Raw genomic sequence first — 56,629 nt, 5'->3', positions numbered from 1 at the left:
CGCTGATCCCGCTACGGTCGGGAAGCCCGTCCCAGCCCCACCCTGCCCGGAGGCTCCTTTCATGCGTACGGTCCTCGTCACCGGTACCGGCGGCGCGGGCCGCACCACCGTCGCCGCCGCGACCGCGCTGGCCGCCGCCCGCGAGGGGCGGCGCGCCCTGCTGCTCACGGCCGACCGCGACGGCACCCCGGAGGCGCTGCTCGGCCTCCCCGCGCCCCGGCCCGCCGCCGCGGCGTCGGCCGAGCGGCTGCCGTGGTCCCCGCCGGTCGAGGCCGCCCCCGGCATGTGGGCCGCGCGCATCGCCGCCGACGACTGGTTCCGCGGCGAGCTGACCTCCCTCCAGGAGCGGGGGAGCGGCGCGCTGGACATGCTCGGCGCCGCTCCGCTCGACCCCGAGGAGCTGACGGGCCTGCCGGGCACGGAGGCCTTCGCGGTGCTGCGCGCGCTGCGCGCGGTCCACGACACGGATCCGGCTGCCGCCGAAGGGGCGCGACCCTGTCGAAAGGGAGAGCGCGCGGAGGCCCCGAGGAACGAGGGGCCGAGCACGGTCGACCGTCGACAGGGGCTGAGGCGCCCCGGAGGCGAACCGAGTTGTCACTACTGGGACGTCCTGGTCGTCGACATGCCGCCCGCCTCCGATACGGTCGCGGTCCTCGCGCTGCCCGAGCAACTGCGCCGCTATCTGCGCCGGCTGCTGCCCGCCGAGCGGCAGGCGGCGCGCGCCCTGCGGCCGATGCTGGCGCAGCTCGCCGGGGTGCCGATGCCCGCTCAGAAGCTGTACGAGACGGCCGAGCGCTGGGAGCGTGAACTGGCGGGTGTGCAGGCCCTGATCGAGTCCGAGGCCACCACCGTACGGCTGGTGGTGGACCCGGGGCCGCTCGCCGACCGGGCGCTGCGCACCGCCCGCGCCGGGCTCGCGCTGTACGGCTGCCGCGTGGAGGCCGTGGTCGCCAACCGGCTGCTGCCCACCGGCACCGCCGACCCCTGGCTCGCGGCGCTGTCCGGGCAGCAGCAGGCCGCGCTCAAGGAGCTGCACGGGGAGTGGGCGCCCGACGTCCCCGTCCGCGAACTGCCCCACCTGGGCCGCGACCCGATCGAGGCGAACGGCCCGCGGGACCCCGACGCCCCGCGGGACTCCGCCGGCCCGGGCGGTGCGCCACAGGCGGGCGGGCTCGCCGCCCTCGTCGCCTCCGTCGGTGCCCCCGAGCCGCGCCCCGACCGCCCGGCCGCCGAGCCGTGGACGGTCGAGGACCGCCTCGCCGACGAGGGGGAGCTGGTGTGGCGGCTGCCGCTGCCCGGCGCCGACCGCGACGCCCTCGGCCTGGTGCGCCGCGGCGATGAACTGATCATCACCGTCGGCCCGTTCCACCGGGTGCTGCCGCTGCCGTCCGCCCTCCGCCGCTGCACCGTGTCCGGCGCCGGGCTGCGCGACGGCCGCCTCCACGTCCGCTTCGCCCCGGACCCCGAGCTGTGGCCGAGGGGCCTGTGACGCCGCATGCCCCTTTTCTCGCCTTGTCATTCCGGTAACGTCGAGAGCAAGCCCGGATGAACACCCCCGGGCCGTCAGTCCCTCCGCCGCAGGAGCCCGCCATGAGCGACGACGCCACCGAGCGCCCCGCCGAATCCCCGGTCACCGACGTACCGGTCGACGACGTACCGGTCACCGACATCGACCCCGACGCCTGGGAGCGGGCCTGTGCCGAGGACCTTGCCGCGGAGCGGGCCCGCCGCCGGGCCCGCGAGAGCGGCCATGAGCCGGGCAGCGCGGCCGAGGAACTGCGCAAACTGGCCGAGGCCGTCGCCGACAGGCTGGCCGGGGCCCAGGCCCCGCTGGCCGGGACGGCCGTGCAGGGCGCCGTACAACACTTGATCGCACAGGCAAAGGCAGCTGTCGAACCGGTCATCGAACGGAACCCTGAGGTCTTCGATCATCTCGCCACCGCCGGCACCGAGCTCCTTGCCGCTTATCGGGCCGCCGTCCAGGGTCAGGAGCAACGCTGGACGCGTGGCGACGACGACGGTGCCACCGAGGCCGACGACCGCGCCGATAAGCCGGACAACGGCAATGAGTCTTCGAGTAGTGAACACATCGACCTCGACTGAGCCCCACCTCCGGTACCGTTGTGCTCGGCGGGGTTCGACCAAATAACTGAGGGACACATGGGACTCACCATCGGCGTCGACATCGGCGGCACGAAGATCGCAGCTGGCGTGGTCGACGAAGAGGGCTCGATTCTCGAGACGCGCAAGGTATCGACCCCGCAGACTCCCGAGGGGGTCGTCGACGCCATCGCGGGCGCGGTGCGTGAGGTCAGCACCGGCCATGACATCGAGGCCGTCGGTATCGGCGCGGCCGGTTACGTGGACGACAAGCGCGCCACGGTGCTCTTCGCGCCCAACATCAACTGGCGCCATGAAGCGCTCAAGGACAAGGTCGAGCAGCGCGTGGGCCTCCCCGTCGTCGTCGAGAACGACGCGAACGCCGCGGCGTGGGGCGAGTACCGCTTCGGCGCCGGCCAGGGCCATGACGACGTCGTGTGCATCACACTCGGCACCGGCCTCGGCGGCGGCATCATCATCGGCGGCAAGCTGCACCGCGGCCGCTTCGGCGTGGCTGCCGAGTTCGGCCACATCCGCGTCGTCCCGGACGGGCTGCTGTGCGGTTGCGGCAGCCAGGGCTGCTGGGAGCAGTACGCCTCCGGCCGCGCCCTGGTCCGCTACGCCAAGCAGCGCGCCAACGCGACCCCGGAGAGCGCCGAGGTGCTGCTCGGCCTCGGCGACGGCACCCCCGAGGGCATCCAGGGCAAGCACATCAGCGACGCCGCCCGCCAGGGCGACCCGGTCGCCATCGACTCCTTCCGCGAGCTGGCCCGCTGGGCCGGCGCCGGCCTCGCCGACCTCGCCTCGCTCTTCGACCCCTCGGCGTTCATCGTCGGCGGCGGCGTCTCCGACGAGGGCGATCTGGTCCTCGAGCCGATCCGCAAATCCTTCCGCCGCTGGCTGGTCGGCAATCAGTGGCGTCCGCACGCCCAGGTGCTTGCCGCCCAGCTAGGTGGCAAGGCCGGGCTCGTCGGCGCCGCCGACCTGGCCCGCCAGGGCTGACGGGGTCGGGGGGACGACACATGGTGCTCGCGGACCTGCCGGCATCGGCCACCGCCCAGGACGCGGCGGTGGTGCGGGTGCTCAGCTACAACATCCGCTCGATGCGCGACGACCGCGAGGCGCTGGTCCGGGTGGTCCGGGCCTGCGCCCCCGATGTGCTGTGCGTCCAGGAGGCGCCGCGCTTCTTCCGCTGGCGCAAGGCCGCCTCCTGGCTGGCCCGCGAGACCGGCCTCGTCCACACCACCGGGGGCGCCACCGCCACCGGCCCGATGCTGCTGACCTCGCTGCGCGCCCATGTGGAGCGGACCGAGGACATCCTGCTGCCCCACGTCCCCGGGCTGCACCGGCGCGGCCTGGCCACCGCCGTGCTGCGCTTCGGCGGCGGGCACCGGGGGGACAACGGCATCAGGCTCGGCGTGGTCAGCTGCCATCTGAGCCTGGCCGAGGCCCAGCGCCACGACCAGGCCGGGATGGTCCTGGACCACCTCGCCCGGCTCGACGTCCCGTACACCGTCCTGGCCGGTGACATCAACGATCCACCCGAGGGCCGCGCCTTCCGGCGGCTGGCCGGATCGCTGCGCGACGCCTGGGCGACCGAGCCCTGGGGGAGCGAGTTGACGTATCCGCCGGGGCAGCCGCGTGAGCGTATCGACGCGCTGTTCGCGACCGAGGGCGTGGAGATCCTCGGCTGCGGGGTGCCGACCGGGCTGCCCGGGGTCACCGAGGCGGATCTGAGGGCGGCCTCGGACCATCTCCCGGTCCTCGCGGCCCTCAGGCTCCCCCGCGTTTCCCCCGCCGTGCCCGCCGGTTCGACGGACAAGGGGCTCCTGGCCTGAGGCCGGGGGCTCCTGGCCAAGGCCGCAGGAGCCTCAGCGGGCCCGGCGGGCCGCGGTCGTCAGACGACCGCGCCGCGCCCCGGGTCCTCGTCCTCTTCCTCGTCGTCGTCCTTCATCCGCAGCACCAGCGTGGTGAAGCCGCCCAGGAAGCCGCCCACCCCGAGCGTGGTGATCCACCAGGTCAGCTCCACCTGGAACAGCACCACACCGAGCAGCAGCAGCGGGCCGCCCAGGACGCCCAGCCAGGCGAAGCGGGCGGTGGTGTCGGACTCGGGGAGCGGGGGCGGCTCAGGCGGGACGAAGTGGCCCTCGTCGGTCTCGTCGAAGTCGTCGTCGGACGGCTCGGCGGGCTCCCAGTCGCGCGGGCCGACGCCCGGCGCGTACACGATGAAGCTGCCCAGGGGCTTATCGGGCTTGGCCACGTCCTCCGGACCGGCCCCCGCCGCCGGGCTGTCTTTGCCGCGTTCTTCGTCCCCGTCGGCAGCGTCGTCCGCATCCGCCGCGTCGTCCTCGCCGCCCGCGCGCTGAGCGTCGGCGGGGAGATCTTCGGCCTCGGGCCACGGCGCCGGGCCCTCCGGGTCCCGGGTCTCCTTGTCGTACGCCGCGACGATCTCGGCGAACGCGGCGTCGTCGTCCCGCGCGCCGGCCTCGTTCTCGTTCGGCTCACGCTCCGCCACTGGCCGCCGCCCCCTTCCCAAGTCGCGTATCCGTCCCTGGGACAACATCCCCACTGTCCTCATCGATACCCCGCGTCAGCCTGCTGATGAACGCATGGGTCTCGGCGAAGACGATCTCCGCGTCGTGGTCCAGCGTCGCCACGTGGTAGCTGCGCTCCAGCACCAGCTCGGTGACGTCCGCGGAGGAGACCCGGCTCAGGATGCGCGCCGAGTCGACCGGCGGCACCACATGGTCCTGCGCGCTGTGCATCAGCAGCAGCGGCTGGGTCACCCGCGGCAGCTCGGCGTCCACTTCCTGGAGCAGCCGGCGCAGCTGGTACGCGCCGGTCAGCGGCACCCGGTCATAGCCCGACTCCGGCGTGCCCGGCTTCGCGATATCGCTCACGATGCCCTTGACGGAGGGGACCAGATGGCGCAGCAGCGGCAGCGCCGGGGCCGCCCGGTCGTGCATCTTGTGGGCCGGGTTGACCAGGGCGACCCCGCTGACCCGCGCCCCGTGCCGGGCGGCCAGCCGCAGGGCGAGCGCGCCGCCCATGGAAAGACCGCAGACGAACACCTGACGGCACCGCTCGGCGAGCCCGCGCAGCTCCCGGTCCAGCTCGGCGTACCAGTCCTCCCGGCTGGTGATCGCGAGCTCCTGCCAGCGGGTGCCGTGGCCGGGCAGCAGCGGCAGCGAGACCGTCAGGCCCTGCCGCGCAAGGTGCTCGGCCCAGGGGCGGACCGATTGGGGCGAGCCGGTGAAGCCATGACAGACGAGGACGCCGATCTCTCCGCCGTCGTGGCGGAACGGCTGGGCCCCGGGGAGGAGCGGCACCGCGGATCTCCGTTCGATGTAACGGGCAGTCGCATAACGGGGCCGGGCGGCCCGGGATCTCAGCGTACGCGGCGCGCCGCACAGGGGGTAGGCACGTTAAGGTCTCCTCGTCGGGTACAGGTCGGATACAGGCGAGGTCCTCGGTTGTTCTACGGCGCCATGAAGCTGTCGGTCGGCGGAGCGTTGAAGCTTGCCTTCCGGCCCTGGGTGGAGGGACTGGAAAACGTCCCCGCCGAGGGGCCGGCCATTCTCGCCAGCAACCATCTGTCGTTCTCCGACTCCTTCTTCCTCCCCGCGATGCTCGACCGCAAGGTCACCTTCATCGCCAAGCAGGAGTACTTCACCACCCCGGGCGTGAAGGGCAAGCTGACCGCCGCGTTCTTCAAGGGCGTCGGGCAGCTGCCGGTGGACCGCTCGGGCGGGCGCGGTGCGAGCGAGGCCGCGATCAAGAGCGGTATCGAGGTGCTGGAGCGCGGTGAGCTGTTCGGCATCTACCCGGAGGGCACGCGTTCGCCGGACGGGCGGCTGTACCGCGGCAAGCCGGGCGGTCTGGCACGGGTGGCGCTGGCCACGGGTGCCCCGGTGATCCCGGTCGCGATGATCGACACCGAGAAGATCCAGCCACCGGGCAAGGTCATGCCCAAGCTGATGCGGCCGGGCATCCGGATCGGCAAGCCGCTGGACTTCAGCCGCTACCACGGCATGGACAACGACCGCTTCATCCTGCGCTCCGTGACCGACGAGGTCATGTACGAGATCATGAAGCTGTCCGGGCAGGAGTACGTCGACATCTACGCGACCGTCGCCAAGCGGCAGATCGCGGATGCCGAGGCGGCCCGTAAGCGCGAGGGCAAGAGCGCGGAGGGCGCGGCCGACGACACGTCGGGCGACGACAAGTCCGGGGAGCAGGCCGGGGACCGGGGCGCGGACAAGCCCGGGGATCAGGGCGGGGACAAGGCCGGCGCGTAACCGCGTCCGGCGCGGGGGTGGGGAAGTGGCGCAGCGTCCCAAGGGCGAGCGTGTCGTGCGCATGTCGGTGGAGCAGCCCCTGTGGCGGGCGCTGACCGCCTACCGGGTGCTCACGCTGCTGTACGCGCTCACCCTCTACGCGTACGGCTACGACAACTACGACCACCCGCTCGGCGCGGGCGCCTATATGGCCGTGCTGACCGTATGGACCGCGCTCACCGTCCGCATGGTCTCCTCGGCCGAGCGGTGCACCCTGCGCTTCCTGGCCGGTGATCTGACCGTCGCGGTGGTCGGCATCCTGCTCACCCCGCTCGTCGACACCCACGACCGCATCGCCGAAGGCACGCCCACCCTGCCGTCGATATGGACGGCCGGGGCCGTGCTCGGCTTCGCGATCAAGGGTGGCTGGCGGTGGGCCGCCTGGGCCTCCACCGTCGTCTGCGCGGCCAACATCATCGAGCGCGGCGGATTCGCCCAGGACGCCGTCCATATGCTCATGCTGGTGTGGGTGGCGAGCGTGGCGATCGGCTATGTGGTCGAGGTGGCCCGCGCCAGTGAGCGCACCCTGGCCCGTGCGCTGCGGATCGAGGCGGCCACGCGCGAACGGGAGCGGCTGGCCCGCGATATCCACGACAGCGTGCTGCAGGTCCTCGCCATGGTGCAGCGGCGGGGCGCCGCGATCGGCGGGGAGGCGGCCGAGCTGGGACAGATGGCGGGGGAACAGGAGATCGCGCTGCGCACGCTGATCTCCACCGGGCCGGCGACCGGGCCGGTGGCCGCCGCGGCGGAGTCGGTGGAGCCGGCCGGGGCCGTACTTCTGAAGGTTGCGGCCGACGCACCCACCGCAGAGGGGGCGGCCGAAGGCGAACGCTCCGATCTGCTGGCCCTGTTGGCCCGGCACGCCGGATCCCGCGTCACCCTCTCCGGGCCCGGCACCGCCGTACCGCTCCCCGCCGAGGCCGCCGCCGAGCTCGCGGCCGCTGTCGGTGCCGCCCTGGACAATGTACGGGTGCACGCGGGGGTGGACGCGCACGCCTGGATCCTGGTCGAGGACGAGCCGGACGTGGTCACGGTGACCGTCCGCGACGACGGGCCCGGCATCCCCGAGGGGCGGCTGGCCGACGCCGAGCGCGAGGGGCGGCTCGGCGTGGCGCTGTCCATCCGGGGGCGCCTGCGCGATCTGGGCGGCAGCGCCGAGTGGATCTCGGCCCCCGGGCAGGGCACCGAGGTTGAGTTGAGCGTTCCGCGACAGGGGGAGACCGGACGATGACCGAGCGGCAGGACAGCGGACAGGGCGGCACACCGGCCGGCGGGCAGGGCGGCGGGGCCGAGGAGCGGCCCGTGACCGTGATGGTGGTCGACGACCACCCGATGTGGCGCGACGCCGTCGCCCGCGATCTGTCCGAGGCCGGGTTCGCGGTGGTGGCCACGGCGGGGGACGGCCCCCAGGCCGTACGCCGCGCCAAGGCCGCGAACCCCGACGTCCTGGTGCTCGACCTCAACCTCCCCGGGCTGCCCGGCGTGGAGGTCTGCAAGCAGCTCGTGGGCGGCGAGTCGGGCCCGTCCGGCCCGCGCGTACTCGTCCTGTCCGCGAGCGGGGAGCACGCGGACGTCCTGGAGGCGGTGAAGTCCGGCGCGACCGGCTATCTGCTCAAATCGGCCAGTACGGAGGATCTGCTGGACGCGGTGCGCCGGACGGCCGCCGGGGAGCCGGTGTTCACCCCGGGCCTCGCGGGCCTGGTGCTCGGCGAGTACCGCCGACTGGCGACCGACCCCGCCCCCGCAGCGCCCGACCGCCCTGTCGCCCCCCGGCTGACCGAGCGGGAGAAGGAGGTGCTGCGGCTGGTGGCCAAGGGGCTGTCGTACAAGCAGATCGCCGAGCGGCTGGTCATCTCGCACCGCACGGTGCAGAACCACGTTCAGAACACCCTCGGCAAGCTGCAGTTGCACAACCGCGTCGAGCTGGTGCGATACGCGATCGAACGCGGTCTGGACACCGGCGCCTGACCTTCGTCCACCAGCGCCTGACCTTCGTCCACCGGCGCTTGACCCTCGTTCGAGTGAAGTTGGCCGTCAACTGCCCCTGCGCACAGGGGATTCACTTCCCGCCCTATCCCGTGTGACCTGGATCACCGTTAGCGTGGCTTCCCGTATCGGGTCATTCACGCGTTTTCATGGGAGAAGGGAAAAACGATGCGGGTCGGAGTGCTGACCGGTGGCGGTGACTGCCCCGGGCTCAACGCGGTCATCCGCGCCGTCGTCCGCAAGGGCGTGCAGGGATACGGCTACGACTTCGTCGGCTTCCGGGACGGCTGGCGCGGGCCGCTCGAGGGCGACACCGTGACCCTCGACATCCAGGCCGTGCGCGGCATCCTGCCGCGCGGCGGCACGATTCTCGGGTCCTCCCGCACCAACCCCCTCAAGAGCCAGGACGGCATCCGCCGGGTCAAGGAAAACCTCGCCAAGGAGGAAGTGGACGCGCTCATCGCGATCGGCGGCGAGGACACGCTCGGCGTGGCCGCGCGGCTGTCCAGTGAGTACGGGATCCGCTGCGTCGGCGTCCCCAAGACCATCGACAACGACCTGTCCGCCACCGACTACACCTTCGGCTTCGACACCGCCGTCAACATCGCCACCGAGGCCATCGACCGTCTCCACACCACGGCCGAATCGCATATGCGCGTCCTCGTCGTGGAGGTGATGGGCCGTCACGCGGGCTGGATCGCCCTCCACTCCGGGCTGGCCGGCGGCGCCAATGTCATCCTCATCCCCGAGCAGCGCTTCGACGTGGACCAGATCTGCGCCTGGGTCGAGTCCCGCTTCAAGATCCGTTACGCCCCGATCGTCGTCGTCGCGGAGGGCGCCATGCCCAAGGGCGGCGACGCGGTCCTCAAGGACGGGTCGCTCGACTCCTTCGGCCATGTCCGGCTCTCCGGTATCGGCGAGTGGCTGGCCAAGGAGATCGAGAAGCGCACCGGCAAGGAGGCCCGCACCACCGTCCTCGGCCACGTCCAGCGCGGCGGCACCCCCAGCGCGTTCGACCGCTGGCTCGCCACCCGCTTCGGGCTGCACGCCATCGACGCCGTCCGGGACGAGGACTACGGCAAGATGGTCGCGCTGCGCGGCACCGACATCGTCCGCGTCCCCCTCACGGAGGCCACCGCACGGCTGAAGACCGTGGACCTCTCCCTGTACGCCGAGGCCGAGGTCTTCTTCGGCTGAGGCGCACGCGTGCGAGGCTCCGCCCTCGGCCGCCCGGGGCCGCGTCCCGGGCGGCCGAGGGGCTGCCGTAGGCCGTCAGACCAGTACGGCCGCCAGCAGCTCGGCCACGATGGCGGAGCCGTTCAGGGTCAGTACGGACTCGGGGTGGAACTGCACGCCCGCGAAGTTCGGGCCGCGCAGGGCGTGTACCTCCCCGGTCGCCGGGTCGTGGCTGACCTCCACCCGGTGCATCGCGAGCTCGGCCGCGGCCGACTCGTCGCACCGGGCGGTGAAGGTGTTGTAGAAGCCGACGGTCTCCTCGCGTCCGAAGAAGCCGATCCGCTCCTGCGCGCCCTGGAACGGCACGTCCTTCCGTACGACCTCAAGGCCCAGCTCGGCCGCCAGCAGCTCGTGTCCCAGGCACACCCCCAGCAGCCCGTGTCGGTGCCCGCGCACCAGGTCCGCCGTCAGCTCGCGCAGGAACCGCATCTTCGGGGCGGTCATATCCGACGGGTCGCCCGGCCCCGGGCCGAGCACCACCGGCCCGTCATGGGCCAGCGCCGCCTCCCGTACCCCCGGCTCGTCGAACCGTCGCACGGTCACCGTCAGCCCGGTGGTCCGCAGCAGATGGGCCAGCATCGCGGTGAAGGTGTCCTCGCCGTCGACCACCAGAGCGTGCCCGGTCGGCGCCGAGGGCGCGGTCTCGGGCGTGTGCATCCGCAGCCAGAACGGGGCCAGGTCGGCCCGCCGGGCGTCCAGCGCCGCCCGCACCCGGGGGTCGTCAGCCAGGCGCGGGAGCGCGGGGCCGCCGGCCCGCCCCGCGGGCGCCGGGCGCACGCCGAGGGCGGTGAGCACCCCGGCCGCCTTGGCGTGGGTCTCGGCGACCTCGCTGCGCGGGTCGGAGTGGCGTACGAGCGTCGCCCCGACCGGCACCCGCAGCGCGCCGGCGCCGTCGATGTCGGCGGTGCGGATCAGGATCGGCGAGTCCAGGGTCTGCGCGCCGCCGGCGTCCCGCCCGATGAGCGCGAGCGCCCCAGCGTAGTAGCCGCGCCCCGCGCCGTCCGGTCCGGCGGGCTCGTACCGCTCGATCACCCGGCAGGCGTTCTGCACCGGCGAGCCGGTCACCGTCGCCGCGAACATGGTCTCCCGCAGCACGTCCCGGACGTCGAGGGAGGAGCGGCCGCGCAGCTCGTACTCGGTGTGCGCGAGGTGTGCCATCTCCTTGAGGCGGGGGCCGACCACCACGCCGCCCATGTCGCCGACGGTGCACATCATCTTCAGCTCCTCGTCCACGACCATGGACAGCTCCTCCACCTCCTTGCGGTCGTGCAGAAACTCCAGCAGCCCGTCCAGCCGGGCCCCGTCCCGGGGATAGCGGTACGTCCCGCTGATCGGGTTCATCACGACCGTCCCGCCGGACATCCGGACATGCACCTCGGGGCTGGCGCCCACCAGCGTCCGGCCGTCCGTCAGCCGGACGACATACGTCCAGTACGCGCCGCGCTCCCCGGCCAGCAGCCGGCGGAACAGCGCGAGCGCGTCGGCGCGGTCGAAGCCGGGGATCTCGCCGCGGAACGTCCTGCGGATCACGAAGTTCGCGCCCTCGCCGGTCCCGATCTCGTCCGCGACGACCCGCTCGACGATCGCCGCGTAGTCGTCGTCGGTCACGTCGAAGGCCCCGCCCCGGGTCCGCACCTGGTGCGCGGGCAGCGCGTCCAGCACCTCGCCCAGCGGCAGCTCGTACGTCTCCTCGGGCCGCAGGACGGCCAGCGGCGTCCCGTCGTCGCGTACGTCGAACCCGCGCTCGCGGATCTGCCGGAACGGCACCAGCGCCAGCGCGTCGCGCACGGCCGCGCCGGTGGTCGGCGCCCCGGTCGGCAGCGGGATGTCGGTCAGCCGCGCCACCTCGGTGACCGGGCCGAGCAGCACCTCGACGGTGTCGGGGGCGTGGCCGGGCGTACGGCGGTGCAGCAGGGCGAAGGGCGGGCAGTCGGCGGCCAGCAGCCGCCGGACGATCGCGCGCGGGTCGTGGTGCGGATCACTGTGCATTGCGGTGGTTCCTTCTGGGAGGGAGGAACGACCCGCGGATACGCCGAAGGCCGCCCCTCGGGCGGCCTTCGCGATGTCGGTGAGTACGCGCGATCAGTGGGCCGCCGGATGAGCGGTCCACCACCAGGTCATGGTCAGTCGCGCGAACATGGCCCGGACCCTACCGCATCTCTCCGCGTACGCGGAGGGGCGGGAGGGGCGGGGGTGGCAGGTGTCTCATCAGGTGGGCAGGGGGCTGGACGGCTCGGTGGACCCCGTAACCTTGCTGGCGTGACCCTGAACGCTGAATCCCACACCGGTGGCCACACCTGGAAGTCTCTTCCCGCGGCGCAGCAGCCCGACTGGCCGGACCAAGCGGCTCTGCGCGAGGTGATCGCCGAGCTCGAGTCCTATCCGCCACTCGTCTTCGCGGGCGAGTGCGACCAGCTGCGCGACCGCCTGGGTGCCGTGGCCCGGGGTGAAGCGTTCCTGCTGCAGGGCGGTGACTGCGCCGAGGCGTTCGACGCCATCGGCGCGGACCAGATCCGCAACAAGCTGAAGACGCTGCTGCAGATGGGCGCCGTGCTGACCTACGCCGGGCAGGTCCCCGTGGTGAAGGTCGGGCGAATCGCCGGCCAGTACAGCAAGCCGCGCTCCAAGCCGACCGAGACCCGCGACGGGGTGACCCTGCCGACCTACCGGGGCGACTCGGTCAACGGCTTCGAGTTCACCGAGAAGGCCCGGATCCCGGACCCGCAGCGGCTCAAGCGGATGTACCAGGCCTCCGCCTCGACGCTGAACCTCGTGCGCGCCTTCACCACCGGCGGCTACGCGGACCTGCGCCAGGTGCACGCCTGGAACCAGGACTTCGTGAAGTCGTCCCCCGCGGGGCAGCGCTACGAGGCGCTGGCGCGCGAGATCGACCGGGCGCTGAACTTCATGAACGCCTGCGGGGTGGACCCGGAGGAGTTCAAGACGGTCGAGTTCTACTCCTCGCACGAGGCCCTGATCCTGGACTACGAGTCGGCGCTGACGCGTACGGACTCCCGTACGGGCGAGCTGTACGACGTGTCGGGCCACATGGTGTGGATCGGCGAGCGCACCCGCCAGCTGGACGGGGCACATGTCGAGTTCGCCGCGCGGATCAGTAACCCCGTCGGTGTGAAGCTCGGCCCGACGACGACGCCCGAAGAGGCGCTGTCGCTGATCGACCGGATCGACCCGAACCGCGAGCCCGGCCGGCTCACCTTCATCACCCGGATGGGTGCGGACAAGATCCGCGACAAGCTGCCCGACCTGGTCGAGAAGGTCACGGCCTCCGGTGCCCAGGTGGCCTGGATCTGCGACCCGATGCACGGCAACACCTTCGAGGCGGCGTCCGGGCACAAGACCCGGCGCTTCGACGATGTGCTGGACGAGGTCAAGGGCTTCTTCGAGGTCCACAAGGGACTCGGCACCCACCCGGGCGGTATCCACATGGAGCTGACCGGCGACGATGTCACCGAGTGCGTGGGCGGCGGCGACGAGATCTTCGTCGACGATCTGCACCAGCGCTACGAGACGGCCTGCGACCCTCGGCTCAACCGCAGCCAGTCGCTGGACCTGGCGTTCCTGGTCGCGGAGATGTACCGGGACCAGTGACATACCGGCACTGAACGGTGCGATGGGGCGCGGATCACACGATCTGCGCCCCATCGGCGTTGTCGGCCCTCGGGAGGGAAGGTAAGGTAAGGGTTACCTCACTGATCGATCTGGAGAGCCGCGTGTACGTCTGCTCATGCTTCGGCATCACCGAGAAGCAGGTGCGCGAGCACGCCGAGTCCGGTGCCTGCACCCCCCGCCAGATCGCGGGCGCCTGCAAGGCCGGTACGGACTGCGGCTCCTGCGTACGGCGCATCCAGGCGTTGCTGGGCCGCGGGGCGTGCCCGCGGCGCGAGTCCCTGGACACCCTCGGCCCGGCCGATGTGCCCGCCGTCGCGGCGGGGTCCGAGCCCCAGGTCGCGGAAGCCGCGTAACCGCTCCAGTCGGCTCTTCGGCCGGCTCTCCGGTCAGCTGTCCGGCTGTTTGATCTGCTGGGCGATGTAAAGCGCCTCGCCGAGCTTGTCGATCAGCTGGAGCTGGGTGTCGAGATAGTCGATGTGGTGTTCTTCGTCGGCGAGGATGTCCTCGAAGATATTGGCCGAGGTGATGTCGCCCTTGGTCCGCATGACCTCGATGCCGCGCTTGAGGCGGTCGATGGCCTCGATTTCCACCTGCCGGTCCGCCTGGAACATCTCGGTGACCGTCTGGCCCACGCGGACATGGAACAGCCGCTGATAATTGGGCAGTCCGTCCAGGAGAAGGATCCGATCGGTGATCATCTCCGCGTGCTTCATCTCGTCGAACGATTCCGCCCGGGTGTATGTCGCGAGCTTCGTCCAGCCGAAGTTCTCCTGCATCTTCGAATGCAGGAAGTACTGATTGATCGCGGTCAGCTCACCGGTCAGCTGTTCGTTGAGAAACTCGAGGACCTCGGGGTCGCCCTGCATCGAAGGGCTCCTTCCCATCAGAACGGGCGTGGCGGGTTGTGCGCATCGTCGCACCGCCCCGTCGAGAGCGTCCAGTAAGTGCACGCTTAGTATGAGTTGCCCGGATAGCTGCTGCCCTGGTCACGACCACCCTCAAAGGTCTGACACCATGGAGTCCATGGGTCAGTCGGAAAGCCGCGAGGGGGAGCTCGGACAGCTGCCCCCGGGGCAGCGGCTGCAGCGCGGTTGGCCGGTTACGCACTATGGGCCGGTCCCCAAGTTCAAGCCGGACCGTTGGGAGTTCCGGGTCTTCGGTGCCACCGCCGACGGGGAAAAGCACGTCTGGACGCACGACGAGTTCTCGGCGCTGCCGTACTCCACCGTCGTGGCCGATCTGCACTGCGTGACGAAATTCAGCATGCTGGGCGCGGAATGGGGCGGCGTGGCGGCGCGTCGGATCGTGGAACTCGCGCCGCCCGCTCCCGAGGTCACGCATGTGATGGTGTGGGCGGAGTACGGCTTCAGCTCGAATCTGCGGCTCTCGGATTTCGCCGCCGAGAAGACCATCTTCGCCACGCACAAGGACGGCGAGCTGCTGACGGCCGAGCACGGATTTCCGGTCCGGCTGATCGTCCCCCATCTCTATGCCTGGAAGGGGCCCAAATGGGTCCGGGGTGTGGAGTACATGACCGCCGACCGCCGTGGCTTCTGGGAAGAGCGCGGCTATCACAACATCGGCGACCCCTGGCAGGAGCAGCGCTACTCCTACCAGGAGCAGCCGGGGGACGGTCCGGAGCTGTAGCGGCGCCTCGCCCGTATCGGCGGTGCTGGTTGTGTCGGTCGGTGTCAGTGGTACTGGTGCACCACGGCGTGGCCCTTGCCGCGGCCGATCATCCACCGGTTGACGGGGGTGGTCACGGCGAAGGCGACCACGAAGGACAGCGCGAGGCTCAGCCAGAACAGCGCGTCGGCCAGCGTCGCGTCCATCGCCCCCGGGAAGACCAGGATGGTCGCGTTGTCGGCAAGCTCCATCACGAGGATCGAGACGGTGTCCGCGGCGAGCGCGACCCGGAGGGCCGTACGCAGGTCAAGACCGGCGCGCAGCACGCCGCGCATGGTGAGCGAATAGCCGAAGACGAAGGCGAGCACGATCGCCAGGATCATGGTCGGGACGTTGTGCCAGCCGAGCGCGGTGCCGATGGCCATGCCCAGGACCTCGCCGATGGCGCAGCCGGTGAGGCAGTGCAGCGTGGCCTGGGCGGCGATGGCCCAGCTCGCCGGGGCGTGGCCGCTGTGGCCGGCGTGCCCGGCATGTGCGGTGTGACCTGTGTGGTCGGTGTCGCCGTGCTGGTGGTGCTCATGTCCGGCGTGGACGTCGTGCTGCTCCATCGGGCTCACTCTCCGGTGGGTGATGGTGTTCCTGCCGTCGTTTCCTTCGGTGAACCAGATACCCCACCGGGGTATTCCCGATGCCTGTCGGTGTCAGCCGTCGCGGAGCTCCTTGAGCCGCGCCACATCCGTCGCATGCCCCTCCTTGCCGCCCGGAGTCTCGATCACCAGCGGCACCCCCTTCGTCGCCGGATGCCGGAACAGCTCCCGGAACGGATCGGCGCCGATATGGCCCGTGCCGATGTTCTCGTGGCGGTCCTTATGGGCCCCGACGACGTCCTTGGAGTCATTGGCATGGATCAGTTTCAGCCGACCTTTGCCCGTGACCGCGACCAGCTCGTCGAGCGTCTTCTTCATCCCGCCCGGGGCCGCCAGATCGTGACCGGCGGCGAAGACGTGGCAGGTGTCCAGGCAGACGCCCAGCTTGGGATGGCGGTCCAACGCGTCGAAGTACGGGCCCAGGTCCTCGACCAGCGAACACAGCGAGGCGCCCTGGCCGGCCGTCGGCTCCAGCAGCAGCCAGGGGTCGTCGTCGTGGGTGAGCTCGCCGAGCAGCGGCAGGACGCGCTCCCGCACCTGGGCGATCGCCTTGGGCCGCGGTCGGCCGCCGGTGGCGGAGCCCGTGTGGACGACGACGCCCAGCGCGCCGATGGCGCGGCCCCGCCGCAGTGAGTGGCGCAACGAGTCGACCGACCGCTCGGCCGTCTCGGCGCTGTGCGAGCCGAAGTTGATCAGGTAGGGGGCGTGGACGTACGCCGTGATCGACTCGTCGGCGCACGCCGCGCGGAACTTCTCGTCCTGCGCCGCCACACCGTGCGGGGTGGCCCAGCCGCGCGGGTTGGCGACGAAGACCTGGACGGTCTCGGCGCCGATGTCGCGGGCGTACGGCAGGCCGATGGTGGCCAGGCCGCCGGCCACACGGATATGGCCACCGACCGGATTGCGGGCGCGGGGGCGGTTCTTGGACGTACTCACGAGGCCAGGGTGCCAGTCCGGGCCCGACGGCCGTGCGCCGGGCCCGGGGGACATCCCCTCAAGGCTCTCTCAGAAGACGCCCATCAGAGGACGCCCTTCAGAAGACGCCCTTGAACTTGATCGTGATGGAGCTGCCCTTGGGCGCCTCGTCCCCGCCGTCCACCGACTGGTCGGTGACCGTGTCGCCGGGGAACAGCAGCGGCTTGTCCACGTCGACCTCGAAGCCCGCCGCCTCCAGGGTCTGCTTGGCTTCGTCCTCGGACATGCCGGTGACGTCCGGCACCTCGATCATCTCCTGGCCCTTGGACAGGGTCAGCGTCACCTTGTCGCCCTTGGCGCCCACGGCGCCCCCGTCCGAGGCCGGGGACTGGTCGGCGACCGAGCCCTTGTCCTCGTCGGAGAAGACCCGCTCCGACGCGATCTCCACCGTGAATCCCGCCTCGGTCAGCTCGGACCGGGCGTCGTCCTGGGACTCGCCGACCACATCGGGGATGGGGATCTTGGGACCTCTGCTGACCTCGATCCCCACGCGGGTGTTCGGCCGGCGGGTGGTCCCGGCCCTCGGGTCGGTGCCGAGCACCACGCCCTGCGGCGTCTCGTCGCTGAATGTCTCGGTCACCTCGCCGACGGTCAGATTCGCGTCCGAGATCTGCTGCTTCGCCTCCTTGAGCGGCATGCCCACGACATTGGGGACCTGTGTGCGCGGCGGCCCGTCGGAGATGTGGAGCGTCACCGTGCCGGTGTTGCGGATCTGCTTGCCGCCGCCCGGGTCGGTCTTGATGACCTCGCCCTTGTCCACGACATCGCTGAACTCCCGGGTGATCTTCACCTCGAGCCCGGCGTCCTTCAGCTTCTTACGGGCGTCCGCCTCGGACTTGCCCAGCACATAGGGCACCTTGGTGAACTGGCCGGAATTGATGTACCAGATGCCCACCCCGAGGCCGAGTGCGAGCACCAGCCCGACCACGATCGTCACGATCCCGCGGCGCGGCAGCCGGCCGCGGCCGGCGGACCGCCGGGGAGGACCGGTCTGCGGTGGCTGCGGCGGCAGCTCCAGCCTGCTGGTGAGATTGAGCTGCTGCTCATCGGCGGGCACCGGCCCCCCGATACCGCCGACCGGGCGCGGGATCACGCTCGTACGGTCCTCGGAGCCGTCGTGCGTGTCCGCCTTGGCCTGCGGGGGCACGGCGTCGAGCTGTTCGTCGGTCAGCGCGGCGCGCGCGGTCCGCGCGAGGCCGAGCAGTTCGACCGCGTCGGCGGGGCGCTGCGCGAGCTCGCGCGCGGTGGCCGCGGCGACCAGCTCGTCCAGCTGCGGGGCGACCCCCGGCGCGAGGGCGGACGGCGCGGGCACGTCCTCGTTCAGCCGCTGATAGAGGACCTGCGCCGGGACGGTGCCGGTGTGCGGCTTGGCGCCGGTCAGCATCTCGTAGAGCATCACGCCGCAGGCGTAGACATCGGCGCGGGTGTCGGCCGTGCCGTGCTCGATCTGCTCGGGCGCGAGATAGGAGACGGTGCCCAGCAGCGTGCCGGTGGAGGCGTTGGTGTTGGTGTCCACGGCCCGGACCAGCCCGAAGTCGGCGACCTTCACCCGGCCGTCGTCGCCGATCAGCACGTTCTCCGGCTTCATGTCCCGGTGGACGAACCCCGCGCGGTGCGCCGCCCCGAGCGCGGCAAGCACCGGCTCCAGGATGTCCAGCGCGGCCCGCGGCTGCAGCGCGCCGCGCTCGCGCAGCACATCGCGCAGCGTGCACCCGGCGACGTACTCCATCGCGAGATAGACATGGGAGCCGTCGGTGCCCTGGTCGAAAACGCCGACCACATTGGGGTGGGCGAGCCTGGCCACGGACTTCGCCTCGCGGATGAAGCGCTCGACGAAGGCGTCGTCGGTGGCGAGCGACTGATGCATCACCTTGAGGGCCAGTACGCGGTCGAGCCGCGTGTCGACGGCGCGGTAGACCGTCGCCATGCCGCCCACGGCGATGCGCGCCTCGACGCGGTAGCGGCCGTCGAGCAGCTGTCCGACCAAGGGGTCATGCAGGGTCGTATCCACGAGAGAGCAGTCTACGAGCCGACACGACACGCAGGGTTCACCTGCCAGGCCCGGGCACGGGACTGGTGCCGAACGGTGACACCGGGCGCCGCGGCGGGGTCGGCTTCACCCTTGTTGTGCCTCGCGGGTGCCTTCGTGTCTTGGCTGTGCCCTGGTTGTGCGCGTGCCCTAGTTGTGTGACGCGGCGGCCAGCGCGGACAGCTCCTCCAGTGCGGTGGCCCAGGTCGCGGCGGCGTACTCCGTGTGCTTGGCCTTCGCGGCGTCCGGCACCGCGAGCTCCTGGATGCCGCTCTCGGTCAGTCGGAGCCGGGTGCCGGGGCCCTCGGCGGAGAGCGCGAACTCCACCAGGGTCGAGTCGCCCGGTTCCGCGCCGAGGGCGCGGTCCGGTTCGCTGGCGAGCCGGAAGCGGAACAGCGCGTCCGGCACCGCCTTCTCCACCCTGCCGTGGAACTCCCCCTGCTCATCCCAGCGGAAGCGGAGCGTCCCGCCGGGGCGCGGGTCGATCTCGCACCCCTCGAACGCGTACCAGACGCGGATGTGCTCGGGGGTCGTCAGCACCCGCCATACGCGGTCGACGGGCGCTTGGACGTACACCTCGCGCTCGATCCGGTCGGCCACCATGCCACCCATGTCACCACGCTAACCGCTCACCGCCCTACCCGAACGCCGGGCGCTCCGGGTCCAGCGCGGCCAGCCCCTCCCCGGGTGAGGAGGCGTGGGCGAAATGGCGGCGCGGGATACGGCCGGCGCGGTGGGCCAGCCGGCCGGCCCGGACCGCGTACCGCATGGCCTCGGCCATCAGGATGGGCTCCTGGGCACGGGTGACGGCGGATGCGAGCATCACCGCCGCGCAGCCCAGCTCCATGGCGAGCGCGGCGTCCGAGGCGGTGCCCGCCCCCGCGTCCAGGATCACCGGGACCGTGGCGCGCTCGACGATCAGCTGGAAGTTGTGCGGATTGCGGATGCCGAGGCCGGAGCCGATGGGGGAGCCCAGCGGCATGATCGCGGCGCAGCCTGCGTCCTCCAGCCTGCGGGCCAGGACCGGGTCGTCGTTGGTGTACGGCAGGACGGTGAAACCGTCGTCGACCAGCGTCTCGGCGGCGTCCAGCAGCTCGACCGGGTCGGGGAGCAGGGTGCGCTCGTCGGCCACCACCTCCAGCTTGACCCAGTCGGTGCCCAGCGCCTCCCGCGCCAGCCGGGCGGTCAGCACCGCCTCACCGGCCGTGAAGCACCCGGCGGTGTTGGGCAGCACGCGGATGCCGTGCCGGTCGAGCACCGACAGGACCGAGCCCTGGACGGTGGGATCCAGGCGGCGCATCGCGACGGTGGTCAGCTCCGTACCGGAGGCGAGCAGCGAGCGCTCCATGACCTCCAGGCTGGGCGCGCCGCCGGTGCCCATGATCAGGCGGGAGGAGAAGGCGGTGCCCGCGATGGTGAGCGGGTCCGGGTCCGGGTCCGGTGCCGGTTCGGGGCGGAGGGGGGTGGCGTACGTCGTGTCGTGCATCGTCTCGGCCATCTGGGGTTCAGCCTCCTTGGACCGCGGTGAGGACTTCGACCCGGTCTCCGTCGCCGAGTGGGGTGGCGGGCCACTGGCCGCGCGGGACGACCTGTTCGTTGACGGCCGCGGCGACCCCCGAGCGCGCCGGGGTCAGCTCCGCGACCAGCAGGTCGAGGGTGGTGCCGCCGGGGAGCTCGCGGGGCTCACCGTTCACGGAGACGGTCATGGAGGCGGCGGGCGGGCCGGGCGTGGAGGCGCTCATATGGGCTGCTCCTGCGGTACGGGGGTGGTGGGGCCGATGGGCGTGGCCGGGAAGCGCAGCGGGGAGAACGGCCGGGCCTCGTCCGGGAGTTCGCCGTGCGTCAGCACCTCGGCCATGACGTCGCCCGTGACGGGCGTGAGGAGGACGCCGTTGCGGTAGTGGCCGGTGGCCACGAGCAGGCCGGGCAGCGCGCTGGGGCCGAGCAGCGGCGCGTTGTCGGGGGAGCCGGGGCGCAGCCCGGCGCGGGTCTCGACGAGCGGCAGCTCGGTGATGCCGGGCACCAGCTCATGCGCGTCGCGCAGCAGTTCGTAGACGCCGCCCGCGGTGACCGTGGTGTCCCAGCCGAGCTCTTCCGAGGTGGCGCCGACGACCAGCTCGCCGTTCTCGCGCGGCACCAGATAGACATGTCCGCCGCGCACCTCGGCCCGTACGGTCCGGGACAGGAACGGTGCGTACGCGGGCGGTACGCGCAGCCGCAGCACCTGGCCCTTGACGGGGCGTACGGGGGGCAGCGCGCCCTCGGGGACGCCCGCGAGCCGTCCGCTGAAGCTGCCCGCGGCCAGTACGGTTTGCTCGGCCGCCAGCCGTGTGCCGTCGGCGAGTTCGACGCCGGTGGCGCGGTCCGCCGCGAGCGTGAGCCGTTCCGCGCGGGCGCGGTGGAAGACCACGCCGGCCCGCTCGCACGCGGTCAGCAGTGCCGCCGCCAGCCGCCGCGGGTCGACCTGGTGGTCCCCGTCGACGCGCAGGCCCCCGCGTACGCCCGGCGCGAGCATCGGCTCCAGGCGCCGGCATTCGCGCCCTGTCAGCCACTGCGACTCCAGCCCGAGCCGCCGCTGGAAGTCATGGAGCTCGCGCAGGTGGGCGCGGTCGTCGGGGTCGAAGGCCACGGCGAGCGTGCCGCAGGTGCGGAAGCCGACGTCCTGGCCGCTCGCCTCCTCCAGCTCGGCCACGAACTCCGGATAGCGGCGCGCGGAGGCGAGGTTGAGGGCGAGCAGCGTCTGCTCGCCGTAGTGGAGCTCGGTGACGGCCGCGAGCATTCCGGCCGCCACCTGGGCCGCGCCGCCGCCCGGCGCCGGGTCGGCGACGGCGGTGCGCAGGCCCCGCCGGGCCGCCCGCCACGCCGTGACCAGGCCGATGATGCCGCCTCCGACGACCAGCGCGTCGTACGGCCGGCCCGGCGGCCCCTCCGACGGCCCCTCCGGCCCCGTACACGAGGGTGTGCGAGATGCGTGCATGGGCGTAACGCCCCTCCCTTCGCCGGCATGACCCGGATCAGGTTCGTACGGTCGGAGGCCGCTTCAGCCTCCCTCTCAGCCCGCTGCGTCGGGCTCCCGCGAGTGCTTCGTCCCGCCAACCCTAGTACGAGCTCCGAACTGCCCGGAAGGGCGAGCCCGGCCGGGCGGTCCGGGGTCCCGGCCGCTCCTGTGCCCGAGATCTCGTCAGTCGGTTCTCCGGTGCGCCCCGTGCGCCGCCCTACAGTGATCGTGTGAGCGATGAGACGACGAAGTCGGCGTCCCCGGGGGGCACCGGGCAGCAAGTGGTGATCGTCGGCGCGGGAATGGCCGGGGTGCAGACCGCTGTCGCGCTGCGCGACCAGGGCTGGACCGGCGGCATCCTGCTGCTCGGTGCCGAGGCGCACCAGCCGTACGACCGGCCGCCGCTGTCCAAGGCCGTGCTGCTCGGCAAGGCCGAGGGCTCCGCCTTCGACGTGGACTTCGCCGCGCTCGGCGTCGAGCTGCGGCTCGGGGTGTCCGTGACCGGCCTGGACACCGGCGCGCGGCGGCTGGAGACCGCGTCGGGCCCGGTGTCGTACGACGTCCTGGTGATCGCCACCGGCGCCGAGCCGATCACCCTGCCCGGCGGCGAGGGCGTGCCCGGTGTGCATCTGCTGCGCACGCTCGACGACGCGGAGCGGCTGCGTCCGGTGCTCGCCGGGCAGCGCGAGATCGTGGTGGTCGGGGCGGGCTGGATCGGCGCGGAGTTCGCCACGGCGGCGCGCGAGGCGGGCTGCGCCGTGACCGTCGTGGAGGCCGCCGACCGCCCGCTGGCGGGCGCCCTCCCGGCCGAGGTCGCCGCCCCCATGGCCGGCTGGTACGCCGACTACGGCGTCGAGCTGGTCACCGGCGCGCAGGTGGCCTCCGTGGACGAGCAGGGGGTGCTGCTCCAGGACGGCGCCCGGCTGAGCGCGGACGCGGTGGTCGTCGGCATCGGGGCGCGGCCCGCCACGGGCTGGCTGGCGGGCTCGGGCGTCGAGCTGGCCCCGGACCGGTCCGTCGCCGCCGACGAACAGCTGCGCACCTCGGCGCCCGACGTCTACGCCGTCGGGGACTGCGCGTCGTTCCCTTCCGCGCGCTACGGCGAGCGGCTGCTGGTGCACCACTGGGACAACGCCCTCCAGGGGCCGCGCACCGTCGCCGCCAATGTGGTCGGCAGCCGGACCGCGCATTTCACCGGTTCGGTCTACGACCCGGTGCCGTATTTCTGGTCCGAGCAGTTCGGCCGCTTCGTGCAGTACGTGGGCCACCACGCCGCCGCCGACGAACTCGTCTGGCGCGGCGACCCGGAGGGCGCGGCATGGTCGGTGTGCTGGCTGCGCGACGGGGCGCTGGTCGCCCTGCTGGCCGTCGGCCGTCCGCGCGATCTGGCCCAGGGCCGCAAGCTGATCGAGCAGGGCTCCCGGCTGGACCGCGCCCTCGCCGCGGACCCGTCGGTGCCGCTCAAGTCGGCGGTCCTGTGACCCTCGGCGCGCCCCTGCGGTGACCTTGGCAGCGGCGCGGCTGACGGCGGTGTCGACGGCGCCTTGCCCGGTGCCCGACTACCCACTGTCAGTCCCAGATGGCAGGCTTGTCCCGTGACCGAGATTGACGCAAAGATCGATGCTCTCGTCCCCGCCTGGCTCACCCTCCCCGACATCGCCGAACGGCTCGGTGTCGAGGTGACGCGCGTGCGGCAGCTGGTCAAGGAGGGTCAGCTGATCGCAGTGCGCCGTGGCGAGAATCGGGTGCTCCAGGTCCCCGCCGAGTTCATCGGTGCCGGAAAGGTCGTCAAGGGCCTGGTGGGCACCCTGACGCTGCTGAGGGACGACGGCTTCAGCGACGAGGAGATGCTGGAGTGGCTCTTCACCCCGGACCCGAGCCTGCCCGGCACCCCGGCTCAGGCCCTGCACGAGAATCGCGGCACCGAGGTCAAGCGCCGCGCCCAGGCGCTCGCCGTCTGAGCCGCGGCTGAGCCGCCGCTGACCCACCGCACCATCCGTACCGTCATCGTCTGAATCACCACCCGCGGCGTACGGGCCGGCCGCTCCGGTCCGTACGCCGCCGACACGCCGCCCACACGCGGCCGGAACGCCGCCGATCCAGGGGGAAAGCCGTCCCAATGGCCATCACCACCGCCCGCGAGCAGCTTGCCGATGCCCGGGTCTATCTGTGCACCGACGCCCGCCGGCGCCAGGGCGATCTGCCGGAGTTCCTGGACGCCGTCCTGGGGTCGGGAGTGGACATCGTCCAGCTGCGTGACAAGGGCATGGAGGCCCGCGAGGAGCTTGACCATCTCGCGGTGTTCGCCGACGCCTGCCGCCGCCACGGCAAGCTGCTGGCGGTCAACGACCGGGCGGACGTCGCCCATGCCATCGGCTCCGATGTGCTGCACCTGGGCCAGGGTGATCTGCCGGTCCCGTCGGCGCGCGCGATCCTCGGCGCGGATGTGCTGATCGGGCGGTCCACCCACGCACCGGCCGAGGCGGAGGCCGCGGCCGCCGAGCCGGGCGTCGACTACTTCTGCACCGGGCCCTGCTGGCCCACCCCCACCAAGCCGGGGCGGTCCGCCCCGGGCCTGTCGCTGGTGCGCCACACGGCCGCCCTGAAGCCCGCTCGGCCCTGGTTCGCCATCGGCGGAATCGACGCCTCGAACCTGGACGAGGTGCTGGAGGCGGGCGCGCGGCGGATCGTCGTGGTACGGGCGATCACCGGGGCCGAGGACCCCGGCGCGGCCACCGCCGAGCTCGCCAAGCGGGTGCGCGCCCGCGACCTGTGAGAGGCGTGTCGGTCCACTCGGTGTCGGCCTCGTCGTCGGCAAAGTGTCCGCAGTACGGACCAAGACCCGGCGAAAGGGGCATAACACCCCCGCCCGCTGTCCGTGTGCCGCACCGCTGGCTAACCTTCCCGTATGGCCCTTGGCACAGCCTCCACCAGGACGGATCGCGCGCGGACGGTGCGTGATCTGCTCGCATCAGGCGAGCAGTCGTACTCCTTCGAATTCTTCGCCCCGAAGACGGAGAAGGGAGAACAGACGCTGTGGAACGCCATCCGTCGGCTCGAAGCCGTCTCGCCGACCTTCGTCTCCGTGACCTACGGAGCGGGCGGCTCCTCCCGTGAGGGGACCGTGCGCGTCACCGAGCGCATCGCGACCGACACCACGCTCACCCCGGTCGCCCACCTCACCGCCGTCAACCACTCCCGCGCCGAGCTCCGCAACGTCATCGGGCAGTACGCGGGCGCCGGAATCCGCAACATGCTGGCGCTGCGCGGCGACCCGCCCGGCGACCCGATGGGCGAGTGGATCCGCCACCCCGACGGCGTCGGTTACGCCGCCGAACTGGTCGAGCTGATCAAGGAGTCGGGCGACTTCTGCGTCGGCGTCGCGGCCTTCCCCGAGATGCACCCGCGCTCGGCGGACTGGGACACCGACGTCCGCCACTTCGTCGACAAGTGCCGCGCGGGCGCGGACTTCGCGATCACCCAGATGTTCTTCTACGCCGAGGACTATCTGCGGCTGCGCGACCGGGTCGCCGCCACGGGCTGTACGACGCCGATCATCCCTGAAATCATGCCCGTCACAAACGTGAAGCAGATCGAGCGCTTCGCGCAGCTGAGCAATGCCGCCTTCCCGCCCGACCTCGCGGAGCGGATCCTGGCGGTGAAGGACGACGCGGCGGCTGTACGCTCGATCGGAATCGACTACGCCACGGAATTGTGCGCGCGGTTGATGGCCGAGGAGATCCCCGGACTTCACTTCATTACGCTGAACCACTCCCCGGCGACGCTGGAGATCTACGAGAATCTGGGACTGCATCAGCGGTCCTGAGGACGGCAGCCGAGGGGCGGCCGCACGAGAGGGGCGGGCATGGGCTGGACGGTCCTCTACATCGCGTTCGGCGTGGTCGCGCTGTGGTTGCTGGGAGAGGTACTGCTGCAGTACAAGGCGCGGCTGCGCTGGCGGCTCCTCGCCTTCACCGGTTTCCTCGGTGTGGTGGCCGGGGTGCTCATCCCGTCCGTGCCGGTGATCGGCGTGGGTGCGATCACCTTCGCGGTCGGCCAGACGTACGTCACGCTGTCCTTCCGGCGCGGCTTCGCCGCCGGATGGGCGCTGCGCGGGGTGCCCGGCCTCAGCCGCGGGGAGGACGAGGGCGCCCCGCCCCCGGTGGACGCCGACCCGACGCTCCAGGTCTCCGACCTGGAGGCGGTCCCGATGGCCGCACCGGAGCCGCCCGCGTACCAGCCGGAGCCGCTGCCGGACGACACGGGCGAGTACGGCGTCTACGGCGACTCCGCCGCGCACGCCGCACAGAGCGCGCCGGGCGCGGGGGCCGGCGGCTACGGCGGCTATGAGACCTACGGCGGCTACGGCACCACGGACGGCCAGGACTACGCCGCGGCGGCCCAGGGCCACAGCAACGGCCAGGACGTCTACGCGGACGCCGGGCAGTACGGCTACGGCGCCGGGGCGTACGCGGGCTACACCGACCCGTACGGCGGCTCCCAGCAGCCGGGGTACGACCAGCAGGGTGGTCAGCAGTACGGCGACCAGCACCAGCAGTACGCCGGGCAGTACGCCGCCTATGGCCAGGACCAATACGGCGGCGGCGACGCCCCCAGCGACCACTACGCCGCGGAGCCCTCCTACGGCGGGCAGCAGCAGTACGCCCCCGACGCCGGGATGCAGCCCGGCGGGGGATGGGTCCCCCAGCAGCGCGACGGCGACGGCGGGCTTCCGCAGGACCAGTCGCAGTACCCGTACCAGCAGCAGGACTACAACAACGGCGGCTACGACGAGCGGTACCGCTACTGACTGACGCCGCTGCTGACTGACGGCTGAGCGCCGACGGCTCTCGTCGGCGCCGCGTCACTGCCGCAGCATCGCCGTATCAGCGCCGTACCGCCGCACCGTACCGCCGCAGTGGTCGCTGCGGTCGCTGCGGTCACTCCGAGCCGCGCCAGTCCGCGCCGCCGACGATCAGGCCGGCCACCATCGTGCCGGACATCCCCGCATGGGCCAGCCCGCCGCCCGGATGCGCCCAGCCGCCCGCCAGATACAGGCCCGGCAGCCGGGTCGCGTTCGCGGGGCGCAGAAAGCGGCCCTCCGCGCCGGCCAGCGCGGGTCCGGGCACGGCGCCGCCGATGGCGCCGGTGTCCGCGGCGGTGTCGGCGGGGGTGCGCACCTCGCGCCACAGGAGCCGGTCGCGCAGCCCCGGTATCGCCGCCTCGGCGACCGCCAGGAGCCGGTCCGCGTCCTCCTCGGCGGCCGTGCCGTCGATCCAGTCGACCGGCCCGTGCGGGGCGACGGTCGCGGTGAGCGTGACGGCCTCGTGGTCCTCGTCGGGGCGGGTCGTGGGGTCGTCCGGGCGCAGCACGGTCACCGTCGGGCGGGGGCACGGCGCGCGCGTCCCGAGACCCGCACCGGGCCCGCCGACCCCGCCGACCCCGCCGGGCCCGGCTGCCTCGCCGAAGACCGCCGCCAGCTCGGCGTCGCGATCCGGGGCGTGCACCACCGTGCGGTGCGCCGTGCCCTCGGGGCGCGCGCCGCGCAGCGCGAGGAACACTGTGAGCCGCCCCGCCGCCCCATCGCCGGGCCCACTGCCGAGCGCTCCGCCGCCGGGGCGCACATCGCCGTCGTGCCAGGGCTCGGCGCCGCCGAGCAGCGCGGGCAGCAGCGCCGGGTCGATGCCGGCCACCACCGCGTCCGCCTCCGCCACCGAGCCGTCGGCCAGCTCCACGCCCGCCGCGCGCCCGTCCTTCTCGACGATGCCGACGACCTCGGCGCCGAAGCTGAACCGCACCTTCCGGGCCCGGCAGCGCTCGTACACCGCGTCCGCCAGCGCCCGTATACCGCCGCGCGCGTACCAGGTGCCGAAGGTCTGCTCCAGATAGGGCAGCACCGCGGCACTGGCCGGAGCGGTGCGCGGATCGAGGCTGTGCGCGAGCGCATGGCTCTCCAACAGGGCGACGGCCCTGGGGTCCTTCAGCTCGCGGCGCGCCACATCGGCGAGCGCGGCGGGTCTCCGGGCGGCTCCGCCGTCCCGCCGGAACCACCCGGAGACCCCGCGCCGGACCGGCGCCGGATACGGGTCGCGGCCCAGGGTCTGCCAGTCCGCGCGCAGCGGCTCCTCGAGCAGCGGTCTGCGGGTGGCGTCCCATGCCTCACGCGCCCGGTTGACCAGGTCACTCCAGCGCTCGCCCGCGCCCGCGCCAAACGCGTCGTCCAGCGCCCGGACGACCCCTGCCCGCGACGCGTTGGGCAGCGGGACATCCGTGCCGTCGGCGAAGACATGCCTGCTCGCGGGGTCGACCTGGGTCAGCTCGACGCACTGCTCCAGGGTCTCCTTGCCGGTCTTCACAAACAGATCGCGATAGACGGCGGGCAGATGGAGCAGCCCGGGGCCGGTGTCGAAGGCGAAGCCGTCCCGCTCGAAGCGTCCGACCCCGCCGCCATGAGTCTGCCCGCGCTCGTACACCGCCACCTGGTGGCCCGCGACGGCCAGCCGGGCGGCGGCCGCCATGGCGCCCATCCCAGCGCCGATCACCGCAATCCGTGCCATGACCGCGACTTTATCCGCCACCACTGACACCCGGGCACCCCGGGCACCGCGGCCTGGTGACAAGCGCCCAGGGCTTGAGTACGGGTACCTAGGCGAACAGATGAGTAGCCGCGCGGATGGGTCATGACCTGCGCGGACGGGAGAGTGGTGGACGCGGAAGGGGCGCGGCGCCGGACCGCCGACACGGGGCGGCGGAACGGCGTGGCGACCTGTCCGAGTGGAGGGAGTCCCCCGGGGGAACACAGGGGACGGGGAGGTCTACCCCAGCCATCGCTGGGGGCGCCCCCTGTTCTGGTGCGGATCGATCGGGGTTCGAACCGCACCAGAACAGCACCTCTCTGGCTTCAGTCAGGCTCAGCCCGGGGTCCGGGCGCTCTTGGCGGGTGCTCCGGCACCCTGGGCCGGGGCTCCGACACCTTGAGCCGGGGCTCCGCCCACACGGCCCTGCAGCAGCCGGGACAGCGCGGCGTGCACATCGTCCAGCGACCGCTCCGGCTGGTACGACTGCCAGTCCAGCGCTGCCACCAGCACCATCCCGAACAGCGCCGAGGCCGTCAGCGGGATGTCGATGTCCTCGCTCAGCTCCCGCGCGGCCACACCCTCCCGCAGCACCGACTCGATCACCGCTATGGCCTGCCGCCGCACCACCATCAGCGTGGGCTGCCAGGCCCGGTTGGTGCGCCACAGCTCGGCGACGTACAGCTGGGTCAGCGAGGGGTGGCGGGCGATGAAGTGCAGGCCCGCGCGGACCATCGCGTCCAGCGCGTCGACATGGCTGCCGCCGCGTTCGGCGGTTTCGTCGGCGGCGCTCTGGAGCGAGGCGGTCAGCAGCTCGACGCCGTGCCGCAGCAGCTCCTCGAAGAGCACGGTCTTGCTCGCGAAGTTGTAGTAGACCGTGCCCTTGGCCACTCCGGCCCGTTCGGCGATCTCGTCCACAGTAGTGGAGGAGAACCCCTGCTCCGCGATGAGGGTGACCGCTGCCTCGAAAAGCTTCTGCCGGGTGGCCTGGCGACGCGTGCTGCTGCTGTCCATGGCGCTGATTGTGCCCGCTGCCCAAGTGGTCCCGCTCACAGGCCCGTTCGCGAGACGATCATAGGCTCAGCTCCGGGTGGCAGCCGCTTCACCGACCTGACCGGACTCGGCCGTGACGTCGAGACGCATCGTCGGAGCGGCTGGCCAATCGAACGCCATTCCGAGACGTTCGCGCAGGTCAGGGCCGATTGTCAGTGGTGTGCCCCACGATGGGGTCATACGGCGGCCGCTCTACCACATGACCGGCCGCCACGCGACGACAGGAGGTTCGTCATGGCCAGTACCGCCGCAGCGCGCCGGCACCGTGCCGCCGCCCCTGCCCCTTCGTTGACCGGTCCCGCGAGTGATGTCCACCCTGTGCTGCGCCGCGCGTCCGCGCCGCCCGCCGCCCTCGACCTGCTCACCCAGGCCCACCACGGCCTGGAAGAGGCCGCCGGGCTGGAGACCGCCAATGAGCGCTTCGCCACCGCCCACCTCGCCGCCCTGCGCACCGCGGCCGCCGTGCTCGCCGTGCGCGGCCGCCCCGAGCCCACCCCGCGCCGCCGCGCGCGGATCCGCAGCGCCTGGGAAGTGCTGCCCGAAGTCGCCCCCGAACTGACCGAGTGGAGCGCCCTGTTCGCCTCGGGCGCCGACCGCAGGGCCCGTGCCGAGGCGGGCATACCCGGCGCGGCCAACTGCCGGGACGCCGACGATCTGCTGCGCGCCGTCTCGATGTTCCTGCGCCTGGTCGAGCGGATGCTGGCCCTCCAGCCCGCGCTGCCGCAGCCGGCCGCGCCCGGCGAGAAGGAGGGCGCCTAGCGGCGGGCCCGGCGCCCGGGAGCGCCGGCCGGGCGCCCGGCGGGGAGGCGCCGGGCGCCCGGGAGGGAGGTGCGGCACCCGGCGGGGAGGCGCCGGGGGCGGGCGGTCCTCGGACCAGCGCGGGGGCACCTCCCGGCCGTAGCTGCGGGAGCATCGCGCCAGAGGCAATAGGCTGGGAGCGCCGACGTCAGTAACTCGTCGTCACCGCCGCAGGCGGTGGCGGCACCGCGCCGAGGAGCCACCCGCCGTGTCAGACCCGCTGCGCCCCCGCGCGTCCCTCCGTACCGCCGTGGTGTGGGAGGTCCTCAAAGACGCCCTGGACCGCCGGGTCAAGGCGGTGGGCCAGGGCTCCGGCGAGGGCGACCGCGCGCCCGGTGTGCTGGACGTGCTCGACACCGGAGGCGGCAGCGGCAACTTCGCGGTGCCGGTCGCCCGCCTCGGCCACCGCGTCACGGTGGTCGACCCGAGCCCCAACGCGCTGTTCGCGCTGGAGCGGCGGGCCGCCGAGGCCGGTGTCGCCGACCGGGTGCGCGGGGTCCAGGGCGATGCCGCCGACCTGTTCGAGGTGGCCGAGCGCGGCGGCTATGACGTGGTGCTGTGCCATGGCGTGCTGGAGTACGTCGATGACCCGGCCGAGGGCCTGGGCAACGCGGCGGCGGCCCTGCGCCCGGCCGGCACCCTCAGCGTGCTCGCGGCGGGCCTCGGCGGCGCCGTGCTCGCCCGGGCGCTGGCCGGCCACTTCACCGAGGCCCGGCAAGCGCTTGCCGATCCGGCCGGCCGCTGGGGCGCCGGCGACCCGATGCCCCGCCGCTTCACCCCCGAGCAGCTGACCGGACTGATCGCGGCGGCGGGCCTGGAGGTCGGGGCGGTGCACGGGGTGCGGGTCTTCGCCGATCTGGTGCCCGGTGTGCTGGTCGACACCGAACCGGACGCCCTGGACGCCCTGCTGCAACTTGAGGCGGCCGCCGCGGAGCTGCCCGCCTTCCACTCCGTCGCCACCCAGCTGCATGTGCTCGCGGAGCGCGACTGACCGCTACCGCCCCCTCCGGCCTGCGTGACCGCATGACGGACGGTGCAGGTGGAGTAGGCCACAGGCCCTCCGATCGGCCGCCTTGCCCCGTATGATCGAGGTACACCGTCGGGCATGGCGGATCGGCGGGAGGGGAATGCACGTCTCAGCGTCAACTAATGCCACGCGCGTACCGGTGACGAATTGGCGCAGAGGGGCGGGTTTCACGGGGGCGATTCCCTGCCTATCCTGAAAGGGTCGCACCCCGGTCGCCCCCCGCGACCGACGAGTAGGAGGACTCCGTGCCGCTCTCGGAGCACGAGCAGCGCATGCTCGAGCAAATGGAGCGAGCGCTGTACGCCGAAGACCCCAAGTTCGCGACAGCGCTTGAGGGCAGCGGCCTGCGCACGTACACCCGGCGACGGGTCTATCAGGCGATCGCGGGCTTTCTGGTGGGCGTTGCGCTCCTGATGGTCGGCGTGATCATTCCGCAGCAGATCTGGATCAGCGTGGTGGGCTTCCTCGTCATGCTGGGGTGTGCCGGGCTCGCGGTGACCGGCTGGCGCAAGGCGCCCAAGCCCGGCGAGCGGCCCCAGGCGGGCGGGGGCGGGCCTGCGGCCCGTCGCCAGGGCCGTCAGCGCCGCTCCATGATGAGCCGGATCGAGGAGCGGTGGCAGCGCCGCCGCGATGAACAGGGCCACTGAGCCCTGACCGTCCGGGTGGGCCACACATATGTGGCCACACCTGCATGGGCCACACGTACAGGCGCGAGCACAGCGCATCCAGCACCGGAAGCGCGCAGAAGCAAGCGCACGCGTCATCTCGTACATGAGCGAGGGTCGTACATGAGCGAGGGGCGGTCGCCACCCGGCGGCCGCCCCTCGCTTCGCTGTCGCGTCCCTCGTCCCCGTCAGCCCTGCTGACGGCGGGGGCCGCCCCGCAGCCCGGATATCCACCGTGCCCACCGTGGCGCGCCCCACCGCGCGACCAGCGCGGACCAGCGTGCCGAGGCCGCCCAGACCACCCGGACCGCCGACCGCGGGGCCAGCAGCGCCCGCAGCCGGTCCCACCGCCCGGCCTTCGCCCGGAATCCGTCCAGCACCAGCCGCACCTCGTCGCCGACGCCCGGCGCCGGGCGCGGCCGCGGTGCGAACAGCACCTGCTCGACCGCGGCGGCCACCCGCCGCGCCGCCTCGGCCGCCTCCTGGTCGAGCTCCGCCATCCGCACGATGCGGGCCACCGCGTTGCGCGAGGTCTGGGAGTCGTCCGGCACGATCCCGAAGTCCCAGGCGGTGTCGAGCAGTTCCCGCCAGGCCGCCAGGATCCGGTCGGCGGCGTCCTGCTCGGTGCGCCCGGCCGAGCCGCTGAGTCTGCGGGCCCGCAGCCGCTGCCGCCACAGCATCGGCAGCAGGGGGATCACCAGCAGCAGCACCGCGAGCGAACTCCAGCCGATCCGCTTGCTGACCGACCAGCCGCCGCCCGAGGAGGGCTGGTCGGGCTGCTGGCCCGGGGCCCCGCCGCACTCGCCGAGCTTCTTCATGTCCTGCGCGCAGCTGTCCGACGCCGACGGCGCGGCCGACGGCTCTTCGGACGCGGTGGGCGCCTGCGTCGGGTCATCGGTGGAGTCGCCGGACGGCGTCTGCTCCATCGTGTAGTCGGGCTGGGTGCCGCGGCTGGGGGTGGGCTCGAAACGGGTCCAGCCGACGCCCTCGAAGTACAGCTCGGGCCAGGCGTGGGCGTCCTTGAGCCCGACCGACACCGAGCCGTCCGCCTGCGCGGTGCCGGGGGTGAACCCGACGGCCACCCGGGCCGGGATGCCCAGCGTGCGGGCCATGGCCGCCATGGAGAAGGAGAAGTGGACGCAGAAGCCCTCCTTCTGCTGGAGGAACTTGACGATGGCGGCCGAGCCGCTGCCCGACTGCACCTTCGTGTCGTAGCGGAACCCGCCGTTCACGGCGAACCAGTCCTGCAGCTTCACCGCCTGCTCATACGCGTTCGAAGCGCCCGCGGTCACCTGGCGCGCCGTGCGGGCGACCATGGACGGCAGCGAGTCCGGCACCTTGGTGTACTCCCGCAGCAGCTTCGCCGGCGGCTGCGGTGCGGCGGCCAGCTGCGCCGCGGTCGGCTCCACGACCAGGCTGTTGACCTGGTACCGCATCCCGCGGGTGGTCTGGCCGCGGTCGCCGACCAGCGTCCGGCCCTCCGGCTCGTAGCGCCAGCGGCCGTCGATGTCGACCTTCATGGCGGGGTAGGGGAGGGGCAGCCAGTTCTGCGCGTACCAATCGGCGGCCCGGATCGAGGTGTCGATCGAGGAGACACGGACGGAGGGGCCGAGACCGGCCGGGGTGGGCAGATCGTCCGGCACGTCCTGGACATGCCGCTCCGAGGACTTCCACGCCGCCCCGTCGAACTTGTCCAGCGCGACGATCCGCAGATACATGTCCTGGGTGGTCTGGGAGGAGGTGCGGTACCGCAGCACCTCGCGGTTCTGCGGCTGGTTCAGGCTGTCCTGCAGCGACACCAGCGGATTCACCGCCGAGATCGTGCCGTTTCCCCCGCCCCCGCCCCCGCCGCCGTTCTTCTGGTCCAGCAGGCCGCCGTCCAGGGACGGCAGCACCGCGGGCACCGCCAGGGCGATGCCCAGCGCCAGCACGCCGATCCTGCGGCCGGTGCGGACCGGGGCCAGGGCCGGGCTGCCGCCCGCCGTAGCCAGGCCCGAGGGCCCCATCCCGTACGGGCGCGGGGCGCCGCCGCTGAACACCCGGCCCCACTGGGACAGCCGGTCCCGCCCCTCGGCCAGCAGCAACAGCAGATAGCCGGCCGCCGCCACCAGGAACCACACCCAGTCGTCGCCGCCGTCGGACAGGCCCGCCGCGACCGAGTACAGCGCGAGCAGCGGCAGCCCGGCGGGGGCGGCGCTGCGGTAGGTCACCGCCAGCGCGTCGACCACAAGACCTATCACCAGCACCCCGCCGACCAGCATCAGCTTGATGCCGTCGGTGACCGGCGCCGGGATCGCGTACTGCCCCACGTCGACCGTGCCCTGACGCAGCAGACGCCCGAGCGCCTGGAACGCCTGCGGGCTCGGAAGCACCCCGGCCAGCGCCTCGTGGCGGGCAAAGGTGATCGTCAGCAGCAGCAGGCCCACCACGGCCTGCGCCGCCAGTGTCAGCGGGCGCGCCAGTGGCACCCGGCGGGCCAGCGCGCCCACCGTGCTCTGGATCGCCAGCAGCAGCGCGGCCTGCACAAGCCAGCCGGGCTTGTCGACCAGCGGCAGCAGCGCACAGGCCGCCGCCATCGTCGCCAGCGCGGCGCATATCGCCAGTCGCACGCTTCCGCTCATGCCCAGCCCCCCGTCATACCGCCGCCCGCCAGCGGCCGCCCGGCGTCCGTCTGGACGCCGCCCTGGGCGTCGGCCTGCCGCCACAGCTGCGCCAGCGTGGTGCCGGGGGTGACCGGCAGCGCCGTCCACCCCGACTCCCGCAGCATCCGCAGCCGCTCCTCCAGACCGCGCGGGTCCGGCGCCCACGCGCCCCGGGACCAGGCGCCGCCGTCCAGGACGAACGCCACCGCCGTCCCGGTGCGGTGCCGCATCCGGCCGACCATCGTCGCCTGCTCCTCGTCCAGATCGCCGAGGAACGCCACCAGCAGTCCCTCGTTCCCTGCGCGCAGCGCCTCGTAGGCCCGGGAGAGCCCGGCCTCCTCGGAGTGGTCCACCACCGCGAGGGTGTCGAGCATCAGCCCGGCCGTGTCCGCCGAGTCATGGCCCGAGCCGGTGAAGCCGCCCCCGCTGTCCGGGCCCGGCACCGAGCTGCCGGTGTCGGTCAGCAGCCGGACCCCGTAGCCCCGCTCCAGCAGATGCACCGCGGCCGAGGCCGCTCCGGAGACCGCCCACTCGAACGCCGAGTCCGGCCCCGAGCCCTGGTGGGCCACGCGCCGGGTGTCCAGCAGCACCGTGCAGCTGGCGCGCTGCGGCTGCTCCTCACGGCGGACCATCAGCTCGCCGTAGCGCGCGGTGGACCGCCAGTGGACCCGGCGCAGATCGTCGCCATGGCGGTAGCCGCGCGGGATGACATCGTCCTCGCCCGCGAGCGCGAGCGACCGGTGCCGCCCGTCGCCGTAGCCCATGGCCTCGCCCGCGAAGCGCACCAGGGGCAGCGGCTCGACCCGCGGCACCACCGTCAGCGTGTCGTACGCGCTGAAGGAGCGGGTGAGTTCGCACATTCCGAACGGGTCGTTCAACCGCAGCTGCAGCGGGCCGAGCGGATAGCGGCCGCGCAGATCCGAGCGGACCCGATAGGACACCTCGCGGCGCCCGCCCGGCTCCACCCGGTCCAGCACGAAGCGGGGCCGCGGCCCGAGCACATAGGGCACGCGGTCCTGCAGCATCAGCAGACCGGTGGGCAGCCGCGAGACATTGTCGATCCGCAGATGCACCCGGGCCTCGGAGCCCGCCGGGACCCGCGCGGGCGAGAGCCGCCGGCTGCCCGCCACCCGGTAACGGGTGCGATAGACCACGGCCACACACACCAGGGGCAGCACCGCGAGCAGCAGCCCCACCCGCAGCAGATCCGCCTGCCCCAGGACATAGCTGCACACCGCGGCCGCCACTCCGGCCGCCAGGAACGAACGGCCGCGGGTGGTCAGGCCGGCCAGCGCCGCGCGCAACCCGCCCCGGTCCTCGCGGCCGTCGCCGTCGCCGTCGCCGGGGGCCATGGGCATCCCCCCTGCCGTCATCACAGCCTCCGCGCGCCCGGCGGCTGCTGACCGTACTCAACCGGGGGCGCGGGCGGCACGGGCGGCATCGGACCGGCGCCCGGGGGCACCGGTCCGGCACCGGGCGGCAGCGGCGCCCCGGGCGGCGGCATGGGGGCCGCGCCGGGCGGCACCTGCTGGCCCGCGCCGCGCGGGGCCGCGCTGGGCACCGGGGTGCGCTGCAGTATGTCCGCGACCACCTGCTCCGCGGTGCGCCGGTTCAGCTGGGCCTGCGCGGTCGGCAGCAGCCGGTGGGCCAGCACGGCCACCGCGAGCGACTGCACATCGTCGGGCAGGGCGAAGTCCCGCCCGGTCAGCGCCGCGGCCGCCTTCGCCGCCCGCAGCAGATGCAGCGTCGCCCGCGGGGAGGCGCCCAGCCGCAGATCGGGGTGGTTCCGCGTGGCGGAGACCAGGTCGACCGCATACCGCCGGACCGCCTCGGCCACATGGACCTCGCGGACCGCCTCGATGAGCTTGGCGATCTCATGGGCATGGGCCACCGGCTGCAGATCGTCCAGCGGGGAGACACCGCCATGGACGTCCAGCATCTGGAGCTCGGCCTGCGGGCTCGGATAGCCGATCGACACGCGCGCCATGAAGCGGTCGCGCTGCGCCTCGGGCAGCGGGTACGTGCCCTCCATCTCGATCGGGTTCTGCGTGGCCACGACCATGAAGGGGGTCGGCAGCTCGTAGGTCTGCCCGTCGATGGTGACCTGCCGCTCCTCCATCGACTCCAGCAGCGCCGACTGGGTCTTGGGCGAGGCCCGGTTGATCTCGTCGCCGATGACGATCTGGGAAAAGATCGCACCCGGCTTGAACTCGAAATCCTTCTGCTGCTGGTCATACACGCTCACGCCGGTGATATCCGACGGCAGCAGGTCCGGCGTGAACTGGATACGGCGCACCGAGCAGTCGATGGACTTCGCGAGCGCCTTGGCAAGCATGGTCTTTCCCACGCCTGGGACATCCTCCAGCAGCAGATGTCCCTCGGCGAGCAGTACGGTCAGCGAAAGCCGCACGACCTCGGGCTTGCCCTCGATCACACCCTCCACCGACCTGCGGATCCGCTCCGCTGTGGTGGTCAGATCGCTGAGGCTCGCTCGCTCGTCATAGGTCGTCACCCGGCCCTCCTCGGCCCGATCTCGGGCCGATGCCCTCGGAACGGACCGGCCCACCGCAACACGCTGACATCGGCCCCCCGCAGACCGCGGGGGGCGATGTCACATACGCATTCTTGCGGTCCCGGCCTCATCTCGTCACTCGGCTGTGGATAACCCGGAGTGATTTGTCGGGACTGGAGGGTTTTGAGGAGTTAAAACGGGCTCACCCGCGTGGCGTCACCTCGCGCAGCAGACCCGTCGTCACGTCGAAGACGAAGCCGCGCACATCATCCTTGTGGAGCAGGAACGGGGAAGTCCGCACCCGCTGCATCGACTGGCGTACGTCGGTGTCGAGGTCCTTGAACGCCTCGACCGCCCACGACGGCCGCTGGCCGACCTCGGCCTCCAGGTCGTGCCGGAAGTCCTCGGTCAGATTCAGCAGACCGCAGCCCGTGTGGTGGATGAGCACGACGCTGCGGGTGCCCAGCGCGCGCTGGCTGATGGTCAGGGAACGGATGACGTCGTCGGTGACCACACCGCCCGCGTTGCGGATGGTGTGGCAGTCGCCCAGGTCCAGGCCGAGCGCCTCGTGCAGGTCGAGACGCGCGTCCATGCAGGCGACCACGGCGACGCGCAGCACGGGGCGCGCGTCCATGCCGGGGTCCTGGAACTCGGCGGCGTAACGGTGGTTGGCCTCTACGAGGCGATCAGTGACCGTACCTCCCGTGCGGGCGGCGCTGTCGGCGCTGTCGGTGCTGTCGGTGTGCTGGGGCAGCGGCTGCGGCGCGGATATCGACATAGCTGGGACACTACCTTCCACCAGGGGATTTTGTCTTTTCTTTAGATAGGGCAAACGGGTGTATCGACGGGCGCGCGGCCTTTCGTGTGAGAGACCCCACACGGGTGGCGCCCGCGCCTGAGTGCGCGCGCCCGCCCGCTTGACGTGTTTTGACACCCGCGGCGGGCACGCTGGCCGGTTGGTTGACCGAAGGGACGAGTGGACTAAAGTGGCGCGAAGTGGGAGGCCCGACGCTCCCCAAGGATCCCGGAATTTCGCGTGAGCGCGGTGCGTACGTACCACTCGGCCTCCTCCCGCTCCGGCCGCCTGACGTCACTTCCCCGGCGCCAGTAGGTCACTTCCCCTTCAGAGCGGGTGGGGACCCAGCGGTGCGTGCCCTCCTCGCCCGACCCTCAGAAGGGCGCACGAGCAGCGCATGAGCAGCAACGCTCTCCACGTCCCCGTCATGCTCCAGCGCTGCCTGGACATGCTCGCCCCCGCCCTGGAGCGGCCCGGAGCGGTCGTGGTGGACTGCACCCTGGGCCTCGGCGGCCACAGCGAGGCGCTGCTGCGCACCTTCCCCGAGGCCCGGCTGGTCGCCCTGGACCGAGACCCGGCGGCGCTCGAACTCTCCGGCGCGCGGCTCGCCCCCTACGGCGACCGGGCGACCCTCGTACACGCCGTCTACGACGAGCTCCCCGAGGTCCTGGCCCGGCTCGGCACCCCGCGCGTCCAAGGGATCCTCTTCGACCTCGGCGTGTCGTCCATGCAACTGGACGAGGCCGAGCGGGGTTTCGCGTACGCGCAGGACGCGCCGCTGGACATGCGGATGGACCAGACGACCGGGATCAGCGCGGCCGAGGTGCTCAACACCTACCCGCCGGGCGAACTGGTGCGGATCCTGCGGACGTACGGCGAGGAGAAGTTCGCCAGGAAGATCGTGGACGCGGTGGTGCGCGAGCGGGCGAAGGAGCCCTTCCGCAACAGCGCCCGGCTGGTCGAACTGATCCGTGAAGCCCTGCCGCAGGCCGCCAAGCGCACCGGCGGCAACCCCGCCAAGCGCACCTTCCAGGCGCTGCGGATCGAGGTCAACGGCGAGCTCACGGTCCTGGAACGCGCGATCCCGGCCGCGGTCGCGGCCCTCGCGGTCGGCGGCCGGATCGCCGTCCTCTCCTACCACTCGCTCGAGGACCGCCTGGTCAAGCACGTACTCGGAGCCGGCGCGGAGACCACCGCACCCCCCGGTCTGCCGGTCGTCCCCGAGCGCTACCAGCCCCGCCTCAAGCTGCTCACCCGCGGCGCGGAGCTCCCCACGGAAGAAGAGGTCGCCGAAAACCGCCGTGCCGCCCCCGCCCGCCTGAGGGGCGCGGAGCGCATCCGCGAGGAGGTCGCACCGTGAGCGACGCGCACGCCGTCGCCGGGGCGGTACCTGTGGCCTCGCGGCTCGGACGGAGAAACGAACGCGTCGTGGACGGGGACAGGGGGACACGGTGATGGCTGGGGGGCCGCGGGTGGCGCGGCGGACGCCGTTTGTGTTGTTGGTCGTGGTGTTGCTGGGGTCCGGGCTGATCGCGTTGCTGCTGCTCAACTCCTCCCTCAACCAAGGGTCCTTCGAGCTCAGCAGGCTGGAGAAGCAGACCGACGAGCTCTCCGACGAGCGGCAGGCGCTGCAGCAGGAAGTGGACCGGCTCTCCGCGCCGGACGCGCTGGAGCGGCGGGCCCGGGAGCTCGGGATGGTGCCGGGCGGCAGTCCGGCGTTCCTGAACCCGGACGGCAGCGTCAGCGGCGCCCCCGCCCCCGCCGCCTCCGGCGGTCCCTCGGTGTACCGCGCCCCCGGGGCGCCCCTGCCGTCGCTGCCCGCCGCGTCGCCCTCGGCTCAGGCCTCCGCCCCCGGGCCCACGGCGGCATCGCCGGGCGCGGTGTCCGACGACGCTGAGGCATCCCCGGCGCCCTCGGCTGCGCCGGCCGCCGACGGCACCGCGACGACCACCGCGCCCGGCGCCGCCCCGTCCGCGAACTCCACCCCCGCCCCTCGGTAGGTGACACGGTGACGCGACCCTCTGCCCGCGCCAGGACCGCCTGCGCCAAGGCCGCTCCCGGGGCGGCGGCGTGACGGCCCCGCGCGACCCCCGCCGCCTGCCCGGCCCCGCCGGACCGCCGCGGGGCGACGGCCGCCCGCGCCAGGGCACGCCGCGCCGATCGGGCGACCCGCGCCCCGCCCCACGGCGGCCCGGCGGGCCCGCCCGCCCGGGGAACGCCGGGAACGCCGCCCCGCCGCTGCGGCTGGGCAGTCCGCGTCCCCGGCTGCGGCTGATCAGCCTCGGCCTCACCCTGATCATGCTGGTCTTCGTCGTACGGCTGCTCCAGGTGCAGGCCGTCGACGCCGGTGCGTACGCGGCGAAGGCCAATGTGAACCGCTACATCCCGGTCACGCTGGCCGCCGAGCGCGGCTCGATCACCGACCGCCACGGCGTCGACCTGGCGACCACCGTGGACGCGTACGACATCACCGCCGCCCCCGACCTCCTCACCCCCAAGACGGCCAGGATCGACGACGCGCCGCGCCAGGCCGCCGCGCTCCTCGCGCCGATCCTCGGCGAGGAGCAGGCGGAGCTGGAGCGGAAGCTCACCGCCAATCCGAAGTCGCAGTACGTGGTGCTGGCCCGCCAGCAGTCCCCGCGGGTGTGGAAGCAGATCAAGGACCTCAAGAACGCGCTGGACGGCGCGGCGGCCAAGGGCAAGGGCGTGAACGTCCTGGCCGGGGTCAACCGCGAGGCGCACAGCAAGCGGGTCTACCCGAACGGGAACCTCGCCGCCGGAGTGCTCGGCTTCGTGGACGCGGAGGGGCACGGCGCGGCCGGCGTCGAGCGGGAGCTGAACAAGCAGCTCGCGGGCAAGGACGGAAAGCGGGTCTACGCCCAGTCCGGCGGCCGTCAGGTGCCCACCGGAGACGTCAAGGAGCAGCCCGCGGTGCCCGGCAGCGATGTCGAGCTGACGATCGACCGCGACATCCAGTGGGCCGCGCAGAGCGCCATCAGCGAGCAGGTGAAGGCGTCCAAGGCGGACAGCGGCTATGTGGTCGTCCAGGACACCCGCACCGGCGAGATCCTGGCCCTGGCCAACGCCCCGGGGTTCGACCCGAACGACATCTCCGGCGCGAACGCCGACGCCCTGGGCAACGCCGCGCTCTCGGACGCGTACGAGCCGGGCAGCGTCAGCAAGCTGATGTCGATGGCCGCCGTCCTGGAAGAGGGCGCCGCCACCTGGGACACCCATGTGGTGGTCCCCAACCGGCTGCCGCGCGCGGACCGCGCCTTCGCGGACGACATCGACCACCCCACCTGGTACCTCACGCTCAACGGGGTGCTCGCCAAGTCCAGCAACATCGGCACGATCCTCGCCACCGAGCAGCTGGGGAAGAACCAGAAGCAGGCCGATCGGATTCTCTATTCCTATCTGCGGAAGTTCGGGATCGGCAGCTACACCGGGCTCGGCTTCCCCGGCGAGACCCGGGGCATCCTGGCCAAGCCGGAGGACTGGAGCGCCTCACAGCAGTACACGATCCCCTTCGGCCAGGGGCTCTCGCTGAACGCCGTACAGGCGGCCTCCGTCTACTCCACCATCGCCAACGGCGGCGAACGCGTCCAGCCGTCCCTGGTGCGCGGCACCCAGGGCTCCGGAGACCGCTTCTCGGCCGCGCCGCACCCCAAGCGGACCCGGGTGGTCAGCGAGAAGACCGCGAAGACGCTCACCTCGATGCTCGAATCCGTCATCGACGACCAGCAGGGCACCGGGACCAAGGCGAAGATCCCCGGCTACCGCGTCGCGGGCAAGACCGGCACGTCCAACCGGGTGGACCCCAAGACCGGCCGCTACCACGGCTACACCGCCTCGTTCGCGGGCTTCGCGCCCGCCGACCAGCCGCGGGTGACGGTGTACTGCGCCGTCCAGAACCCGACCAAGGGCAGCTACTTCGGCGGCCAGGTCTGCGGGCCGGTCTTCAAGCGGGTCATGGAGTTCTCGCTGAAGACGCTGCAGGTGGCCCCGTCCGGGAAGCGGGCGGCGCGGCTGCCGGTCAGCTACAGTCCCGGCCGGTGACCGCCCTCGCCATGTCCCTGATCACTCCGGTTCCGCGCGCAAACCCCCTCGCCCACCCGTCTCCCACCACCACCCTCAACCGTCCGCGCTGCGCGCGGGCACCTCTCGTCCCTGCGTCTCCCACCACCACCCTCAACCGTCCGCGCTGCGCGCAGCCCCCTCGTTTCGCGGGGGAGCGGGTGCGGCGGGTAGTCTCACGCCGTGCCCCAAGCTGATCAGTCTCAAACCTCCCAGCCCTCGCAGCTCTCCCCCAAGGGTGGCCCGTCGAGCTACCCGGGAGCGCCCCGGCCTCTCCAGGTCCGCGCGATCCCGCTCCGGGAGCTGGCCGATCAGCTGGGCATCGAGGCCCCCGAGGGGGCGGCCGTCACGGGTATCACCCACGACTCGCGGGCCGTACGCCCCGGCGACGTCTACGCGGCCCTGCCCGGCGCCCGCCTGCACGGCGCGGACTTCGCCGCCCAGGCCGCCGACCTCGGCGCGGTCGCCGTGCTCACCGACCCGGGGGGCGCCGACCGCGCGGCGGCCACCGGGCTGCCGGTCCTGGCCGTCGAGAACCCGCGCGGCCGGATGGGCGCGCTGGCCGCCACGATCTACGGCGAGCCGGGCCGGGACCTGCTTCAGATCGGCATCACCGGCACCTCGGGCAAGACCACGACCGCGTACCTCGTCGAGGGCGGGCTGAAGGCGGCCGCCGCCAAGGGCGACGGCTCGCTCACCGGCCTCATCGGCACCGTCGAGTCGCGGATCGGCGACGAGCGGATCAAATCCGAGCGCACCACCCCCGAGGCCACCGATCTGCAGGCCCTCTTCGCGGTGATGCGCGAGCGCGGGGTCGGCTCGCTGGCCATGGAGGTCTCCAGCCACGCCTTGGTGCTCGGCCGGGTCGACGGCTGCGTCTTCGACGTCGCCGTCTTCAACAACCTCAGCCCGGAGCACATGGAGTTCCACTCCGATATGGAGGACTACTTCCAGGCGAAGGCCCAGTTGTTCACCAAGGCGCGCAGCCGCGCCGCGGTGATCAACCTGGACGACGAGTACGGCAAGCGCCTGGTGGACCTCTCCGAGGTCCCGGTCACCACCTTCTCCGCCGAGGGGCACCCCGACGCCCACTGGCGCGCGGCCGACGTGACCGTGGGCCCGCTCGGCTCCGAGTTCACCATCCTCGGCCCGAACGGCGAGTCCGTGACCGCCGCCGCGCCCCTCCCGGGCGCCTTCAACGTCGCCAACACGCTTGCCGCCGTCGTGTCGCTCGCCGTCGCCGGGATCGACCCGCAGACCGCCGCCGACGGTGTCGCGGCCGTCCCGGGCGTGCCCGGCCGGCTTGAGCGCGTGGACGCCGGACAGCCGTATCTCGCTGTTGTGGACTACGCACACAAGACGGACGCCGTCGAGTCGGTCCTGCGCGCCCTGCGCAAGGTCACCGAGGGCAGGCTGCACGCCGTCCTCGGCTGCGGCGGCGACCGGGACCAGCAAAAACGCGGCCCTATGGGCGCCGCCGTCGCCCGTTACGCCGACACCGCCGTGCTGACCTCCGACAACCCCCGCTCCGAGGACCCGCTGGCGATCCTGGCCACCATGCTCGCGGGCGCCGCCGAGGTGCCCGCTCACGAACGCGGCGATGTGCTGGTCGACGCCGACCGGGCGCAGGCCATCGCCGCCGCCGTCGCCCGCGCCGAGCCCGGCGACACCGTGCTGGTTGCGGGCAAGGGCCATGAGCTGGGCCAGGACATCGCCGGGGTGGTACGCCCCTTCGACGACCGCCAGGTACTGCGCGAAGCCATCGAGCTCGCCATCAAACGCCAAGACAACCAGGGATGACAGACCGCCATGCGCGCACCAGCCCCCTCACGGCAGCTTCCCCGTACGGCCGGAGGTGATCAGTGATCGCCCTGTCCCTCGCCGAGATCATCGGCATCGTCGGCGGGCAGCCGCACGACATACCGGACACGGACCTGAAGGTCACCGGCCCCGTCGTGATCGACTCCCGCGAGGTGCGCCCGGGCGGCCTCTTCGCGGCGCTCCCCGGCGAGCGCGTGGACGGGCACGACTTCGCGGCCCGCGCGGTCGAGGAGGGCGCGGTGGCGGTGCTGGCCGCCCGGCCCGTCCCGGCCGCCGCCGCGGACGCCGCGCCCGTACCGTCCATCGTCGTGCCCGACGTCCAGGCCGCCCTGGGGGCGCTGGCCCGCGCCGTCGTGCAGCGCCTGGACGCCACCGTGGTCGCGCTCACCGGCTCGGCGGGCAAAACCAGCACCAAGGACCTGACGGCGCAGCTGCTGCGCCGGCTGGGCCCCACCGTGTGGACCCCCGAGTCGTTCAACAACGAACTCGGCCTGCCGCTGACCGCGATGAGCGCCGATGAGACGACCCGGCACCTGGTGCTGGAGATGGGCGCCCGGGGCAAGGGCCATATCCGGTACCTGACCGAGCTCACCCCGCCCCGGCTCGGCCTGGTCCTCAACGTCGGCACCGCCCACATCGGCGAGTTCGGCGGCCGCGAGGCGATCGCCGAGGCCAAGGGCGAGCTCGTCGAGGCCCTGCCCGCGGCCGCGGAGGGCGGGGTCGCGCTGCTCAACGCCGACGACCCGCTCGTACGCGCCATGGCGACCCGCACCAAGGCCCGTACGCTGCTGTTCGGCGAGGCCGCCGACGCCGACGTACGTGCCGAGAATGTCCGGCTCGCCGACGGCGGTCGGCCGTCCTTCACCCTTCACACCCCTACCGGGTGCAGCGAAGTGACCATGCGCCTGTACGGTGAGCACCACGTGTCGAACGCGCTTGCCGCGGCCGCCGTCGCCCATGAGTTGGGCATGTCCGTCGACGAGATCGCCGTGGCGCTCTCCGAGGCGGGGCAGCTCTCCCGCTGGCGGATGGAGGTCACCGAGCGCCGGGACGGCGTGACGGTCGTCAACGACGCCTACAACGCGAACCCCGAGTCCATGCGAGCCGCGCTCCGCGCGCTGGTCGCGATGGGCGCGGCCGGCCAGGCGGAAGGGGGGCGCACGTGGGCGGTGCTGGGCCCGATGGCCGAGCTCGGCGAGGAGTCACTGGCCGAGCACGACGCGGTCGGGCGGCTGGCCGTCAGGCTCAACGTCAGCAAGCTCGTGGCGGTCGGCGGCCAGGAGGCCGCATGGCTCGACATGGGCGCCAAGAACGAGGGTTCGTGGGGTGAGGAGTCGGTGCACGTGTCCGACGTGCGGGCGGCGGTCGATCTGTTGCGCAGCGAGCTGCGACCGGGGGACGTCGTGTTGGTGAAGGCATCCAGATCGGTGGGGCTGGAGCGGGTCGCGCAGGCGTTGCTCGAGGGCGAGGGTGAGGTCGTCCGCTGATGGGTGGCATGAGGCAGATCCTCTTCTCGGGAGCCATCGGGCTCTTTCTGACCCTGATCGGCACCCCGCTGCTGATCAAGCTGCTGGCGCGCAAGGGCTACGGCCAGTTCATCCGGGACGACGGCCCGCGCTCCCACGGCAGCAAGAAGGGGACGCCCACCATGGGCGGTATCTCCTTCATCCTGGCCACGCTGATCGCCTACGCCCTGACGAAGGTGATCACCGGCAGCGAGCCCACCTTCTCCGGTGTGCTGGTGCTCTTCCTGTTCGCAGGCATGGGCCTGGTCGGCTTCCTGGACGACTACATCAAGATCGTCAAGCAGCGGAGCCTGGGTCTGCGGGCCAAGGCCAAGATGCTCGGCCAGCTGATCGTCGGCGTCGCCTTCGCGATCCTCTCGCTGAACTTCGCCGACTCCCGGCAGCAGACCCCCGCCTCCGACCGGCTCTCCTTCGTCCAGGACTTCGGCTGGTCCTTCGGCCCGGTGATCTTCGCGATCTGGGCGCTGTTCATGATCCTGGCGATGTCGAACGGCGTGAACCTCACCGACGGCCTCGACGGCCTGGCCACCGGCGCCTCCGTGATGGTCTTCGGCGCCTACACCTTCATCGGCGTCTGGCAGTACCAGGAGTCCTGCGCCAACGCGCAGACCCTCACCAATCCCTCGTCCTGTTTCGAGGTCCGTGACCCGCTCGACCTCGCGGTCGTCGCCTCCGCGCTGATGGGCGCCTGCTTCGGCTTCCTGTGGTGGAACACCTCGCCCGCGAAGATCTTCATGGGTGACACCGGCTCCCTCGCGCTCGGCGGCGCGCTCGCCGGCCTGGCCATCTGCTCCCGCACCGAGCTGCTGATGGCCATCCTCGGCGGTCTGTTCGTCCTGATCACCATGTCCGTGGTCATCCAGGTCGGCTCCTTCCGGCTCACCGGGCGGCGCGTCTTCCGGATGGCGCCACTACAGCACCACTTCGAACTCAAGGGGTGGAGCGAGGTCCTTGTGGTGGTCCGGTTCTGGATCATCCAGGGCATGTGCGTGATCGTCGGACTCGGCCTCTTCTACGGGGGATGGCGAGCCCAGTGACACTGGACGTCTCCGACCTCGCCGGGCGGCATGTCACCGTCGCCGGACTCGGCGTCTCCGGGGTCCCCGCGGCGCGTGCGCTGCGGGGCCTCGGGGCCACGGTGACCGTCGTCAACGGCGTCGACGGCGAGCGGCAGCGCGCCGAGGCGGCCGAACTGGAGGCGCTGGGCGGCGTCACGGTGCGGCTCGGCGACGGGGACACATTGCCCCAGGGCACGGAGCTGATCGTCACCACGCCCGGCTGGAAGCCGAGCAGCCCGCTGTTCCTGGCGGCCGCAGAGGCCGGCGTGCCGGTGTGGGGCGATGTGGAGCTGGCGTGGCGGCTCAGGAAGGCCGACGCGCCGCCGTGGCTCGCGGTCACCGGCACCAACGGCAAGACCACCACCGTGCGCATGCTGGCCGCCATCCTGGAGGCGGCCGGGCTGCGCACCGCCGCCGTCGGCAACATCGGCGTCTCGCTGCTGGACGTGGTGCTCGGCGACGAGCCGTACGACGTACTGGCCGTCGAGCTCTCCAGCTACCAGCTGCACTGGGCGCCGTCGCTGCGCGCCCACTCCGGCGCCGTGCTCAACCTCGCGCCCGACCACCTCGACTGGCACGGCTCGATGGCGGCGTACGCGGCCGACAAGGGCCGTATCTACGAGGGCAACCAGGTCGCCTGCGTCTACAACGTCGCCGACCCGGCCACCGAGGACCTGGTGCGCGCGGCCGATGTCGAGGAGGGCTGCCGGGCGATCGGCTTCACCCTCGGCACGCCCGGCCCGTCCCAGCTCGGCGTCGTCGAGAACATCCTGGTCGACCGGGCCTTCGTGGCGAACCGGCAGAAGCAGGCGCAGGAGCTCGCCGAGGTCTCCGATGTGAACCCGCCGGCCCCGCACAACATCGCCAACGCCCTCGCGGCGGCCGCCCTGGCCCGCGCCTTCGGCGTCCCGCCCGCCGCCGTACGGGACGGCCTGCGCGCCTTCCGGCCCGATCCGCACCGCGTCGAGCATGTCGCGGACGTGGCCGGGGTGGCGTACGTGGACGACTCCAAGGCCACCAACACCCACGCGGCCCAGGCGTCGTTGGACAGCTTCGAGCACATTGTGTGGATCGCGGGCGGCCTGGCCAAGGGCGCCACTTTCGACGAGCTGGTGGTCGCCTCGGCGAAGCGGCTGCGCGGGGTCGTGCTGATCGGTGCGGACCGCGCCCTGATCGGCGAAGCCCTCGCGCGACACGCGGCAGATGTCCCGGTTGTGGACCTCGACCGGACCGACACTGGGGCGATGGCGGCGGCTGTCCGGGAAGCGGCCCGGCTCGCCCGGCCGGGCGATACGGTCCTGTTGGCTCCGGCCTGCGCCTCGATGGACATGTTCGTCAACTACAACAAGCGGGGCGACGCCTTCGCCGCGGCGGTTCACGATCTGGCCTCCGGCCGGGTCCCGGACGATCAGTAGCCCGCCGGTCCCCCGCGCGGACCGCTCGCGCGGGGACCTTGGAGGGGATACGACATGACGGCTGACCAGCCCGCCGCGCCGCGACCCTGGAAGCCCGGCCGCCCGGGCGCCGGCCGCGGCGCGCCACGGGACCGGGCGGCTTCCCGGGACCGGGCGACCCCGCGGGCACAGGCGACCCCGCGGGACCGGACGCCCCCGCGCGCCCAGGCCGGCTCGCGGGAGCGCGCGGGCGCCCGGGAGCGGGCGGCCACGCCGGAGCGGACGGCCGGGCGCCAGGGCGGCGCGGCGCGTCAGAGCGGCGCCGCGCGTCAGGGCGCGGCGGGGCGTAAGCGCGTGGCGGGGCGCGAAGGGACGGCCGCGAACAAGGCGGCGGCCCCCAGGGAGCGGACGGCCGCCCGCGAGCGGGCCCTGCGCTTCGCCCGACCCGAGCGCGGTCCGGGCGCCCCCCGCTCACCCCGCCGTCCCACCCGCGGAAGCGTGCCGGCCGCGCTGCGCCGAGCGCAGACGCGGCTCAGAAAGGCCTGGGACCGGCCGCTGACCGCGTACTACCTGATCATGGGCGGCAGCCTGCTGATCATCGTGCTCGGCCTGGTGATGGTCTACTCCGCCTCCCAGATCAAGGCACTGCAGTCGGGCCTGGCCCCCTCCTACTTCTTCCGCAAGCAGCTGTTCGCCGCCGCGCTGGGCGGCGTACTGCTACTGCTCGCCGTACGCATGCCCATCAAGCTGCACCGCGCCTTCGCCTATCCGCTCCTGGCGGGGTCGGTCTTCCTGATGTGCCTGGTCCAGGTGCCGGGGATAGGGGTGGCGGTCAACGGCAACCAGAACTGGATCTCCTTCGGCGGCCCGTTCCTGCTGCAGCCCTCGGAATTCGGCAAGCTCGCGCTGGTGCTGTGGGGGGCCGATCTGCTGGCCCGCAAGCAGGACAAGCGGCTGCTGAACCAGTGGAAGCACCTGCTGGTCCCGCTGGTGCCCGCGGCGGGCATGCTGCTCGGCCTGATCATGCTGGGCGGGGACATGGGCACCGCGATCATCCTCACCGCCATCCTCTTCGGCCTGCTGTGGCTGGCCGGCGCCCCCACCCGGCTGTTCGCCGGGGTGCTCGCGTTCGCCGTGGCGATCGGCGCGCTGCTGATCAAGACCAGCGCCAACCGGATGTCCCGGCTCGCCTGTATCGGGGCCACCGAGCCCGGCCACAATGATCAGTGCTGGCAGGCGGTGCACGGGATCTACGCCCTGGCCAATGGCGGCTGGTTCGGTTCCGGACTGGGCGCAAGTATGGAAAAATGGGGCGAACTACCTGAACCGCACACCGACTTCATCTTCGCCATTACCGGGGAGGAACTCGGCCTCGCGGGGACGCTGTCGGTGCTCGTACTCTTCGCGGCTCTAGGCTATGCGGGTATCCGCGTGGCCGGACGCACGGAGGACCACTTCGTGAGGTATGCCGCGGGAGGCGTGACCACCTGGATCACGGCCCAGGCCGTGGTCAATATCGGCGCGGTGCTCGGTCTGCTGCCGATCGCCGGGGTCCCGCTCCCGCTGTTCTCCTACGGAGGGTCCGCCCTGCTGCCGACCATGTTCGCGATCGGCCTGCTGATCGCCTTCGCGCGGGCGGAGCCGAGCGCGCGGGCGGCACTGGCGACGCGGCAGCCTGCTTTGTGGAAGAAGCTGGCTCGGGTGAGACGGAAGACGATGAGACGGCGCGTCAAGAAGCGGCCGTCCGGAGAGCGGTGAATTTCGGTGCATGTCGTACTCGCCGGTGGGGGGACCGCCGGCCACATCGAGCCCGCGCTCGCCCTCGCGGACGCCCTGCGCAGGCAGGATCCGACCGTGGGGATCACAGCGCTCGGCACGGAGCGGGGGCTCGAGACCCGGCTCGTGCCCGAGCGCGGTTACGAACTCGGGCTGATCCCCGCCGTGCCGCTGCCGCGTAAGCCCACCCCCGAGCTGATCACCGTCCCCGGGCGGCTGCGCGGCACGATCAAGGCCGCCGAGCAGATCCTGGAGCGCACCAAGGCCGACTGCGTGGTCGGCTTCGGCGGCTATGTGGCGCTGCCCGGCTATCTGGCCGCCAAGCGGGCCGGGGTGCCCATCATCGTCCACGAGGCCAACGCCCGACCGGGCCTCGCCAACAAGATCGGCTCCCGCTACGCCAAGTTCGTCGCGGTCTCCACCCCGGACAGCAAGCTGCGCGGCGCCCGCTACGTCGGCATCCCGCTACGCCGCACCATCGCCACCCTCGACCGGGCGGCGGTCCGCCCCGAGGCGCGCGCCGCCTTCGGGCTCGACCAGAACCTGCCGACGCTCCTGGTCTCCGGCGGCTCCCAGGGCGCGCGCCGGCTGAACGAGGTGGTCCAGGCGGTCGCCCCGTTCCTGCAGCGGGCCGGAATCCAGATCCTGCACGCGGTCGGACCGAAAAACGAACTGCCGCGCGTGGACAACATGCCCGGTATGCCGCCCTATGTGCCGGTACCGTACGTGGATCGGATGGACCTCGCGTACGCCGCGGCGGACATGATGCTCTGCCGCGCGGGCGCGATGACCGTCGCCGAGCTGTCCGCTGTCGGGCTGCCGGCCGCCTACGTCCCGCTGCCCATCGGCAACGGCGAGCAGCGGCTCAACGCCCAGCCGTTGGTCAAGGCCGGTGGCGGGCTGCTGGTCGACGACGCGGAGCTGACCCCCGAGTGGGTGCAGGCCAATGTGCTCCCCGTGCTCGGCGACCCGCACCGGCTGTACGACATGTCCCGGCGCGCCGCCGAGTTCGGCCGCCGGGACGCCGACGAGCTGCTGGTCGGCATGGTGTACGAGGCAATCGCGGCGCGCCGCCAGATGTGAGGCCGGTCCGGTCCGGAGGGCGACCTCGAGGACCCCTCCGGACCGGAAGAAAGAAGGTGGGCAAGCGTGGCCGGAGCGACGACCGCCAAGGGCGGTGCCCGCAGGACGCCGCCGCCCGGCCCGCCCCCGCCCGCCCTCAAGGCGCGCCGCCGCCTCCGGCTGCCCCGCCGCCGCACGCTGCTGGTGACGGGGGTGGCGACCGCGCTCCTCGGCTCCGGCGTCACCTGGCTGCTGTACGGGTCGAGCTGGCTGCGGGTCGAGCATGTGGCCGTCAGCGGCACGGCCGCCCTCACCCCTGGCGAGGTGCGCGAGGCCGCGGCCGTCCCGCTGAACGAGCCGCTGGCGGCGGTGGACACCGACTCCGTCGAGCACAGGCTGCGGACACGGCTGTCGCGGATAGCGGAGGTGGATGTCTCGCGGTCCTGGCCGGACACCATCGCCGTACGGGTGACCGAGCGCAGGCCCGAGGCGATCGTCGAGAAAGCCGGCAAGTTCCTCGAAGTCGACGAGGAAGGTGTGCTGTTCGCGACCGTTCCGCAGGCGCCGAAGGGCGTTCCACTGCTGCAAGTGGAGGCGGACCGGTCGCCGAGTTCCCGCCATTTCGGCACGACCAGGCTGCGCCGCGAGGCAGTCGCCGTGATCGCCCAACTGCCCGAGAAGGTCCGGGCGGACACTCTTTCCGTCCGGGTCCGCTCCTATGACTCGATCGCGCTCGGACTGACCCGTGGCCGTACGGTCGTATGGGGCAGCTCCGAACGCGGGGCGGCGAAGGCGAAGACCCTCACCGCGCTTATGAAGGCCGTACCGGACGCGGAGCGCTACGACGTCAGTGCGCCGACCGCCCCCGCGGTGACGCATAGTTGACGTAAATAGCGGGAGGCCAGGACCCTGGTTGGCTTGTCCGCTGGGTGATCACATAGGGTGAAAAGAAAAACGGGAGGTTCGGCGTGTTCGTTGAACGCGCGCCACTTGTCGACTTAGTGTCCTGTTCCGAAGACTCCGGGAAACATAGGCACTGGTAACCCTAAACTTCAGCGTTAGGGTTGGGGTCGGCGATCGGAACCGTCCCATTCGGCATCAGTCGGCGCACCGCGGCAACGGCGGGGTGGCGACACGTAACTCGAGGCGAGAGGCCTTCGACGTGGCAGCACCGCAGAACTACCTCGCAGTCATCAAGGTCGTCGGCATCGGCGGCGGTGGCGTGAATGCCATCAACCGGATGATCGAGGTCGGGCTCAAGGGCGTCGAGTTCATCGCGATCAACACCGATGCGCAGGCCCTGCTGATGAGTGACGCGGACGTCAAACTCGACGTCGGCCGCGAACTCACCCGCGGCCTCGGCGCCGGCGCCAATCCCGACGTCGGCCGGAAGGCCGCCGAGGACCACCGCGAGGAGATCGAGGAGGTCCTCAAGGGGGCCGACATGGTCTTCGTCACCGCGGGCGAGGGCGGCGGCACCGGCACCGGCGGCGCGCCCGTCGTCGCCAACATCGCCCGCTCGCTGGGCGCGCTGACGATCGGCGTGGTCACCCGTCCGTTCACCTTCGAGGGCCGCCGCCGCGCCAATCAGGCCGAGGACGGCATCGCGGGGCTGCGCGACGAGGTCGACACCCTCATCGTGATTCCGAACGACCGGCTGCTGTCCATTTCGGACCGTCAGGTGAGCGTGCTCGACGCGTTCAAGTCCGCGGACCAGGTGCTGCTCTCGGGCGTCCAGGGCATCACCGACCTGATCACCACCCCGGGCCTGATCAACCTCGACTTCGCGGACGTCAAGTCCGTGATGTCCGAGGCGGGCTCGGCGCTCATGGGCATCGGCTCGGCCCGCGGCGACGACCGCGCGGTGGCCGCCGCCGAGATGGCGATCTCCTCGCCGCTGCTGGAGGCATCCATCGACGGTGCGCGTGGAGTGCTGCTCTCCATCTCCGGCGGCTCCGACCTCGGCCTGTTCGAGATCAACGAGGCCGCACAGCTGGTGAGCGAGGCCGCGCACCCCGAGGCCAACATCATCTTCGGCGCGGTGATCGACGACGCGCTCGGCGACGAGGTCCGGGTCACCGTGATCGCGGCTGGCTTCGACGGCGGTCAGCCGCCGGCCAAGAACCGCGACAAGGTGCTCGGCTCCTACGGCGGCGGCAGCCGCGACGAGGGTCTTGGCCCGGTCGGCGCCGGCACCGGCCGTTCGTCCTCCGACACCGGCAGCCGGCCGTCGTTCGGCGGGCTCGGCAGCGTCACCCCGCGCGAGGAGGAGTCCAGGCCCGAGCCGACCCCCGTCGCCGAGGTCCCGCCGCCCGCCCCGATCCCCGCCCCCCAGGTCCCGCCGGCCCGTCCGTACCAGGACAGCCAGGCCGAGGAGCTGGACGTGCCGGACTTCCTCAAGTGAGCCGTGCCGACATGGCTCCACGGCGATCCTGAAGCGATCCAGAAGTGATAGCGCAACAGCACGACGCGAGCGGCGCGCACTTCGCCTTCACCGACCGGTGGGGCGGAGTGAGCGCCGCTCCGTATGACGAGCTCAACCTCGGCGGCGCGGTCGGCGACGACCCCGCGGCCGTACGGACCAACCGCGAACTGGCGGCCAAGGCGATGGGCCTGGACCCGGCCGAGGTCGTCTGGATGAACCAGGTGCACGGCCGGGACGTGGCCGTGGTCGACGGACCGTGGGGCGACCGCGAGGTCCCGGCGGTCGACGCGGTGGTGACGGCCCGTCGCGGGCTCGCCCTCGCCGTCCTGACCGCCGACTGCACCCCGGTGCTGCTGGCCGATCCGGTGGCCGGGGTCGCCGGGGCCGCGCACGCCGGGCGGCCGGGCCTGGTCGCCGGGGTCGTGCCCGCGGTGGTGCGGACGATGACCGAACTGGGCGCGGACCCCGCCCGGATCCTCGCCCGTACGGGTCCCTCGGTCTGCGGTCGCTGCTACGAGGTCCCCGAGGAGATGCGCGCCGAGGTCGCGAAGACCGTGCCCGCGGCGTGGGCCGAGACCAGTTGGGGCACCGCGGCGGTGGATGTGACCGCCGGCGTGCGCTCCCAGCTCGCCCACGCGGGCGTGAAGATGGAAGAGCACTCCCACATCTGCACGCTGGAATCGACGGACCACTTCTCGTACCGGCGCGAGCGCACCACGGGGCGGCTCGCGAGCTATGTCTGGTTGGGCGGCTGAGCTGTGACGGATCGCAGAACGGAACTGGCCGAAAATCTTGCTCGCGTGGAGGAACGTATCTCCGCGGCTTGTGCGGCTGCCGACCGCAAACGTGAAGATGTCACGTTGATTGTGGTGACCAAGACCTACCCGGCGAGCGATGTCCGGCTCCTCGCGGAACTCGGCGTTCATCACGTGGCGGAGAATCGCGATCAGGACGCGGCGCCCAAAGCTGCTGAATGTGCCGATCTTCCGTTGATTTGGCACTTCGTTGGGCAATTGCAGACCAATAAGGTGCGATCGGTGGCTAGTTACGCCGATATGGTGCAATCCGTCGATCGCAAGCGGCTGGTTGACGCGCTGTCGCGTGCGGCGGTGGGGGCCGGCCGTGAACTGGGCTGTCTGATTCAGGTGGCGCTCGACGCGGAGTCGGGTCAACAGGGAGAACGGGGAGGTGTCGCGCCGGACGGGGTGGAAGCTCTTGGCGACGCGGTGGTCGAGGCCCAGGGGCTGCGGCTGGACGGTCTGATGACGGTCGCTCCGCTGGCCGGACCGTTTGCGGGGCGGCCGCGGGCCGCCTTCGATCGGCTGATGGAAATCTCATCCAGCCTGCGCGCGGCTCATCCTGCTGCGAACATGGTCTCGGCGGGGATGAGCTCGGATCTCGAGGACGCGGTGGCTGCCGGGGCGACACATGTGCGCGTCGGCACGGCGGTGCTCGGAGTCCGACCCAGGCTCCGGTAACGTCGCGAAGAAGTCGGACCACAGCACAAAATATGGTCATTCCCGCCAAAAGGCGGGCAGGCCGCGTGGATCCAAGGCATCCGGTGGCGGAGCCGATCCACCACAGAGCGGAGGACGCAGAGAATGGCCGGCGCTATGCGCAAGATGGCGGTCTACCTCGGCCTCGTGGAGGACGATGGGTACGACGGCCGGGGATTCGACCCCGACGACGAGTTCGAGCCCGAGCCGGAGCCCGAGCGGGATCGTCGCAGGCATCAGGTGACGGAAACCGAGCCGCGGTCGGAGAGGGGCGAATCTGTACGAGTCGTCCATCCCCCGGCGCAGCGTGAACCCGCCCCGCTCGTACCGGAAACCGGGCGACCCGCGCGAATCGCCCCCGTGGCATCCATCACACCTGAACGTCAGAACTTGGAGAAGAACGCGCCGGTGATCATGCCCAAGGTCGTGTCCGAGCGAGAGCCGTACCGCATCACGACGCTGCACCCCAGGACCTACAACGAGGCCCGTACTATCGGGGAACACTTCCGTGAGGGCACCCCGGTGATCATGAACCTCACGGAGATGGATGACACGGATGCAAAGCGACTTGTCGACTTTGCGGCCGGACTCGTGTTCGGCCTCCATGGGAGCATTGAGCGGGTGACTCAGAAGGTGTTTCTGTTGTCTCCTGCTAACGTCGATGTCACGGCGGAGGACAAGGCCCGTATCGCAGAGGGCGGGTTCTTCAACCAAAGCTGAGACGCAACACGGCAACACCGAGTCATCAACAGGCCGTACGGCCGAGCACGCAAGGGGAGAGGGACACAGCGGGATGGGCATCGCACTGCAGGTGATCTACATCGCGCTGTATTGCTTCCTGATCGTGCTGATCTTCCGGCTGGTGATGGACTACGTCTTCCAGTTCGCCCGCTCGTGGCAACCCGGCAAGGCGATGGTGGTCATCCTGGAGGCCGCCTACACTGTCACCGATCCGCCGCTGAAGCTCTTGCGGCGGTTCATCCCGCCGTTGCGTCTCGGGGGTGTGGCGCTCGACCTGTCCTTCTTCGTTCTGATGATCATCGTCTGGATCTTGATCACCGTCGTCCGCAATTTTGCGAGCAGCGTGTGAACGATACGGTCTTGCCGATTGCCGACGACTACGTTGAGGTGAGTTAGAGATGCCGTTGACCCCCGAGGACGTGCGGAACAAGCAGTTCACGACCGTCCGCCTCCGAGAAGGCTATGACGAGGACGAGGTCGATGCCTTCCTCGATGAGGTCGAAGCCGAACTGACCCGGCTGCTGCGGGAGAACGAGGATCTGCGCGCCAAGCTGGCCGCCGCGACCCGTGCCGCCGCGCAGAGTCAGCAGCAGAACATGCGTAAACCGCCGGAACAGCAGGAGCGACCCGGCGCCCCTGTGCCCGCCGCCATATCCGGACCGCAGCCCGTGCCGCCCGGCCAGCAGCAGATGGGTGGCCCGCCCCAACTTCCGGGCGGTGCCCCGCAGCTGCCGGCAGGCCCGATGGGCCAGGGTGGACCGGGTCCGATGCAGGGCGGTCCCATGGGTCAGGGCGGCCCGATGGGTCAGGGCGGTCCCATGGGCCAGGGCGGACCGGGCCCGATGGGGCAGGGGGGTCCGATGGGCCCCGGTGGCCCCATGGGCGGTCCGATGGGTGGCCCCGGCGGCCCGCAGCTGCCGCAGCCGGGCCAGGGCCCGGGCGGCGACAGCGCCGCGCGCGTGCTCTCGCTCGCGCAGCAGACCGCCGACCAGGCGATCGCCGAGGCCCGTTCCGAGGCCAACAAGATCGTCGGTGAGGCCCGCAGCCGCGCCGAGGGCCTGGAGCGGGACGCCCGCGCCAAGGCCGACGCGCTGGAGCGGGACGCGCAGGAGAAGCACCGCGTCGCGATGGGCTCGCTGGAGTCGGCCCGCGCCACGCTGGAGCGCAAGGTCGAGGACCTGCGCGGCTTCGAGCGCGAGTACCGCACGCGGCTGAAGTCGTACCTGGAGAGCCAGCTGCGCCAGCTGGAGAACCAGGCCGACGACTCCCTGGCCCCGCCGCGCACCCCGGCGACCGCCTCGCTGCCGCCGTCCCCGTCGATGACCGGCTCCATGGCCTCGGCCGGAGCGGGCGCGATGGGCGGCCACACCATGGGCGGCAACCAGCCCATGGGCGGCCACACCCAGGGCGGCGGCGCGCCGTCCTACGGTGGCCAGCAGCAGATGTCCCCCGCGATGACCCAGCCGATGGCTCCGGTGCGCCCGCAGGCCCCGCAGCCGATGCAGCAGGCGCCGAGCCCCATGCGCGGCTTCCTCATCGACGAGGACGACAACTGACGCGGCGGCGCGCGGCGTAGCGCGCAGCGCGTAAAGGTCGGCAATCAGACGGGCCGGGCCGGGAG

At 72.2% G+C, this 56,629-nt stretch carries 53 protein-coding genes and 1 riboswitch; of the genes, 35 read left to right on the top strand and 18 right to left on the bottom strand.

Going from position 1 to position 56,629, the window contains the following annotated elements:
* Positions 1-61 precede the first annotated feature (61 nt).
* From ACFV2X_RS39125 to ACFV2X_RS39110, 4 genes are all read left to right on the top strand, one after another.
* Positions 62-1,489 carry an ArsA family ATPase gene (locus ACFV2X_RS39125; RefSeq protein WP_385626010.1) on the top strand — a complete coding sequence of 476 codons (1,428 nt, stop codon included), beginning with the start codon at positions 62-64 and terminating at the stop codon, positions 1,487-1,489.
* 101 nt (positions 1,490-1,590) lie between these two features.
* On the top strand, positions 1,591-2,103 hold the full coding sequence (locus ACFV2X_RS39120; RefSeq protein WP_385626008.1) for a DUF5304 domain-containing protein: 513 nt from the start codon (positions 1,591-1,593) through the stop codon (positions 2,101-2,103).
* A gap of 57 nt (positions 2,104-2,160) precedes the next feature.
* The gene (locus ACFV2X_RS39115) at positions 2,161-3,102 is read left to right on the top strand and encodes an ROK family glucokinase (RefSeq protein ID WP_385626006.1); all 942 of its coding nucleotides are present in this window, start codon (positions 2,161-2,163) and stop codon (positions 3,100-3,102) included.
* Between the two features lie 20 nt (positions 3,103-3,122).
* Positions 3,123-3,938, top strand: coding sequence for an endonuclease/exonuclease/phosphatase family protein (locus ACFV2X_RS39110; protein ID WP_385626004.1), 816 nt, complete (start codon positions 3,123-3,125; stop codon positions 3,936-3,938).
* Positions 3,939-3,997: 59 nt separating this feature from the next.
* On the opposite strand, the gene ACFV2X_RS39105 is transcribed toward ACFV2X_RS39110, so the two are convergent.
* Together ACFV2X_RS39105 and ACFV2X_RS39100 are read right to left on the bottom strand one after the other, a co-directional pair.
* On the bottom strand, positions 3,998-4,615 hold the full coding sequence (locus ACFV2X_RS39105; RefSeq protein WP_385626002.1) for a hypothetical protein: 618 nt from the start codon (positions 4,613-4,615) through the stop codon (positions 3,998-4,000).
* On the bottom strand, positions 4,602-5,429 hold the full coding sequence (locus ACFV2X_RS39100; RefSeq protein ID WP_385626000.1) for an alpha/beta hydrolase: 828 nt from the start codon (positions 5,427-5,429) through the stop codon (positions 4,602-4,604). The genes ACFV2X_RS39105 and ACFV2X_RS39100 overlap by 14 nt, the downstream gene beginning before the upstream one ends.
* Positions 5,430-5,588: 159 nt before the next feature.
* On the opposite strand from ACFV2X_RS39100, the gene ACFV2X_RS39095 reads away from it, so the two are divergent.
* The 4 genes from ACFV2X_RS39095 (at position 5,589) to ACFV2X_RS39080 (ending at position 9,620) form a co-directional block, all read left to right on the top strand.
* A complete protein-coding gene (locus tag ACFV2X_RS39095; RefSeq protein ID WP_385625998.1) occupies positions 5,589-6,398 on the top strand; it encodes a lysophospholipid acyltransferase family protein in 810 nt (269 codons plus the stop codon).
* Positions 6,399-6,459: 61 nt separating this feature from the next.
* Positions 6,460-7,668 (top strand): MacS family sensor histidine kinase, encoded by a 1,209-nt coding sequence (gene macS, locus ACFV2X_RS39090; RefSeq protein ID WP_385626055.1) that lies wholly within the window; start codon positions 6,460-6,462, stop codon positions 7,666-7,668.
* Positions 7,665-8,405: a response regulator gene (locus tag ACFV2X_RS39085; protein ID WP_385625997.1), complete on the top strand. Its 741-nt coding sequence runs from the start codon at positions 7,665-7,667 to the stop codon at positions 8,403-8,405. The genes macS and ACFV2X_RS39085 overlap by 4 nt, the downstream gene beginning before the upstream one ends.
* Positions 8,406-8,591: 186 nt before the next feature.
* On the top strand, positions 8,592-9,620 hold the full coding sequence (locus tag ACFV2X_RS39080) for a 6-phosphofructokinase (RefSeq protein ID WP_385625995.1): 1,029 nt from the start codon (positions 8,592-8,594) through the stop codon (positions 9,618-9,620).
* A gap of 75 nt (positions 9,621-9,695) precedes the next feature.
* Here the strand turns inward: ACFV2X_RS39080 and ACFV2X_RS39075 are convergent, their stop codons facing one another.
* Both ACFV2X_RS39075 and ACFV2X_RS39070 read right to left on the bottom strand, forming a co-directional pair.
* A complete protein-coding gene (locus ACFV2X_RS39075; protein ID WP_385625993.1) occupies positions 9,696-11,648 on the bottom strand; it encodes an anthranilate synthase family protein in 1,953 nt (650 codons plus the stop codon).
* Between the two features lie 93 nt (positions 11,649-11,741).
* Positions 11,742-11,798, bottom strand: coding sequence for a trp operon leader peptide (locus tag ACFV2X_RS39070; RefSeq protein ID WP_106516695.1), 57 nt, complete (start codon positions 11,796-11,798; stop codon positions 11,742-11,744).
* A 120-nt stretch (positions 11,799-11,918) separates the two neighbouring features.
* Between ACFV2X_RS39070 and ACFV2X_RS39065 the strand changes: the two genes are divergently transcribed.
* Positions 11,919-13,268, top strand: coding sequence for a class II 3-deoxy-7-phosphoheptulonate synthase (locus ACFV2X_RS39065; protein ID WP_385625992.1), 1,350 nt, complete (start codon positions 11,919-11,921; stop codon positions 13,266-13,268).
* A 122-nt stretch (positions 13,269-13,390) separates the two neighbouring features.
* Positions 13,391-13,642: a bacterioferritin-associated ferredoxin gene (locus ACFV2X_RS39060; protein WP_385625990.1), complete on the top strand. Its 252-nt coding sequence runs from the start codon at positions 13,391-13,393 to the stop codon at positions 13,640-13,642.
* A 33-nt stretch (positions 13,643-13,675) separates the two neighbouring features.
* Here the strand turns inward: ACFV2X_RS39060 and bfr are convergent, their stop codons facing one another.
* The gene (gene bfr / locus ACFV2X_RS39055; protein ID WP_089514151.1) at positions 13,676-14,155 is read right to left on the bottom strand and encodes a bacterioferritin; all 480 of its coding nucleotides are present in this window, start codon (positions 14,153-14,155) and stop codon (positions 13,676-13,678) included.
* Positions 14,156-14,312: 157 nt separating this feature from the next.
* Here bfr and ACFV2X_RS39050 point away from each other — a divergent pair, with 157 nt between their 5' ends.
* Positions 14,313-14,936: a sulfite oxidase-like oxidoreductase gene (locus tag ACFV2X_RS39050; protein ID WP_385625989.1), complete on the top strand. Its 624-nt coding sequence runs from the start codon at positions 14,313-14,315 to the stop codon at positions 14,934-14,936.
* A 44-nt stretch (positions 14,937-14,980) separates the two neighbouring features.
* Here ACFV2X_RS39050 and ACFV2X_RS39045 read toward each other — a convergent pair whose 3' ends face one another.
* The 7 genes from ACFV2X_RS39045 to thiO form a co-directional block, all read right to left on the bottom strand.
* The gene (locus ACFV2X_RS39045; RefSeq protein WP_385625988.1) at positions 14,981-15,523 is read right to left on the bottom strand and encodes a DUF4396 domain-containing protein; all 543 of its coding nucleotides are present in this window, start codon (positions 15,521-15,523) and stop codon (positions 14,981-14,983) included.
* Positions 15,524-15,616: 93 nt separating this feature from the next.
* The gene (locus ACFV2X_RS39040; protein WP_385625987.1) at positions 15,617-16,552 is read right to left on the bottom strand and encodes a deoxyribonuclease IV; all 936 of its coding nucleotides are present in this window, start codon (positions 16,550-16,552) and stop codon (positions 15,617-15,619) included.
* Positions 16,553-16,595: 43 nt separating this feature from the next.
* Complete coding sequence (gene pknB, locus ACFV2X_RS39035) at positions 16,596-18,548, bottom strand: Stk1 family PASTA domain-containing Ser/Thr kinase (RefSeq protein ID WP_385625986.1); 1,953 nt, start codon at positions 18,546-18,548, stop codon at positions 16,596-16,598.
* Between the two features lie 168 nt (positions 18,549-18,716).
* Positions 18,717-19,178, bottom strand: coding sequence for an SRPBCC domain-containing protein (locus tag ACFV2X_RS39030; protein ID WP_385625985.1), 462 nt, complete (start codon positions 19,176-19,178; stop codon positions 18,717-18,719).
* Positions 19,179-19,203: 25 nt separating this feature from the next.
* Positions 19,204-20,052, bottom strand: a complete 849-nt coding sequence (locus ACFV2X_RS39025) for a thiazole synthase (RefSeq protein ID WP_385626053.1) — start codon at positions 20,050-20,052, stop codon at positions 19,204-19,206.
* Positions 20,053-20,071: 19 nt separating this feature from the next.
* A complete protein-coding gene (thiS, locus tag ACFV2X_RS39020) occupies positions 20,072-20,272 on the bottom strand; it encodes a sulfur carrier protein ThiS (protein WP_385626051.1) in 201 nt (66 codons plus the stop codon).
* A 32-nt stretch (positions 20,273-20,304) separates the two neighbouring features.
* Positions 20,305-21,543, bottom strand: coding sequence for a glycine oxidase ThiO (thiO, locus tag ACFV2X_RS39015; RefSeq protein ID WP_385625983.1), 1,239 nt, complete (start codon positions 21,541-21,543; stop codon positions 20,305-20,307).
* A riboswitch (TPP riboswitch) is annotated at positions 21,540-21,653 on the bottom strand. (Overlaps the previous gene by 4 nt.)
* A gap of 141 nt (positions 21,654-21,794) precedes the next feature.
* On the opposite strand from thiO, the gene ACFV2X_RS39010 reads away from it, so the two are divergent.
* The 5 genes from ACFV2X_RS39010 to ACFV2X_RS38990 all read left to right on the top strand — a co-directional run bounded on the left by ACFV2X_RS39010 (position 21,795) and on the right by ACFV2X_RS38990 (position 26,374).
* A complete protein-coding gene (locus tag ACFV2X_RS39010) occupies positions 21,795-23,045 on the top strand; it encodes an NAD(P)/FAD-dependent oxidoreductase (protein WP_385625982.1) in 1,251 nt (416 codons plus the stop codon).
* Positions 23,046-23,159: 114 nt separating this feature from the next.
* Positions 23,160-23,525, top strand: a complete 366-nt coding sequence (locus ACFV2X_RS39005; protein ID WP_385625981.1) for an Rv2175c family DNA-binding protein — start codon at positions 23,160-23,162, stop codon at positions 23,523-23,525.
* Between the two features lie 164 nt (positions 23,526-23,689).
* Positions 23,690-24,340 carry a thiamine phosphate synthase gene (gene thiE / locus ACFV2X_RS39000; protein ID WP_385626049.1) on the top strand — a complete coding sequence of 217 codons (651 nt, stop codon included), beginning with the start codon at positions 23,690-23,692 and terminating at the stop codon, positions 24,338-24,340.
* Between the two features lie 132 nt (positions 24,341-24,472).
* A complete protein-coding gene (gene metF, locus ACFV2X_RS38995) occupies positions 24,473-25,390 on the top strand; it encodes a methylenetetrahydrofolate reductase [NAD(P)H] (protein WP_385625979.1) in 918 nt (305 codons plus the stop codon).
* A gap of 39 nt (positions 25,391-25,429) precedes the next feature.
* A complete protein-coding gene (locus ACFV2X_RS38990; RefSeq protein ID WP_385625978.1) occupies positions 25,430-26,374 on the top strand; it encodes a hypothetical protein in 945 nt (314 codons plus the stop codon).
* A gap of 130 nt (positions 26,375-26,504) precedes the next feature.
* Here the strand turns inward: ACFV2X_RS38990 and ACFV2X_RS38985 are convergent, their stop codons facing one another.
* Both ACFV2X_RS38985 and ACFV2X_RS38980 read right to left on the bottom strand, forming a co-directional pair.
* Positions 26,505-28,121 (bottom strand): phytoene desaturase family protein, encoded by a 1,617-nt coding sequence (locus ACFV2X_RS38985; protein WP_385625976.1) that lies wholly within the window; start codon positions 28,119-28,121, stop codon positions 26,505-26,507.
* Positions 28,122-28,475: 354 nt separating this feature from the next.
* Positions 28,476-29,153, bottom strand: coding sequence for a TetR/AcrR family transcriptional regulator (locus ACFV2X_RS38980; protein ID WP_385625975.1), 678 nt, complete (start codon positions 29,151-29,153; stop codon positions 28,476-28,478).
* 273 nt (positions 29,154-29,426) lie between these two features.
* Here ACFV2X_RS38980 and ACFV2X_RS38975 point away from each other — a divergent pair, with 273 nt between their 5' ends.
* The 3 genes from ACFV2X_RS38975 (at position 29,427) to ACFV2X_RS38965 (ending at position 31,664) form a co-directional block, all read left to right on the top strand.
* Positions 29,427-29,951, top strand: a complete 525-nt coding sequence (locus tag ACFV2X_RS38975; RefSeq protein ID WP_385625974.1) for an SAV_6107 family HEPN domain-containing protein — start codon at positions 29,427-29,429, stop codon at positions 29,949-29,951.
* Positions 29,952-30,198: 247 nt separating this feature from the next.
* Positions 30,199-30,981: a methyltransferase gene (locus ACFV2X_RS38970; RefSeq protein WP_385625972.1), complete on the top strand. Its 783-nt coding sequence runs from the start codon at positions 30,199-30,201 to the stop codon at positions 30,979-30,981.
* A 281-nt stretch (positions 30,982-31,262) separates the two neighbouring features.
* Positions 31,263-31,664, top strand: a complete 402-nt coding sequence (locus tag ACFV2X_RS38965) for a DUF3040 domain-containing protein (protein ID WP_089514122.1) — start codon at positions 31,263-31,265, stop codon at positions 31,662-31,664.
* A 206-nt stretch (positions 31,665-31,870) separates the two neighbouring features.
* On the opposite strand, the gene ACFV2X_RS38960 is transcribed toward ACFV2X_RS38965, so the two are convergent.
* The 4 genes from ACFV2X_RS38960 to ACFV2X_RS38945 form a co-directional block, all read right to left on the bottom strand.
* The gene (locus tag ACFV2X_RS38960; protein WP_385625970.1) at positions 31,871-34,303 is read right to left on the bottom strand and encodes a transglutaminaseTgpA domain-containing protein; all 2,433 of its coding nucleotides are present in this window, start codon (positions 34,301-34,303) and stop codon (positions 31,871-31,873) included.
* Entirely contained in the window at positions 34,300-35,697 is a 1,398-nt protein-coding gene (locus tag ACFV2X_RS38955) for a DUF58 domain-containing protein (protein ID WP_385625969.1), read from the bottom strand. Before ACFV2X_RS38955 ends, ACFV2X_RS38960 begins: the two co-directional genes overlap by 4 nt.
* Positions 35,697-36,836: a MoxR family ATPase gene (locus ACFV2X_RS38950; RefSeq protein WP_089514115.1), complete on the bottom strand. Its 1,140-nt coding sequence runs from the start codon at positions 36,834-36,836 to the stop codon at positions 35,697-35,699. Before ACFV2X_RS38950 ends, ACFV2X_RS38955 begins: the two co-directional genes overlap by 1 nt.
* A 202-nt stretch (positions 36,837-37,038) precedes the next feature.
* A complete protein-coding gene (locus tag ACFV2X_RS38945; protein WP_385625968.1) occupies positions 37,039-37,614 on the bottom strand; it encodes a beta-class carbonic anhydrase in 576 nt (191 codons plus the stop codon).
* A 415-nt stretch (positions 37,615-38,029) separates the two neighbouring features.
* Between ACFV2X_RS38945 and rsmH the strand changes: the two genes are divergently transcribed.
* From rsmH to ACFV2X_RS38865, 16 genes are all read left to right on the top strand, one after another.
* The gene (gene rsmH / locus ACFV2X_RS38940) at positions 38,030-38,992 is read left to right on the top strand and encodes a 16S rRNA (cytosine(1402)-N(4))-methyltransferase RsmH (protein ID WP_385625967.1); all 963 of its coding nucleotides are present in this window, start codon (positions 38,030-38,032) and stop codon (positions 38,990-38,992) included.
* Positions 38,993-39,086: 94 nt separating this feature from the next.
* Positions 39,087-39,632, top strand: coding sequence for a septum formation initiator family protein (locus tag ACFV2X_RS38935; RefSeq protein WP_385625966.1), 546 nt, complete (start codon positions 39,087-39,089; stop codon positions 39,630-39,632).
* A gap of 70 nt (positions 39,633-39,702) precedes the next feature.
* Positions 39,703-41,691: a penicillin-binding transpeptidase domain-containing protein gene (locus tag ACFV2X_RS38930; RefSeq protein ID WP_385625965.1), complete on the top strand. Its 1,989-nt coding sequence runs from the start codon at positions 39,703-39,705 to the stop codon at positions 41,689-41,691.
* Positions 41,692-41,892: 201 nt separating this feature from the next.
* A complete protein-coding gene (locus ACFV2X_RS38925; protein WP_385625964.1) occupies positions 41,893-43,509 on the top strand; it encodes a UDP-N-acetylmuramoyl-L-alanyl-D-glutamate--2,6-diaminopimelate ligase in 1,617 nt (538 codons plus the stop codon).
* A 62-nt stretch (positions 43,510-43,571) separates the two neighbouring features.
* The gene (gene murF, locus ACFV2X_RS38920; protein ID WP_385625963.1) at positions 43,572-45,017 is read left to right on the top strand and encodes a UDP-N-acetylmuramoyl-tripeptide--D-alanyl-D-alanine ligase; all 1,446 of its coding nucleotides are present in this window, start codon (positions 43,572-43,574) and stop codon (positions 45,015-45,017) included.
* Between the two features lie 8 nt (positions 45,018-45,025).
* Positions 45,026-46,093 carry a phospho-N-acetylmuramoyl-pentapeptide-transferase gene (mraY, locus tag ACFV2X_RS38915; protein WP_089514099.1) on the top strand — a complete coding sequence of 356 codons (1,068 nt, stop codon included), beginning with the start codon at positions 45,026-45,028 and terminating at the stop codon, positions 46,091-46,093.
* The gene (murD, locus tag ACFV2X_RS38910) at positions 46,078-47,529 is read left to right on the top strand and encodes a UDP-N-acetylmuramoyl-L-alanine--D-glutamate ligase (protein ID WP_385625961.1); all 1,452 of its coding nucleotides are present in this window, start codon (positions 46,078-46,080) and stop codon (positions 47,527-47,529) included. The genes mraY and murD overlap by 16 nt, the downstream gene beginning before the upstream one ends.
* Before the next feature lie 54 nt (positions 47,530-47,583).
* Positions 47,584-49,266 carry a putative lipid II flippase FtsW gene (ftsW, locus tag ACFV2X_RS38905; RefSeq protein WP_385625960.1) on the top strand — a complete coding sequence of 561 codons (1,683 nt, stop codon included), beginning with the start codon at positions 47,584-47,586 and terminating at the stop codon, positions 49,264-49,266.
* Between the two features lie 6 nt (positions 49,267-49,272).
* Positions 49,273-50,367 carry an undecaprenyldiphospho-muramoylpentapeptide beta-N-acetylglucosaminyltransferase gene (murG, locus tag ACFV2X_RS38900; protein WP_385625959.1) on the top strand — a complete coding sequence of 365 codons (1,095 nt, stop codon included), beginning with the start codon at positions 49,273-49,275 and terminating at the stop codon, positions 50,365-50,367.
* 66 nt (positions 50,368-50,433) lie between these two features.
* A complete protein-coding gene (locus tag ACFV2X_RS38895; RefSeq protein ID WP_385625958.1) occupies positions 50,434-51,231 on the top strand; it encodes a cell division protein FtsQ/DivIB in 798 nt (265 codons plus the stop codon).
* 277 nt (positions 51,232-51,508) lie between these two features.
* Complete coding sequence (gene ftsZ / locus ACFV2X_RS38890) at positions 51,509-52,750, top strand: cell division protein FtsZ (protein ID WP_385625956.1); 1,242 nt, start codon at positions 51,509-51,511, stop codon at positions 52,748-52,750.
* A gap of 44 nt (positions 52,751-52,794) precedes the next feature.
* Positions 52,795-53,526 (top strand): peptidoglycan editing factor PgeF, encoded by a 732-nt coding sequence (gene pgeF, locus ACFV2X_RS38885; RefSeq protein ID WP_385625954.1) that lies wholly within the window; start codon positions 52,795-52,797, stop codon positions 53,524-53,526.
* Between the two features lie 3 nt (positions 53,527-53,529).
* Complete coding sequence (locus tag ACFV2X_RS38880) at positions 53,530-54,249, top strand: YggS family pyridoxal phosphate-dependent enzyme (protein WP_385625953.1); 720 nt, start codon at positions 53,530-53,532, stop codon at positions 54,247-54,249.
* A 123-nt stretch (positions 54,250-54,372) separates the two neighbouring features.
* Positions 54,373-54,987, top strand: a complete 615-nt coding sequence (locus tag ACFV2X_RS38875) for a cell division protein SepF (RefSeq protein WP_014180454.1) — start codon at positions 54,373-54,375, stop codon at positions 54,985-54,987.
* A 73-nt stretch (positions 54,988-55,060) separates the two neighbouring features.
* Positions 55,061-55,357, top strand: a complete 297-nt coding sequence (locus ACFV2X_RS38870; RefSeq protein ID WP_014180455.1) for a YggT family protein — start codon at positions 55,061-55,063, stop codon at positions 55,355-55,357.
* A gap of 49 nt (positions 55,358-55,406) precedes the next feature.
* Complete coding sequence (locus ACFV2X_RS38865) at positions 55,407-56,564, top strand: DivIVA domain-containing protein (protein WP_385625951.1); 1,158 nt, start codon at positions 55,407-55,409, stop codon at positions 56,562-56,564.
* The last annotated feature ends 65 nt before the right edge of the window (positions 56,565-56,629 follow it).

The sequence above is a fragment of the Streptomyces sp. NPDC059679 genome (genome assembly GCF_042734105.1).
GTDB lineage: Bacteria > Actinomycetota > Actinomycetes > Streptomycetales > Streptomycetaceae > Streptomyces.
This window is presented reverse-complemented; position numbering and strand designations above follow the sequence as displayed.

Coding starts and splice junctions, on each gene's coding strand:
- ACFV2X_RS38865 (WP_385625951.1), top strand. CDS start 55,407: ATGCCGTTGACCCCCGAGGACGTGCGGAACAAGCAGTTCACGACCGTC.
- ACFV2X_RS39040 (WP_385625987.1), bottom strand. CDS start 16,552: ATGTCCCCCGGGCCCGGCGCACGGCCGTCGGGCCCGGACTGGCACCCT.
- ACFV2X_RS38980 (WP_385625975.1), bottom strand. CDS start 29,153: ATGGACAGCAGCAGCACGCGTCGCCAGGCCACCCGGCAGAAGCTTTTC.
- ACFV2X_RS39030 (WP_385625985.1), bottom strand. CDS start 19,178: ATGGGTGGCATGGTGGCCGACCGGATCGAGCGCGAGGTGTACGTCCAA.
- ACFV2X_RS38955 (WP_385625969.1), bottom strand. CDS start 35,697: ATGACGGCAGGGGGGATGCCCATGGCCCCCGGCGACGGCGACGGCGAC.
- bfr (WP_089514151.1), bottom strand. CDS start 14,155: ATGCAGGGCGACCCCGAGGTCCTCGAGTTTCTCAACGAACAGCTGACC.
- thiO (WP_385625983.1), bottom strand. CDS start 21,543: ATGCACGCATCTCGCACACCCTCGTGTACGGGGCCGGAGGGGCCGTCG.
- ACFV2X_RS38985 (WP_385625976.1), bottom strand. CDS start 28,121: ATGGCACGGATTGCGGTGATCGGCGCTGGGATGGGCGCCATGGCGGCC.
- rsmH (WP_385625967.1), top strand. CDS start 38,030: ATGAGCAGCAACGCTCTCCACGTCCCCGTCATGCTCCAGCGCTGCCTG.
- murD (WP_385625961.1), top strand. CDS start 46,078: ATGGCGAGCCCAGTGACACTGGACGTCTCCGACCTCGCCGGGCGGCAT.
- ACFV2X_RS38975 (WP_385625974.1), top strand. CDS start 29,427: ATGGCCAGTACCGCCGCAGCGCGCCGGCACCGTGCCGCCGCCCCTGCC.
- thiS (WP_385626051.1), bottom strand. CDS start 20,272: ATGACCGTCTCCGTGAACGGTGAGCCCCGCGAGCTCCCCGGCGGCACC.
- ACFV2X_RS38870 (WP_014180455.1), top strand. CDS start 55,061: ATGGGCATCGCACTGCAGGTGATCTACATCGCGCTGTATTGCTTCCTG.
- ACFV2X_RS39075 (WP_385625993.1), bottom strand. CDS start 11,648: ATGCACAGTGATCCGCACCACGACCCGCGCGCGATCGTCCGGCGGCTG.
- ACFV2X_RS39115 (WP_385626006.1), top strand. CDS start 2,161: ATGGGACTCACCATCGGCGTCGACATCGGCGGCACGAAGATCGCAGCT.
- ACFV2X_RS38875 (WP_014180454.1), top strand. CDS start 54,373: ATGGCCGGCGCTATGCGCAAGATGGCGGTCTACCTCGGCCTCGTGGAG.
- ACFV2X_RS38935 (WP_385625966.1), top strand. CDS start 39,087: ATGGCTGGGGGGCCGCGGGTGGCGCGGCGGACGCCGTTTGTGTTGTTG.
- ACFV2X_RS39095 (WP_385625998.1), top strand. CDS start 5,589: ATGAAGCTGTCGGTCGGCGGAGCGTTGAAGCTTGCCTTCCGGCCCTGG.
- ACFV2X_RS39110 (WP_385626004.1), top strand. CDS start 3,123: ATGGTGCTCGCGGACCTGCCGGCATCGGCCACCGCCCAGGACGCGGCG.
- ftsW (WP_385625960.1), top strand. CDS start 47,584: ATGACGGCTGACCAGCCCGCCGCGCCGCGACCCTGGAAGCCCGGCCGC.
- ACFV2X_RS39045 (WP_385625988.1), bottom strand. CDS start 15,523: ATGGAGCAGCACGACGTCCACGCCGGACATGAGCACCACCAGCACGGC.
- macS (WP_385626055.1), top strand. CDS start 6,460: ATGTCGGTGGAGCAGCCCCTGTGGCGGGCGCTGACCGCCTACCGGGTG.
- ACFV2X_RS38990 (WP_385625978.1), top strand. CDS start 25,430: ATGGGCTGGACGGTCCTCTACATCGCGTTCGGCGTGGTCGCGCTGTGG.
- ACFV2X_RS39125 (WP_385626010.1), top strand. CDS start 62: ATGCGTACGGTCCTCGTCACCGGTACCGGCGGCGCGGGCCGCACCACC.
- ACFV2X_RS38960 (WP_385625970.1), bottom strand. CDS start 34,303: ATGAGCGGAAGCGTGCGACTGGCGATATGCGCCGCGCTGGCGACGATG.
- ACFV2X_RS39085 (WP_385625997.1), top strand. CDS start 7,665: ATGACCGAGCGGCAGGACAGCGGACAGGGCGGCACACCGGCCGGCGGG.
- ACFV2X_RS38945 (WP_385625968.1), bottom strand. CDS start 37,614: ATGTCGATATCCGCGCCGCAGCCGCTGCCCCAGCACACCGACAGCACC.
- ACFV2X_RS39080 (WP_385625995.1), top strand. CDS start 8,592: ATGCGGGTCGGAGTGCTGACCGGTGGCGGTGACTGCCCCGGGCTCAAC.
- ACFV2X_RS39050 (WP_385625989.1), top strand. CDS start 14,313: ATGGGTCAGTCGGAAAGCCGCGAGGGGGAGCTCGGACAGCTGCCCCCG.
- metF (WP_385625979.1), top strand. CDS start 24,473: ATGGCCCTTGGCACAGCCTCCACCAGGACGGATCGCGCGCGGACGGTG.
- mraY (WP_089514099.1), top strand. CDS start 45,026: ATGAGGCAGATCCTCTTCTCGGGAGCCATCGGGCTCTTTCTGACCCTG.
- ACFV2X_RS39025 (WP_385626053.1), bottom strand. CDS start 20,052: ATGCACGACACGACGTACGCCACCCCCCTCCGCCCCGAACCGGCACCG.
- ACFV2X_RS39120 (WP_385626008.1), top strand. CDS start 1,591: ATGAGCGACGACGCCACCGAGCGCCCCGCCGAATCCCCGGTCACCGAC.